The sequence below is a fragment of the Tenacibaculum bernardetii genome (assembly GCF_029125915.1).
Classification (GTDB): Bacteria; Bacteroidota; Bacteroidia; order Flavobacteriales; family Flavobacteriaceae; genus Polaribacter; species Polaribacter bernardetii.
Map to the genome: position 1 here is coordinate 1 of NZ_JAQJCU010000012.1, position 57671 is coordinate 57671.

General features: G+C 31.0%; 54 protein-coding genes (1 of these 54 running past the window's edge). 27 read left to right on the top strand and 27 right to left on the bottom strand.

Features of this window, described 5'->3' with window-relative positions; all coding sequences use genetic code 11:
- The first annotated feature begins 88 nt into the window (after window positions 1–88).
- Complete coding sequence (gene rpsT, locus P2G10_RS10265) at window positions 89–340, top strand: 30S ribosomal protein S20 (protein ID WP_218772214.1); 252 nt, start codon at window positions 89–91, stop codon at window positions 338–340.
- A 187-nt stretch (window positions 341–527) separates the two neighbouring features.
- On the opposite strand, the gene rodA is transcribed toward rpsT, so the two are convergent.
- From rodA to P2G10_RS10305, 8 genes are all read right to left on the bottom strand, one after another.
- Window positions 528–1805 (bottom strand): rod shape-determining protein RodA, encoded by a 1278-nt coding sequence (gene rodA, locus P2G10_RS10270; RefSeq protein WP_275316476.1) that lies wholly within the window; start codon window positions 1803–1805, stop codon window positions 528–530.
- Entirely contained in the window at window positions 1786–3669 is a 1884-nt protein-coding gene (gene mrdA, locus P2G10_RS10275) for a penicillin-binding protein 2 (RefSeq protein WP_275316477.1), read from the bottom strand. The genes rodA and mrdA overlap by 20 nt, the downstream gene beginning before the upstream one ends.
- A gap of 54 nt (window positions 3670–3723) precedes the next feature.
- Window positions 3724–4230 (bottom strand): rod shape-determining protein MreD, encoded by a 507-nt coding sequence (gene mreD, locus P2G10_RS10280; RefSeq protein WP_218772217.1) that lies wholly within the window; start codon window positions 4228–4230, stop codon window positions 3724–3726.
- Window positions 4223–5029, bottom strand: a complete 807-nt coding sequence (gene mreC, locus P2G10_RS10285; protein WP_275316478.1) for a rod shape-determining protein MreC — start codon at window positions 5027–5029, stop codon at window positions 4223–4225. Before mreC ends, mreD begins: the two co-directional genes overlap by 8 nt.
- 20 nt (window positions 5030–5049) lie before the next feature.
- A complete protein-coding gene (locus tag P2G10_RS10290) occupies window positions 5050–6078 on the bottom strand; it encodes a rod shape-determining protein (RefSeq protein ID WP_218772219.1) in 1029 nt (342 codons plus the stop codon).
- 82 nt (window positions 6079–6160) lie between these two features.
- Window positions 6161–7687: a bifunctional phosphoribosylaminoimidazolecarboxamide formyltransferase/IMP cyclohydrolase gene (gene purH / locus P2G10_RS10295; protein ID WP_275316479.1), complete on the bottom strand. Its 1527-nt coding sequence runs from the start codon at window positions 7685–7687 to the stop codon at window positions 6161–6163.
- A gap of 137 nt (window positions 7688–7824) precedes the next feature.
- Entirely contained in the window at window positions 7825–7950 is a 126-nt protein-coding gene (locus P2G10_RS10300) for a hypothetical protein (protein WP_255554302.1), read from the bottom strand.
- 79 nt (window positions 7951–8029) lie between these two features.
- Window positions 8030–8482, bottom strand: a complete 453-nt coding sequence (locus tag P2G10_RS10305) for a GAF domain-containing protein (protein ID WP_275316480.1) — start codon at window positions 8480–8482, stop codon at window positions 8030–8032.
- Between the two features lie 110 nt (window positions 8483–8592).
- Between P2G10_RS10305 and P2G10_RS10310 the strand changes: the two genes are divergently transcribed.
- Genes P2G10_RS10310 through P2G10_RS10320 form a run of 3 tightly spaced genes read left to right on the top strand, consistent with a single transcriptional unit; the run spans window position 8593 to window position 11678 of the window.
- Window positions 8593–9000, top strand: coding sequence for an HYC_CC_PP family protein (locus P2G10_RS10310; RefSeq protein WP_275316481.1), 408 nt, complete (start codon window positions 8593–8595; stop codon window positions 8998–9000).
- A gap of 55 nt (window positions 9001–9055) precedes the next feature.
- Window positions 9056–11305, top strand: coding sequence for a TonB-dependent receptor (locus P2G10_RS10315; RefSeq protein ID WP_275316482.1), 2250 nt, complete (start codon window positions 9056–9058; stop codon window positions 11303–11305).
- 1 nt (window position 11306) lies between these two features.
- Entirely contained in the window at window positions 11307–11678 is a 372-nt protein-coding gene (locus tag P2G10_RS10320) for a heavy-metal-associated domain-containing protein (protein WP_275316483.1), read from the top strand.
- Window positions 11679–11717: 39 nt separating this feature from the next.
- On the opposite strand, the gene P2G10_RS10325 is transcribed toward P2G10_RS10320, so the two are convergent.
- From P2G10_RS10325 to P2G10_RS10355, 7 genes are read right to left on the bottom strand one after another with little or no spacing between them, the layout of a single operon-like run.
- Entirely contained in the window at window positions 11718–12656 is a 939-nt protein-coding gene (locus P2G10_RS10325) for a pseudouridine synthase (RefSeq protein WP_218772224.1), read from the bottom strand.
- A gap of 45 nt (window positions 12657–12701) precedes the next feature.
- Window positions 12702–13619, bottom strand: coding sequence for a geranylgeranylglycerol-phosphate geranylgeranyltransferase (locus P2G10_RS10330; RefSeq protein ID WP_275316484.1), 918 nt, complete (start codon window positions 13617–13619; stop codon window positions 12702–12704).
- A gap of 9 nt (window positions 13620–13628) precedes the next feature.
- Window positions 13629–14555, bottom strand: coding sequence for a mevalonate kinase family protein (locus tag P2G10_RS10335; protein ID WP_275316486.1), 927 nt, complete (start codon window positions 14553–14555; stop codon window positions 13629–13631).
- Window positions 14556–14605: 50 nt separating this feature from the next.
- Window positions 14606–15100, bottom strand: coding sequence for a toxin-antitoxin system YwqK family antitoxin (locus tag P2G10_RS10340; RefSeq protein ID WP_275316487.1), 495 nt, complete (start codon window positions 15098–15100; stop codon window positions 14606–14608).
- Window positions 15101–15119: 19 nt separating this feature from the next.
- Entirely contained in the window at window positions 15120–16199 is a 1080-nt protein-coding gene (locus P2G10_RS10345) for a diphosphomevalonate decarboxylase (RefSeq protein ID WP_218772228.1), read from the bottom strand.
- Between the two features lie 34 nt (window positions 16200–16233).
- The gene (locus P2G10_RS10350) at window positions 16234–16941 is read right to left on the bottom strand and encodes a LytR/AlgR family response regulator transcription factor (RefSeq protein WP_275316489.1); all 708 of its coding nucleotides are present in this window, start codon (window positions 16939–16941) and stop codon (window positions 16234–16236) included.
- On the bottom strand, window positions 16934–17992 hold the full coding sequence (locus P2G10_RS10355; RefSeq protein ID WP_275316490.1) for a sensor histidine kinase: 1059 nt from the start codon (window positions 17990–17992) through the stop codon (window positions 16934–16936). The genes P2G10_RS10350 and P2G10_RS10355 overlap by 8 nt, the downstream gene beginning before the upstream one ends.
- 211 nt (window positions 17993–18203) lie before the next feature.
- Here P2G10_RS10355 and P2G10_RS10360 point away from each other — a divergent pair, with 211 nt between their 5' ends.
- The 6 genes from P2G10_RS10360 to P2G10_RS10385 all read left to right on the top strand — a co-directional run bounded on the left by P2G10_RS10360 (window position 18204) and on the right by P2G10_RS10385 (window position 21453).
- Window positions 18204–18569 (top strand): MotA/TolQ/ExbB proton channel family protein, encoded by a 366-nt coding sequence (locus P2G10_RS10360; protein WP_275316492.1) that lies wholly within the window; start codon window positions 18204–18206, stop codon window positions 18567–18569.
- 12 nt (window positions 18570–18581) lie between these two features.
- Entirely contained in the window at window positions 18582–19628 is a 1047-nt protein-coding gene (locus P2G10_RS10365) for a serine hydrolase domain-containing protein (protein ID WP_275316493.1), read from the top strand.
- A 79-nt stretch (window positions 19629–19707) separates the two neighbouring features.
- A complete protein-coding gene (locus tag P2G10_RS10370) occupies window positions 19708–19941 on the top strand; it encodes a hypothetical protein (RefSeq protein ID WP_218772233.1) in 234 nt (77 codons plus the stop codon).
- A gap of 22 nt (window positions 19942–19963) precedes the next feature.
- The gene (locus P2G10_RS10375) at window positions 19964–20248 is read left to right on the top strand and encodes a hypothetical protein (protein WP_275316494.1); all 285 of its coding nucleotides are present in this window, start codon (window positions 19964–19966) and stop codon (window positions 20246–20248) included.
- Window positions 20249–20339: 91 nt separating this feature from the next.
- A complete protein-coding gene (locus P2G10_RS10380) occupies window positions 20340–20924 on the top strand; it encodes a hypothetical protein (protein ID WP_275316495.1) in 585 nt (194 codons plus the stop codon).
- Window positions 20925–21006: 82 nt separating this feature from the next.
- The gene (locus P2G10_RS10385) at window positions 21007–21453 is read left to right on the top strand and encodes a KTSC domain-containing protein (protein ID WP_218772236.1); all 447 of its coding nucleotides are present in this window, start codon (window positions 21007–21009) and stop codon (window positions 21451–21453) included.
- 77 nt (window positions 21454–21530) lie between these two features.
- Here P2G10_RS10385 and P2G10_RS10390 read toward each other — a convergent pair whose 3' ends face one another.
- From P2G10_RS10390 to P2G10_RS10400, 3 genes are all read right to left on the bottom strand, one after another.
- Window positions 21531–22739 (bottom strand): BaiN/RdsA family NAD(P)/FAD-dependent oxidoreductase, encoded by a 1209-nt coding sequence (locus P2G10_RS10390; protein ID WP_218772237.1) that lies wholly within the window; start codon window positions 22737–22739, stop codon window positions 21531–21533.
- A gap of 84 nt (window positions 22740–22823) precedes the next feature.
- Window positions 22824–23774 carry a GYDIA family GHMP kinase gene (locus P2G10_RS10395; RefSeq protein ID WP_218772238.1) on the bottom strand — a complete coding sequence of 317 codons (951 nt, stop codon included), beginning with the start codon at window positions 23772–23774 and terminating at the stop codon, window positions 22824–22826.
- 85 nt (window positions 23775–23859) lie between these two features.
- Window positions 23860–25131 (bottom strand): hydroxymethylglutaryl-CoA reductase, degradative, encoded by a 1272-nt coding sequence (locus P2G10_RS10400; RefSeq protein ID WP_275316497.1) that lies wholly within the window; start codon window positions 25129–25131, stop codon window positions 23860–23862.
- A 142-nt stretch (window positions 25132–25273) separates the two neighbouring features.
- Here P2G10_RS10400 and P2G10_RS10405 point away from each other — a divergent pair, with 142 nt between their 5' ends.
- From P2G10_RS10405 to P2G10_RS10420, 4 genes are all read left to right on the top strand, one after another.
- Window positions 25274–27418: a S9 family peptidase gene (locus P2G10_RS10405; RefSeq protein ID WP_275316498.1), complete on the top strand. Its 2145-nt coding sequence runs from the start codon at window positions 25274–25276 to the stop codon at window positions 27416–27418.
- Between the two features lie 10 nt (window positions 27419–27428).
- Complete coding sequence (locus tag P2G10_RS10410) at window positions 27429–28832, top strand: peptide MFS transporter (protein ID WP_218772241.1); 1404 nt, start codon at window positions 27429–27431, stop codon at window positions 28830–28832.
- A 70-nt stretch (window positions 28833–28902) separates the two neighbouring features.
- On the top strand, window positions 28903–30486 hold the full coding sequence (locus tag P2G10_RS10415) for a peptide MFS transporter (protein ID WP_218772242.1): 1584 nt from the start codon (window positions 28903–28905) through the stop codon (window positions 30484–30486).
- 105 nt (window positions 30487–30591) lie between these two features.
- On the top strand, window positions 30592–31110 hold the full coding sequence (locus P2G10_RS10420; protein WP_275316499.1) for a thioredoxin family protein: 519 nt from the start codon (window positions 30592–30594) through the stop codon (window positions 31108–31110).
- Window positions 31111–31173: 63 nt separating this feature from the next.
- Here P2G10_RS10420 and P2G10_RS10425 read toward each other — a convergent pair whose 3' ends face one another.
- Entirely contained in the window at window positions 31174–33195 is a 2022-nt protein-coding gene (locus tag P2G10_RS10425) for a ComEC/Rec2 family competence protein (protein WP_338056317.1), read from the bottom strand.
- 131 nt (window positions 33196–33326) lie between these two features.
- Between P2G10_RS10425 and P2G10_RS10430 the strand changes: the two genes are divergently transcribed.
- Window positions 33327–34124 carry an energy transducer TonB gene (locus P2G10_RS10430; protein ID WP_275316501.1) on the top strand — a complete coding sequence of 266 codons (798 nt, stop codon included), beginning with the start codon at window positions 33327–33329 and terminating at the stop codon, window positions 34122–34124.
- Between the two features lie 105 nt (window positions 34125–34229).
- On the opposite strand, the gene lysS is transcribed toward P2G10_RS10430, so the two are convergent.
- Window positions 34230–35927 (bottom strand): lysine--tRNA ligase, encoded by a 1698-nt coding sequence (lysS, locus tag P2G10_RS10435; RefSeq protein WP_275316502.1) that lies wholly within the window; start codon window positions 35925–35927, stop codon window positions 34230–34232.
- A 375-nt stretch (window positions 35928–36302) separates the two neighbouring features.
- Window positions 36303–36803, bottom strand: coding sequence for a DUF456 domain-containing protein (locus tag P2G10_RS10440; protein WP_275316503.1), 501 nt, complete (start codon window positions 36801–36803; stop codon window positions 36303–36305).
- A gap of 436 nt (window positions 36804–37239) precedes the next feature.
- On the opposite strand from P2G10_RS10440, the gene P2G10_RS10445 reads away from it, so the two are divergent.
- The 5 genes from P2G10_RS10445 (at window position 37240) to P2G10_RS10465 (ending at window position 41927) form a co-directional block, all read left to right on the top strand.
- Window positions 37240–38157 (top strand): hypothetical protein, encoded by a 918-nt coding sequence (locus tag P2G10_RS10445; protein ID WP_275316505.1) that lies wholly within the window; start codon window positions 37240–37242, stop codon window positions 38155–38157.
- A gap of 3 nt (window positions 38158–38160) precedes the next feature.
- Window positions 38161–38523 carry a BlaI/MecI/CopY family transcriptional regulator gene (locus P2G10_RS10450; protein ID WP_275316507.1) on the top strand — a complete coding sequence of 121 codons (363 nt, stop codon included), beginning with the start codon at window positions 38161–38163 and terminating at the stop codon, window positions 38521–38523.
- 106 nt (window positions 38524–38629) lie between these two features.
- Window positions 38630–40165, top strand: a complete 1536-nt coding sequence (locus P2G10_RS10455; protein ID WP_275316509.1) for a M56 family metallopeptidase — start codon at window positions 38630–38632, stop codon at window positions 40163–40165.
- A gap of 8 nt (window positions 40166–40173) precedes the next feature.
- Window positions 40174–41427, top strand: a complete 1254-nt coding sequence (locus P2G10_RS10460; RefSeq protein WP_275316510.1) for a tetratricopeptide repeat protein — start codon at window positions 40174–40176, stop codon at window positions 41425–41427.
- Window positions 41428–41507: 80 nt separating this feature from the next.
- Window positions 41508–41927 carry a hypothetical protein gene (locus P2G10_RS10465; protein ID WP_275316511.1) on the top strand — a complete coding sequence of 140 codons (420 nt, stop codon included), beginning with the start codon at window positions 41508–41510 and terminating at the stop codon, window positions 41925–41927.
- A 2-nt stretch (window positions 41928–41929) separates the two neighbouring features.
- Here P2G10_RS10465 and P2G10_RS10470 read toward each other — a convergent pair whose 3' ends face one another.
- On the bottom strand, window positions 41930–43438 hold the full coding sequence (locus P2G10_RS10470) for a GH3 auxin-responsive promoter family protein (RefSeq protein ID WP_275316512.1): 1509 nt from the start codon (window positions 43436–43438) through the stop codon (window positions 41930–41932).
- Between the two features lie 65 nt (window positions 43439–43503).
- On the opposite strand from P2G10_RS10470, the gene P2G10_RS10475 reads away from it, so the two are divergent.
- Window positions 43504–44298 carry a DUF2797 domain-containing protein gene (locus P2G10_RS10475; protein ID WP_275316513.1) on the top strand — a complete coding sequence of 265 codons (795 nt, stop codon included), beginning with the start codon at window positions 43504–43506 and terminating at the stop codon, window positions 44296–44298.
- A 107-nt stretch (window positions 44299–44405) separates the two neighbouring features.
- Here the strand turns inward: P2G10_RS10475 and P2G10_RS10480 are convergent, their stop codons facing one another.
- The gene (locus tag P2G10_RS10480) at window positions 44406–46526 is read right to left on the bottom strand and encodes a carboxy terminal-processing peptidase (RefSeq protein ID WP_275316515.1); all 2121 of its coding nucleotides are present in this window, start codon (window positions 46524–46526) and stop codon (window positions 44406–44408) included.
- Between the two features lie 350 nt (window positions 46527–46876).
- Here P2G10_RS10480 and surE point away from each other — a divergent pair, with 350 nt between their 5' ends.
- The 5 genes from surE to P2G10_RS10505 all read left to right on the top strand — a co-directional run bounded on the left by surE (window position 46877) and on the right by P2G10_RS10505 (window position 50113).
- Window positions 46877–47647 (top strand): 5'/3'-nucleotidase SurE, encoded by a 771-nt coding sequence (gene surE / locus P2G10_RS10485; protein ID WP_275316516.1) that lies wholly within the window; start codon window positions 46877–46879, stop codon window positions 47645–47647.
- Window positions 47635–47922, top strand: coding sequence for a hypothetical protein (locus P2G10_RS10490; RefSeq protein WP_275316517.1), 288 nt, complete (start codon window positions 47635–47637; stop codon window positions 47920–47922). The genes surE and P2G10_RS10490 overlap by 13 nt, the downstream gene beginning before the upstream one ends.
- A 12-nt stretch (window positions 47923–47934) precedes the next feature.
- Complete coding sequence (lpxB, locus tag P2G10_RS10495; protein ID WP_275316518.1) at window positions 47935–49044, top strand: lipid-A-disaccharide synthase; 1110 nt, start codon at window positions 47935–47937, stop codon at window positions 49042–49044.
- A gap of 79 nt (window positions 49045–49123) precedes the next feature.
- Complete coding sequence (locus P2G10_RS10500) at window positions 49124–49639, top strand: C40 family peptidase (RefSeq protein ID WP_275316519.1); 516 nt, start codon at window positions 49124–49126, stop codon at window positions 49637–49639.
- A gap of 3 nt (window positions 49640–49642) precedes the next feature.
- A complete protein-coding gene (locus tag P2G10_RS10505) occupies window positions 49643–50113 on the top strand; it encodes a C40 family peptidase (RefSeq protein ID WP_275316520.1) in 471 nt (156 codons plus the stop codon).
- A 20-nt stretch (window positions 50114–50133) separates the two neighbouring features.
- Here the strand turns inward: P2G10_RS10505 and P2G10_RS10510 are convergent, their stop codons facing one another.
- From P2G10_RS10510 to secDF, 4 genes are all read right to left on the bottom strand, one after another.
- The gene (locus P2G10_RS10510) at window positions 50134–50766 is read right to left on the bottom strand and encodes an AbiU2 domain-containing protein (RefSeq protein WP_275316522.1); all 633 of its coding nucleotides are present in this window, start codon (window positions 50764–50766) and stop codon (window positions 50134–50136) included.
- 125 nt (window positions 50767–50891) lie between these two features.
- Complete coding sequence (gene obgE / locus P2G10_RS10515) at window positions 50892–51881, bottom strand: GTPase ObgE (protein ID WP_275316523.1); 990 nt, start codon at window positions 51879–51881, stop codon at window positions 50892–50894.
- A 125-nt stretch (window positions 51882–52006) separates the two neighbouring features.
- Window positions 52007–53125: an adenylate kinase gene (locus P2G10_RS10520; RefSeq protein ID WP_218772264.1), complete on the bottom strand. Its 1119-nt coding sequence runs from the start codon at window positions 53123–53125 to the stop codon at window positions 52007–52009.
- An 87-nt stretch (window positions 53126–53212) separates the two neighbouring features.
- Window positions 53213–56191 (bottom strand): protein translocase subunit SecDF, encoded by a 2979-nt coding sequence (gene secDF, locus P2G10_RS10525; protein WP_275316525.1) that lies wholly within the window; start codon window positions 56189–56191, stop codon window positions 53213–53215.
- Window positions 56192–56397: 206 nt separating this feature from the next.
- Here secDF and P2G10_RS10530 point away from each other — a divergent pair, with 206 nt between their 5' ends.
- Window positions 56398–57671, top strand: partial view of a formate--tetrahydrofolate ligase gene (locus P2G10_RS10530; protein ID WP_275316526.1) — the 5' portion only. The gene runs 403 nt beyond the window's last position; 1274 of the gene's 1677 nt are visible here — the first part of the coding sequence; the start codon lies at window positions 56398–56400; its stop codon lies beyond the right edge, outside the window.

Sequence of the window (57671 nt, forward strand, 5' to 3'; positions counted from 1 at the left end):
TAGGACGCATGGTTTTCATCCATGTAACACGGGTTCGATTCCCGTACGGACTACAAAGTTTTTTATAAACAATTAAGAATCTAGTATAATGGCAAATCACAAGTCAGCAATAAAAAGAATTAGAAGTAACGACGCTAAGCGTTTAAGAAACAAATATCAGCATAAAACAACTCGTAATGCTGTTAGGAGATTAAAAGCGTCTGAAGACAAGAAGGAAGCAGAAGGTATGTTTTCTACTGTTGTATCTATGTTAGATAAATTAGCTAAAAATAACATTATTCACAAGAATAAAGCAGCTAACTTAAAATCTAAATTAGCTAAGCACGTTGCATCTTTATAAGACAATTTAAAGCTACAAAATAAAAAAACGCTTCGATTTTATCGAAGCGTTTTTTTGTGCTCTTTTGTTTGATGTAAATAAGATGTTTGATTTATGGTATTATGGTATAGATTTTACTAAAAACCCTTTTAGAATGAAGTGTATTAAGTTTTATCCTTGTGTCTGGTAGAGATTAATAGTAGTTGTTTTACCAATCGTATTTCTTGTGAGCGTCTAATCTTATGAAAATAAATAGGAGTAGTGTAAAACCCCATAAAGAAGAGCCTCCGTAACTGAAAAAAGGTAAAGGGATTCCGATAGTTGGTAGTAAGCCTATAACCATACCTATATTTACAATTAAGTGAAAGAATATGATAGAGGCTATGCCATAACCGTATATACGGCTAAATTTATTATTTTGCTTTTCTGATAAGTATATAATACGATATAAAAGTAACATAAATAGTATTATTACGAGAGAACTTCCTAAGAATCCCCATTCTTCCCCAACTGTACTATATATATAATCTGTATGTTGCTCAGGAACAAAATCTCCTTGTGTTCGATCGCCTTGTAAGAAACCTTTACCAAAAAAACCACCAGAACTAATTGTTAATTCTGATTGATAAGAGTTGTATCCAATTCCTTTTGTATCTGTAACCTTTCCTAATAAAATATCAAATCTGTCTTTTTGATGTTGTTCTAGAATGTTATCATACATATAGCCAATGCCAAAAACAAATAAACTTGTAAATATATACAGAGCAACTATTCTAAAGGCGTTAAACCTAATAAATCGTTTATTTTTATATACAGCATAGATGGTTGCAAGAGTGATGAGGGCTAAACAAATAATAAGGATTAGTTTGGCTCCGAAATAAATAGTTAATATAAATAAAAGTATAGATACGGCACCAAATATTAAATATACTAAACTTAATCCCTCTCTGTTTAAGACAAAAAAGAAAGCAAAGTAAATTAAAACAGAACCCATATCTGGCTGTAATGCAATAAGAAATGCAGGTAAAAATATTATAACAAATGTTTTTACTTGGTTTTTTATTAGTTTTAAGTTGTACTTACGGTCACTCATTAGTTTAGCAAGCGCTAATGCAGTAAATGCCTTTGCAAATTCTGAAGGTTGTAAACCAATGCCACCGAAATTATACCAAGATGTAGCTCCGTTAATTTTTTTTCCGAAAACAAAAACCCCGGCTAGTAGTATTAAAGAGAATATATATAAAACACTTGCAAATTGCTCGTAAAATTTCGAATTAAAGAAAAGAATAAGAATAATAACAGGAATCGTTAAGGATATAAAAATTAATTGTTTCCCGTACTTAGTAGAAAAGTCGAAAAAATCTCTAGTTTCATCTGTTGATGAAGATGCGTAAATATTCATCCAGCCGAAACCAACAAGTATAATATAGATAAAAACTAGCAGCCAATCGATGCCTTCAAATATGTTATTTCGTTCCTGACGCAAGGGTATCTTTCTTTTTAATTAATTTATCATATTCTTTTTGAAGACTCATATTAATCATACGGTCTTCAAGGCGCTTATTTGTAATTGAGCCTCTAAGGTATTTTTCAATGAGAAGGCTAGTTACTGGTCCTGCTATTGTTGAGCCATACCCTCCATTTTCTACAAAAATTGCAATAGCGATTTTAGGATTATCTTTAGGGGCAAAAGCAATAAAAATAGAATGATCTTGGGCTTGTACCTTTTCTCCATCTATCATTTTAATTTTATTTTCAGCAGTTCCTGTTTTTCCACAAATTTCAATTCCTTTTATTTGATACCACTTAGCGGTTCCGTATGTAAAAACTTCGTGCATTGCTTCGATAGCGATAGGAAAATGTTTAGGGTCTATAGTAGTATTTCTACGGGTAGAATATGCAGAATCTGTAACTGTTTTATTATCAATTTTTTTTACAATATGTGGTGTGTAAAAGTAACCTTTATTAGCAATTGCAGCAGTCATGTTTGCTAGTTGCATAGGAGTTGCAAGTATTTCACCCTGACCAATTGAGTTTGAAATAGTATAGGTTGATTGCCATTTATTTTTATACCACTTGTTGTAAAAATCAGCATTAGGTACCATTCCTTTTCTTCCTGCAGGTAAGTCATAGCCAAGGTAATTTCCGAGACCAAAACTTTCAACGTGTTTGTTCCAGTTTTCCATTCCTTCTTTAGGATCACCAGTTTTATCAATAATTTTCTTATAAGTTGTGGCAAAATAACTATTACATGATTTGGCAATAGCGGTTTTTAAACGAATTGGTCTACCTGTAATACCACAGTGGCACCCCATGAACTCATTTTTACGTGCTCCGTATCTGTATCCATGGTGACAATACACACCAAAGTCTTTATCAATAACCTCTTCTTGTAAGCCAATTAATCCATTCAGAATTTTAAATGGAGAGCCAGGAGGGTACATAGCTTGCAATCCACGGTCAAAAGTTGGCATGTTTATGGTATCATTAAATAATTTTACTGAATTAGGAGATCTTTTTCTACCAACCAATAAATTAGGGTCGTAAGAAGGTGCTGTTATTAAAGCTAAAATCTCACCAGTTTTTGGTTCGATAGCTACAATACCACCTCTTTTTCCTTTCATTAATAATTCGCCGTATTGTTGTAATTCGCTATCAATAGTAAGTGTTAAATCTTTACCGGTAACAGCAAGTGTATCGAATTTACCATCTTTATACGAACCGGTAATTTTATTTAAGTTATTTCTTTTAAAACGCTTTTTACCTTTAACACCTCTAAGAACTCCTTCGTATTGTTTTTCTACACCAAGTTTACCTATTAACTCTCCTTGTTCATAGTAATCATTTGTTCTTGCTTTTTTTTCGTTTACTTCAGCAATAAAACCTAAAATATTGGCGCCAGTATCAATAGGGTAATTTCTAATAATACGTTTTTGAATGTAAAAACCTTTGTATTTTGGTAGTTTTTCTTGTAGATAAGCAAAATCTTCTTTCGCTAATTGTTTTAGAAACTTAGAAGGTAGCCATCGAGCATATTTTTCAGCTTTGTTATATCTTTTTTTAAAGTCTTCTTTTGTTATTTTTAAAAGGGCGCAAAACTCTAGAGTATCTAATGGTTCCACATCTTTAGGAACTACCATTACATCATATGATAATTGATTTGCTACTAATAATTTGTTATTACGATCGTATATATAACCACGTTCTGGGTAATCATATTCAATCTTAACAGCAGAGCTTTGTGCTGGGTTTTGGTCTGTGCCACGAATAACTTGCAATTGAAACAACCTAACAATATAAATTAGTCCAATAAGGGTGATTAAAAATATAAGTAAGAAACTACGTTTCATTTATTATTAGTGATTTTACTAGTTAAAAAGAAATAGTTTTTAGTTTAAGAAGACTTAAGTTAGCTTTTTTCTAAATATAAAGCGACCTAAAAAATACAATACTAACGTAAACACACTCGAATATATTGTGTTTAGAAGTACTTCTGATAAATTGTAAAAACTAAAGTTAACTAAACTAAATAAAATGAAGTGGTGAATTAGTGTTAAAATTACGGTATAATTAAAAACTTTATCAAATGTTTCGAGCCTTAAACTGAATAATAAATAATCAGGTTCGTGCTTTTTAAAGATTGTTTTGATAAAAAAAAGCCTTATATAAGCGATACATAAAATAGAAAAACCATGTATTCCGCCTGAGTTAGAAAAAGCATCAACAGATAATCCTAATATAAAGGCTAAAGTTAAAAAAGGAAATCTATTAGAGTTTAAAGGGTATAAAAAAACAAAGACAATGTACAAGTACGGATTTACATACCCCAAAAATAAAACATTGTTTAGCACAAGTACTTGTAATAATAAAAGGAAAAAAAATAAAAATATGATATAAATCGTTCTATTCATCTTCAATTCTTTTAATTTCTTCTTTGTTAAGACTGGTAATAATATAAATATGCCCTAAGTTAGCCATGTCGTTAAATAACTTCACATCAATAGTGTTTGAAGCAGAAAGGTTTTCAGGAACTTCACTAATAGTACCAACAGGAATTCCTTTAGGAAAAATAGTAGATTTACCACCTGTAATAATGGTATCACCTATTTTAAAAACTGCCTGGCGTGGTATATCTGTTATCTGAACACTGTTGTAATCTAGTCCGTCCCACTTTAGTGTACCATAATAATTGTTGTTCTTAAACCCAACATTAATTCTACTATTAGAATTTAAAATAGACTGTACTCTTGCGAATTTAGCGCTTGTATTATCTGTAATGCCAATAATTCCCTTACTATTTATAACAGCCATCTCAGCATTAACACCATGTGCAGAACCTCTATTTATAGTGATAAAGTTATTTGGTTTACTGTAGGAGTTATTTGTGATTTTTCCGTTAATGTATAAGAAGTTTTGGTCACTATCAATTGTTTTGCTAATAGTATCAGTAATTATAGAAAGTTGATCCAATTTATTTTTAAGACGCGTATTTTCTTCGGATAATTCTTTGTTTCTGCTTTTTAAGCTAAGGTATTCGGATAATTCTGATGATTTTTGATAAACACCACCAGTTATAAAATTAGTAGAACTAATAAATTTACTTTTATGAAAAGAATGGTTGTTAATGATTAATGCAACAGCAATAATTTCTAGAAATAGAAAAAACAAGAAGTTTTTATACCTCTGAAAGAAATAGATAATCTGTTGCATATATAATAATCATTCAATATTTATTTGATCAATACAGACTTGTATTTTTCAAGGTTTTTTAAAGCAATACCAGTTCCTCTTACTACGGCACGAAGTGGATCTTCGGCAATGTATACGGGTAAATCTGTTTTTCTAGATAAGCGTTTATCTAATCCTCTAAGCATAGAACCACCACCAGCTAAATAAATACCAGTGTTATAAATATCAGCAGCTAATTCGGGCGGAGTTTTAGATAATGTTTCCATAACAGCATCTTCAATACGTAATATCGATTTGTCTAATGCTTTTGCAATTTCTCTATAAGATACTTGCACTTGTTTAGGTTTACCACTTAATAAATCACGTCCTTGTACCATCATATCTTCTGGAGGATTGTCAAGGTCTTCAGTCGCAGAGCCAATTTGTAACTTTATTTTCTCGGCAGTAGTTTCACCAACGTGTAAATTGTGTTGTGTACGCATGTAATACATAATGTCACTCGTAAATAAATCACCAGCAACTTTTACTGATTGATCACATACAATACCAGCTAAGGCAATTACCGCAATCTCAGTAGTACCACCTCCTATATCTATAATCATGTTTCCTTTCGGCTCCATAATATCGATACCAACACCAATTGCAGCAGCCATTGGTTCGAAAATTAAATATATCTCTTTCGCATTCATATGGCGACCAGAGTCTATAACTGCTCGTTTTTCAACCTCTGTAATTCCTGAAGGAATACAAATAACCATTCGTAATGAAGGAGGAAAAAACTTCTTTTTGATAGCCGGGATTTGCTTTACAAATTCTTTAATCATCTCTTCAGATGCTTGAAAATCAGCAATCACTCCGTCTTTTAAAGGGCGTATAGTCTTTATGTTCTCGTGAGTTTTTCCTTGCATTCTGCTTGCTTCATGACCCGTGGCAATAATTTTACCAGTCAATCGGTTACGTGCAACGATGGACGGATTGTCGATAACAACTTTACCATTGTGAATGATAAGCGTGTTTGCAGTACCTAAATCGACTGCAATATCTTCTGTCATAAAATCGAAAAATCCCATATAAACTCCTTTGTTTTACCTGTTTCTAATGTATTCTCACAAATCTAATAAAAATCTGCGGGTATTTTACACTCAATGTTACTTAATGTTTAAAATGTCTTGTACCTGTAAAAACCATAGAAACATTGTTGTTATTACAGTAATCTATACTTAATTGATCTTTAATAGAACCACCTGGTTGAATTACACTTTGTATTCCTGCGTTATTTGCAATCTCTACACAATCAGGAAAAGGAAAAAAGGCATCACTTGCCATAACTGCTCCTTTTAAATCAAAATTAAAACTAGTTGCTTTGTCAATTGCTTGTTTTAAAGCATCAACTCTACTCGTTTGTCCTGTTCCGCCAGCAAGTAGTTGTTTGTTTTTTACTAAAATAATTGTATTCGATTTTGTGTTTTTACACAGCTTTGAAGCAAATAGCAAATCATCTAACTCACTTTCTGATGGTTTCGTATTTGTAGGATATGATAAATCTTCTAATTTATCAGTAATGTTATCTTTATCTTGTATTAAAACTCCGTTTAACGCAGTTCTAACAGTTTGGGTAGGTAATGTTACTGCTTTCTGAATTAATAAAACCCTGTTTTTCTTACCTTTTAAAATTTCTAAAGCATCGGAGTCATAAGAAGGAGCAATTACTACCTCGCAAAATAGTTTATGAATTTCTTCGGCGGTAACTTTATTTATTTTAGTATTTGATATTAAAACACCTCCAAAAGCAGAAGTAGGATCACCTGCCAAGGCATCTACATAAGCTTGGTGAATTGTTTTTCTTTGTGCGAAACCACATGCGTTATTGTGTTTTAAAATAGCGAAAGTTGGTGCTTCACCCGAAAACTCGTTCATTAAGTTAACTGCAGCATCAACATCTAAAAGATTGTTATAGCTTAATTCTTTACCATGTAATTTATCGAACATAGCCTCTAAGTCACCAAAGAAATATCCTTTTTGATGTGGGTTTTCACCATATCTTAAGGTTTTAGAGTTGGTTTCACTTGCTTTGTATACAACTTCATCTTCATTAAAATAATTAAAGATAGCCGTATCGTAGTGAGAAGAAATATTAAAAGCTTTAGCAGCTAATTTTTTTCTATCGCTAATTGATGTATTTCCGTTACTCTCTGTAATAAGGTTTAAAAAATCGCTGTATTGCTCCATTGAAGAAACAAGCACAGTGTCTTTAAAGTTTTTTGCAGCTGCACGGATTAATGAAATACCTCCGATATCAATTTTCTCAATAATATCTTGTTCTGGAGCACCAGAAGCTACTGTTTTTTCAAAAGGATATAAATCTACAATTACTAAATCTAATTGAGGAATATTATACTCTTGCATTTCAGTAACATCACCTTCATGATCCTGGCGATTTAAAATACCTCCAAATACTTTAGGGTGTAATGTTTTTACGCGACCTCCTAAAATTGAAGGATAAGAAGTTACCTCTTCTACAGGTACCACGTTAATTCCTAAATCTTTTATAAATTTCTCAGTTCCTCCGGTAGAGTATATAGTAACACCTAAATCATTAAGTTTTTTTACTATAGGGGCTAATCCGTCTTTATGAAATACCGAAATTAGGGCAGATTTAATAGTTTTTGTATTGTTCATTGTTGTTGTGTTGTTAAGTGAACAAAGCTACTAAAACAGTAAAGGTTATACAATAATTATTTTTGCTTATTGTAAAACGAAAACACCACCAAATCTCTAAGAGATTTGGTGGTGTTTTTTGCAAAAAAACAAAAGTATTATTCAGCGTTTTCTAAGAAATCGTGAAACCATACTGTAATTTTTTCGAAAAAAGATTGTCGTGTTTTTGTACGAGCATTAGGATTGCCTAACGCAGCATAAGAGGGATATTCTTTGGTACTCATAATTTAGGGGATTATGTGGGGTTAATAAGAATACAAACTTAAGAATAAAAAACCTAATAATCAAACGTTTACGTGAAATTTATATAAAAGAAGCTACTTTTTTACAAACATACTCTAATAATTCTTCGTCATTTGCCGTAAAAGGGTTAATAGTGTGAGAGTCAATGTCTATCTGACCAATGTTCTCGTTATTAACAAAAATAGGGATTACAATTTCAGATTTTACTTTCCAACCACAAGAAATATAATTATCTTGTTCTTTGGTGTCTTGTACTACAAAATTTTCATTACTAACCGCAACTTGTCCACAGATACCTTTACCAAAAGGTATAATCGTATGTTCTGTAGGTTCGCCATTAAATTCAGCTAATTTTAATTCCTCTTTATCTCCATTTCTAAAGTAAAAACCTACCCAATCGTAATATGAAACTTCAGCAGCTAAGTAATCGCAAATTTGCTGTAACTTCTCTCCTTTAATAGCATTGCTTTCAGTTATCTGATCTATATTATTTTTTAATTCTTGTAAATTCATTATTGATACGTTTTTTAGTCTTATTCGTAATTCGAGCTAATAACTTACAAAAATAGTTTTAACAATTGTTTTAAAAAACAAATTTTTAATTTTTCGTATCTTTGCATTTAATGAAACAAGTAATTACTAAAATATCAACCATAACATTAGCCTTATTAGTGTTGTTTTCTACCTTTTCTTTTACGGTAGCTAAACATTATTGTGGTGATTTTTTAGTTGATGTTTCTTATGTAGGAGAAACTGGTAGTTGTAATGAAGGTGAAAAAGATGATTGCGCAACAGTAATTAAAAAGAAATGCTGTAAAGATGAAGTGCATCAGATAGATGGACAGGATAAAATACAAAAAGTATCTTCAAAAAAAATAAGTTTTCAGCAAGTTAAATTATTTGTAGCTTTTTATAGCTCTTACGATTTGTTATTTGAAAACGATGAAAATCAACCCAATTTTCATCAATATTATTCTCAACCTGATTTAGTTTATGATATTCAGGTACTTCACGAAGTATATATTATATGATTTTATAATTCTTTTAAATAAGTAAGAGTTGTAAAATTTAATATGATATAAAATAATGAAAATAAATATATTCAGTATTTTAATGCTGATATCTAGTATCACCTTTGCTCAAGAGAAGTTTAAAGGTATGATTATGGATAAAAACGGACCTAAAGATAATTTAGGTGTTTACGGAGCAAGTGTGCATTGGTTGAATACTAACGTAGGCGTAACTACAAACGAAAAAGGATGGTTTACAATTCCTTATCAACAAGAGTATAAGAAATTGGTTGTTAGTTTTGTGGGTTTTAAAACGGATACTATTACGATAAATTCCTTAAAACCGATCCATCATTTTTTAACAGACAACAATACTTTAAAAGAGATAACTGTTAAGTCTAAAAAAAGTGCTACTCAAAAATCATATTTGCAAGCTCAAAATGTAATGATGATTAACAGTGCGGAATTATTAAAAGCGGCTTGTTGTAATTTAGCGGAGAGCTTTGAAACCAATCCATCAATTGATGTTAATTATTCGGATGCATTAACAGGAACAAAGCAAATTCAAATGTTAGGTTTAACGAGTCCGTATTTGTTAATTACGCAAGAAAATATTCCATCTATACGGGGTGCATCACAAGCATTTGGACTTTCTTTTACGCCAGGTACTTGGGTAGAAAGTATCCAGATAACAAAAGGTGCGGGTAGTGTTGTAAATGGTTATGAGAGTATTTCGGGACAAATAAATGCCGAATTGGTAAAGCCATATACGAATCATCGTTTTTTTGTAAATGCTTACGGATCAGCTGGAGGAAGAATGGAATTTAACACCCATTTTAATCAAAAAGTAAGTGATAAGTGGCAAACAGGTTTGTATGTTCACGGGAATTACCGAGGAGAAAAATTTGATAAAAATGATGATAATTTTTTAGATAATCCGCTAGCAAAGCAAATTAATATCATGAACCGCTGGCAGTATGTAGATGCGCAAAAAGGATGGGTGAGTTTTATTAATTTTAGATATTTAGATGATGAGAAGCAAGTAGGTGAAGTTAATTTTAATCCTGATTTAGATAAAAGTTCTACTACTGTTTGGGGAAGTGAAATTAAAACAAAACGCTTTGATACTTCTGCTAAATTGGGGTACGTTTTTCCTGATTTACCTTTTCAAAGTATGGGCGTACAGGCTGCCTATAGTAATCATAAACAAGATTCGTATTTTGGATTAAATGATTATAATATTCAACATCAAAGTTTTTACAGTAGTTTTGTTTTCAATTCAATTATAGGAGATACTAGAAGTAAGTTTAAAACAGGACTTAGTTTTACGTATGATAAGTATGACGAGTTTATAAACGTTACCACGGCAAGTAATTATGATCGTAAAGAAAACTCTGTAGGTGCCTTTTTCGAATATGCTTATGATAATGCTGATGATATAAGTATTACTGCGGGATTAAGAATTGATACACATAATATATTAGGAATCTTTGTAACGCCTCGTTTACATATTCGTTATGTACCTTGGGAACAAGGAGTATTTAGAACATCGATAGGAAAAGGAAGAAGAAGTGCAAATATTTTTGCTGAAAATCAACAATTTTTTGCGTCTTCAAGACAAGTTAATATTGATGATGTAGGAGGGGAGGTTTATGGTTTAAGTCCGGAAATAGCTTGGAATTACGGAATATCATTTTTACAAGGTTACAAATTGTTTGGTAAAAAGGGAGATATTACTTTTGATTTTTATAGAACAGATTTCGAAAATCAAGTTGTGATAGATTGGGAAAATCCGCAGGAAATATCTTTTTATAATTTAGACGGAAAAAGTGTTGCTAATAGTTTTCAGTTAGAAGTAAATCAAAATATAGTACCATATTTTAATACTCGTTTTTCATATAAATACTACGATGTAAATACGGATTATAAATCAGGGAATTTAGATAAGGCATTACAGGCAAAACATCGATTTTTTGCAAATGTTTCTTATGAGACAGAGAAAAAGGAAAATGATGCACATTGGAAATTTGATGTTACTTATAATTGGATAGGGAAGCAACGTTTACCAAACACGCAGTCAAATCCAGCTCAATACAGATTACCAGAATTTTCAAAAAGTTATAATTTGTTAAACACTCAGGTAACAAAAGTGTTTTCTAAAAAGTTTGAATTATATGCGGGAGCAGAAAATTTAACAAACTACAAACAAAAAAATCCGATATTGGGAAGCGATAATCCTTTTGGTTCAAGTTTTGATACCACAATTATATATGCGCCCGTATTTGGAAGTAATTATTACGCAGGTTTAAGATTTAAAATAGATTAAGATGAAAAAAATAGTATTAGTAATAACAGTTTTGTTGATGAGTATATCTTTATCAGCACAAGAAAAGAAGAAAAATGCCAAAGTATCTATTGATGTAGATGGTGTTTGTATGATGTGTAAAGGACGTATTGAAAAGGCAGCTTTAAATACTAAAGGTGTAAAATATGCGCAGTGGAATGTACAAACACATGAGCTAAAATTAATTATTGATGAGCGTAAAATTGATGTTAAAACGATTCAGCAAAATGTAGCAAATGTTGGTCATGATACGAAAGCAGTAAAAGCAACAAAAGAAGCTTACGATGGCTTACACGGTTGTTGTAAGTATCGAAGTGAAGAAATACAAGACGATCATAAAAAAGAAAAGAAGTAAATAAAAAAATCCCGAGTTTTAAACTCGGGATTTTTTTATTTATAACATTTTTAATGAATTAACTTCTAATTCGGTTAACTCACGCCATCTACCACGAGGTAAATTACGTTTAGTCATACCTGCAAAAACAACACGATCTAGTTTTGTTACCGCATATCCGAAGTTTTCAAATATTTTACGTACAATTCTGTTTCTTCCAGAATGTATTTCAATACCAACTTCTGTTTTTCTTTCACCTTCTACATAAGAAACGGCATCAATAAAAACTTTTTTACCTTCAATAATAACATCACCACGTAATTTATCTAAATCAGATATTGATAATTTTTTATCCAAAGAAGCATGATATAGTTTACGTACATCATGTTTTGGGTGTGTTAATTTCTTAGCTAGCTCACCATCGTTTGTGAATAATAACAAACCAGTAGTATTTCTGTCTAATCTTCCAACAGGATAAATACGTTCTTTGGTTGCATTGGCTACAATTTCCATTACTGTTTTACGACCACGATCATCCTCCATGGTAGTAATATAGTTTTTTGGCTTGTTTAATAATATATAACGTTTTTGTTCTATAGAAATTAATGTTCCGTCGAAACGAACTTCATCAGTAGGTTGTACTTTGTAGCCCATTTGAGTCATTAATTTACCATTAACAGCAACACTACCATGTTCTATATAAGTATCAGCTTCTCTTCGTGAACACACTCCAGAATTAGAAATGTATTTATTTAAACGAATCCCTGTGCTTTCATCAGAGCTAGTTTGCTTTGGTTTATTAGCAGCTGATTTTTTAAGGTCTCTATTAAATTGTTTTTTGTTGTCAGAAGAGCTAGTTGCAAATCTTGGTTTTTCAGATGATTTTCTAACAGGTCTGTCGGTTCTGTCAGATCTATTATCAGATCTAAATGATTTTTTTTCACGAGGATTGCTGTTTCTATCAGCCTGTCGTCCTCTCGACGAGTTTTTTGAATTCATAATTAAATTTTAAAAGGGTGCAAATGTACGGTAATTATTTGATTTCTAATCTAAAGCGATAACTACTTTGTCTAGAATTAAAGACTTATCAATAAACAGTAAACTAAATACTCCTATTAACAATAATATCTTTAAAATGTTGTGTAAAAGGCGGTATTGATTCGTTTTTGTTGCTTTCCATGTGTAAAAACCTATAAAGAACAAAACAAGAGCTGCTAAGTAAAAATAATATTTCATGTACTCTATTGCGGGGTAGTAAAATAAAACACCTATCGGAATTAAGGTTAAGATCATTAATAAGATGATTAACTTTTTTGTGTTTTTTTCTCCGTATTTAATAGGGAAAGTAGTGTAGTTATTTATTATGGCTCCTTTAATGTTCTCTAAATTTTTGATTAATTCGCGAATCATTATAATTAGAAACAGAAAGATTGCATGCACAAAAATTACTTTCGAAAAATTTTTAAAATGCACAAAAACCACAAAAAAAGGAAGTATCGTTAAAATAGTAACACTTAGTAAACCTATAAAAGGGTGTTTTTTTAATTTGTGTGAATAAAACCAAATTCCGAATATATATATAGCAAAAAAGAAAGCAGCTCTCCAGGATACTAACCAACCAAAACCAAAACCGATAAAGTTTAAGGTAAAGTATAAAGATAATTTAGTTTCTTGTTTTATGTATGAGTCTAAGTTCGATTTTATGGGTCTGTTTATTTGATCAGATTTTTTGTCGTAAAAATTATTGATGATGTATCCTGCCGCTACAGTAGCTACCGTAGCAATAACTAAGTAAAGTAAATGCCAATCGAAAAGTACTGGTTTTACAGATTTGTGATCAGAGAAAATAAAAATAGCAGCCAAGTATTGGGCTGCTATTAGTACTAAAATATTATAACCTCTAACGACTGATAGAAGGCTAAATATTTTTTTTAGAAATGTATTAACTTTTAATATACTCATTGTAGTATTTTAAAATCTATATACCAATTCTAATTTATAATCTTTTAAGCTTGTTTGTGCTTTTTCGTAATCTTCAGTAAAACCTAAGATATAACCACCACCACCAGAACCACAAAGTTTTAGGTAGTATTCGTTAGTTTGAATTCCTTTTTCCCAAACCTTATGAAAAGCAGAAGGAATCATCGGTTTGAAGTTTGTTAAAACTACTTTCGATAATTTTTTTACGTTACCAAATAATGATTTTATATCACCTTGTAAGAAATCATCAATACAAGCATCGGTATGTAAAGAAAATTCTTCGCTTAACATTTTACGGAATCCTTCGTTTTTCATCTTATTCATAAAGATGTTTACCATTGGTTCAGTTTCACCAACTTGCTCAGAATCTAATAAGAAAACAGCTCCTTTTCCTTCTTTTTGAGATGGAATCCCTGCAGGCTCTATATGTTCTTTTGAGTTGATTAAAATAGGTAAACTTAAATATGAATTTAAAGGGTCTAGTCCTGAACTTTTTCCGTGAAAAAATGATTCCATTAAAGAAAATACTTGCTTTAAAATTAACAGTTTATCACGTGTTAAGTTTTCTAAAACAGTAATTTTATTATTTGCATATTGATCGTAGATAGCAGCAACTAAAGCACCAGAGCTTCCTACACCATATCCTTGTGGTATAGATGAATCGAAGTACATACCATTATCAATATCATTTTTAAATGAAAGCAAATCAAAAGAAACTAAATCAGAATTCAAGCTATTTAAATAAGTGTAAAACTTAATTAAATTAGTATTCGATTTTTTAGCTTCACCACTTAAGTTACTAGCAGACTTTAACACACCTTTGTATGAGTTAAAAGGAATCGCTAGTCCTTTAGAATCTTTTATGATTCCATATTCTCCGAAGAGTAATATTTTTGCGTAAAATAAAGGTCCTTTCATAAATTTTTAATTGCTTAGCAAAAGTACAAGTAAAAGTACTAGTTTACAAACTAGTATACGTTTTTGTAAAAAGTTTTCCAAACGCCAACTTTTTCATTGTCGCGGTACTTTCCTTTTGTTTCTATTTTTCCGTTTTTATAAAAGGTTTTCCAAACACCATCTCTTTGTCCGTTTGTATATTTTCCTTGCTCTTTAAGTTCGCCAGTTTCGTAAAACACTTTACGGTCACCGTCTAATTTACCACTTACGTAATTAGCTTTATGAAAAAGCTTGCCATTAGCATGGTAATACATTATTAAACCGTCAAAGACTTCCTTGTTAAGTTGTTTATTTGTGCTGTATCCTTCCATTTGAACTTGACCATTTTTGTAATAATCAACAATCCAAAATCCATCATTTATTGCTTTAGGAGCAGGTCTATAATATTCGTGATTTTCTTTTGATGTTTCTTGCCAGTTACCATCAAGGTAAATTGTGTTTTGTGCTGTTACTGTGGTTGATAAAAACCCAATAAACATAACTATTAGTAGTGTGAATGTTCTCATGATAATAGGGATTTTAAGGTTAATTGGGTTTTGCGCCAAAACCCGTGTTATCACAAATATACTGATTTTTTTGGCAGTAAACAGCTAAGGTGTTTTTAATAAAAGACTCTACCTCAGTCTTTTCGGTGTTTGGGTATAGTACATGAACATTTGCTCCTGCATCGAGAGTAAAGCAAATATTACTGTTGTTTTGCGCTCTGTATTCCCAAATTTTATTAATCACCTCTAACGTATTAGGCTTCATTAATATAAAATACGGGTTACTTGTAAGCATCATTGCATGCAAGGTTAATGCTTCACTTTCAACTAAATTAATAAACTCTTTTATGTCTCCGTTTTGAAGAATAGTAGATATTTTAGATAAATTTTCGTTTGCCTGTGTAAAGCGTTGTTCGGCATACGGATGGTTGTGCATTAAGTTATGACCAACTGTAGATGAAACTTGTTTCTCTCCTTTATCAACCAATAAAATAGTATCGCAATAGTTTTCGAAAATAGGGTGTATTTTATATGGAAATTTTACTCCGAATAAATCTGAACTTCCTTCAATTTCTGGGTGTTCTCCCCAAACGACCAAAGGACCTTCAATACTTCTACTGGCACTACCAGAGCCTAAACGGGCTAAAAAAGAAGCTTTTTTGTTAATAAATTCGTCTGTTAAATCAGAATTTAATTCTTTTTCAAGGTTTAATAAACACATTGCAATAGCACTCATTCCGCTTGCAGAAGAGGCAATTCCGCTACTGTGAGGAAAAGAATTCTCTGAAGAAATCACCATTTTATATTCTAAAATATAAGGGCAGTATTTTTCTATTCGCTTAAAAAATTCAGCAATTTTTGGTTTAAAATCATCCTTCTTTTTTCCTTCAAAAAACAATTCGAATTTTGCTTCGCTTGATTTTTCAATTTTTAAAAACTCAATCGTAGTAATTGTATGGCAGTTGTTAAGTGTAAAACTTATCGATGCATTTTTGGGAATTTGCGGATTGCTTTTTCCCCAATATTTTACTAAAGCGATATTACTTGGTGTTTGCCATGTATATGTAGCTTTTTCAATTGTTTTATTTGATTCTTTTGAAATAAAAAGTGCTGTATTCAAAGGTTTAAATTTTGCAGTAAAGATAAAATTTAGACTACACTTTTGCTAATTTTTGTAAAACGGATTCTTTGTAGCTTCTGCTTATAGGAATTGCCTTTTTACTAATCTCAATAAATTCGTTTGTATAAGAGGTTATTTGCTTTGTAGATACGATGTACGATCTATGAATTCGAATAAAATTATTTAAAGGCATTTTTAATTCTAAATTACTAATACTTTCTCTCGTAACAACTGTGTTTGTTTCGGTAAATATTTTTACATAATCGCCTAGACTTTCTATATACAAAACATCGCTAAAGTTTATTTTAACCATCTTTCTGTCTGCTCTTACAAACATATAATCAGACTTAATTTCTTTAGTTTTTTCGATGATTTTAGGGGTGTTTATATCTAGCACTTTTTGAGTAGCTTGTAAGAAACGATCAAAAGCAATTGGTTTTAATAAATAATCTACCACGTTTAAATTAAATCCGTCTACGGCATAATCTCTATAAGCAGTTGTGAAAATTATTTTAGATTTTTTATTGATAATTTTTGCTAAACTTATGCCTGTAATTTCGGGCATATTAATATCTAAGAAATATAAATCTACAGATTCATTTTGCATAAAAATAATTGCCTCAGCAGCATTTTTACACATTTTAATAAGCTCTAAGTTTGGTGTTTTTTCAATGAATGAAGCTATTATTTCTCTAGCCATAGGTTCATCATCAACAATAACACAGCGTAATTTATCAATCATTTTTTAAAGGCGTTTTTAATTCAACTCTAAAACTGTTTTTTGTTTGTGAAATATCTAAATGATACGATTTCCCGTATAGCATCTCTAATCGTTTTTTTATATTTTCTAGTCCGATTCCTTTTTTTGATGACGTATTGTTTTTTGTTGAATTTTTTATTTCAAAAAAGAGTGAATTATGAGTTGTTTTTAAATTGATGTCAACTTTTAGAACACCATCTATTTGTGCTCCATGTTTAAAAGAATTCTCTACAAATGGCAATAATAACATCGGGGCAATTTGAATGTTTTCTTGATGTATTTCTTTATCAAAACTCACGAATAAACTATCTTGAAAGCGCATTTTTTCTAACGAAATATAATCATCAATATGATTAACTTCATCATTCAAAAACACTAAAGGTTTTTCTACCTGATATAAAATATAATCTAATAAGTTAGATAGTTTTAAAATCATATCAGGAGCTTCATCAGATTTTTTTAAAGCAAAACCATATAAAGTATTAAGCGTGTTGAATAAGAAATGCGGGTGAATTTGCATTTTTAAAAACTTTAGTTCTTGTTCTTTTAATTGCAATTGTGTTGCTAAGAATTTGTTTTTTAAGTCTTCATTTTTTAATGCAGATTTGTAATTATTGATAATTAAGCCAATACTAATTGCTACAAAAAAAATAAAATATACTGCTAAAGTTATAAATATAAGCCCTTTTGTAATTGGTGTATAGTCACCTGTTTTTAAATTGTCAGAAAAAACTAAACCATAAAATATCGATACAATAATAAAGAAGAAAGAAATTATAAAAGTGTACGCAGTGTATAAAATAAATAATTGCTGTTTTTTAAGAAGCAAATACTTAGGAATTAAATAAAAATAAAAAAAATAACTACTACCAATAGTAATTGGCATTAAGAACAACGAAAAACGATTTATGTATGCTGTATTTTCACTTCCGTAACCTAAAAAATAAGTATAAAATAAATATACAGCTGTCCAAAATAAAAGATGGATTGCTGTTTCTATAATAAATTTAAGTATAGAAAGTCGTTTTTTCATACGGCTGCAATATCTACTTTTTTACGTGGTTTTGTGTTTTTTTGAGATAAAATCCGCTTATTTGTAGGTAGAATACCAATTTACCTGTTTTTACTAAAACTTGTTGTAAACTTGTTGTTTGTGGTTTTTTTCTTTGCAGTTATCGAAATAAATAGAAAGGTATAAGCTTTAAAGATATTTTTGAATCATAATAACTTTAAAACTTACTAATATGAATTTTTTAATTATCAATTTATTACAAGATGGCGGAGCTATTTTTATGTATCCGTTATTATTTATGCTAATTATCTGTATTGCTTTAATTGTAAAAGCCTTTTTAAAAAGTGCTGAAAATGAAAAAGTTGTATTACTAATTAAGCACATAAGTTTATTTGCATTAGTTTATGGTTTTTTAGGATTCATGTTGGGAATGATTCAAGCATTTGATTCGATATCTAGTTTAAATGGAGATATTACTTCTCCTATTTTAGCAGGAGGTTTAAAAATAGGTTTACTTTCTCCTGTTTTTGGAATGTTTGTGTTCTTAATAACAAGGTTGGGGCTTATCGGTTTAACATTAAAGAATAATAAACACTAAAATTATAATAGTATGAAAAATAAGTTTATAATTACTATCGTGGTTGTGTGTTCTTTTTTAAGTTGCGCAAAAAATCAAAATTTAGACGATTATTTAGCATCACTAGAAAAAGAAAAAAAGGCAATGGGAACTGTTTCTGTTTTTAAAGAAGGAAAAGAGTTTTATACAAAGTCTATTGGTTATTCAAATATCAATTTAAATAAAAAAAACAATTCTGAAACAAAATTCCGAATAGGCTCTATTAGTAAAACGTACACGGCAACAATTATATTACAGTTGGTAGATGAAGGTAAACTTTCTTTAAATACGAAACTAAAAGATTTCTTCCCTGTGATTCCTAATTCAGAGAATATTACAATTTCTGATATGCTGTATCACCGTAGCGGAATCTTTAATATAACAACTGATAAAAATTTTGAAGTTTGGATTAGCGAACCTCGAGATAGAGCAAAAGTGATTGCGAAAATCAAAGAGTATCAAAGCTTATTTACGCCAAATTCTATAACTGAGTATTCTAATTCTAATTATATTTTATTAGCATATATAGCAGAAGATGTAGATAAGGAAACATTTGCAGATATTATTCAAAATAGAATCGCCGAAAAAATAGGAGTATCAAAAACAGCTTTCGGAAAAGATATTGACTTTTCTAACAACGAAGCAATGTGTTACTACCCAGAAAACAATAAATGGCATCCAATAACTTTTCATACAAATTTATTAGGAACCATGGGAGCGGGCGGAATTACAGCAACCGCAAACGAAGTAAGTGTTTTTTATAATGCGCTTTTTACAGGTAAACTGTTGTCAGAAAAAAGCTTAGAGTTAATGACAACTCCAAAAGAAAAAATGGGTATGGGTATTTCTGTAGATGAGTTTAATGGTATGGTTGTTTATGGGCACGATGGCGCTATTGATGGTTTTAGATCGATGGCAGCATATATTCCTGAATTAAAAATTACTATTTCATTCACTTTTAATGCATCTTCAGGTTCATCAACACAAAAATTAATGCAAATTTTCAAATCGTATAAATATACCATCAATCAAAAGAAGTAATCGTTTTCTGGTTAGTTTTTTTTAATACCCATTTTTAGCATAAAAATGGGTATTTTTGTGTTTGTAAATACATATTGATATGAGTAGAAAAATAAAACTGATATGGGACTTTAAAGGTCCAGATGGCTTAGCAACCGCAAAGCACCATTGTATTCATTTAAAAGAATTTGCACAAATAGATAGTTTAACGTATTATGAGGTAAATCATACAGAGTTAAACCCAATGCATACCATTGCTTTTATTGTAGTAGATGAAAGTGATATGAAAATTTTTAGAGACGCTTTAAAGCCTCATAGAGGGGAATTAGCTTAATTAATTTAAATAAAATAAAATTATGTTTTTAATAAACGCTTTAGCAAAACCAAAAAAATCGTCAGAACATTATAATGAAGTTGTAGGAGCTTATGTAAGCTTATATATCGATTATAAAGATATCGAAGGAGCTCTTAAATTAGCAAAGCATTACATAAAAGATGAAGGTTGGAAAGTATCAGAAATAGAAGAAGAATATTTTACTTTAGATTCTGCAGATGATGTTGACGAAGATCAAAAAGAATTTTATGAAGAAGCAATTGAGTACGGTTACACAATTGTTTTTAATTGTTACGAAGAGGAATAATCTTTGTTTTTAAAAAACTGTTATAAAATTGACTATCTTTCAAACAAAAAATGTTATGAAAGGTAGTCTTCTTTTTTTTACGACACTTTTAATGTCTTTTGCTGGGTTTTCACAGCATAAATTCTCCACATATACAGCACATAAATCAATAACAGAAGCAATTCGAATAAACAACGAATTAATATCTGGTAGAACTTCTTTTTTTGAAAAACAGGCATTGGCAAAACCTTTAATGTTTCAGAATACAAAAATAAAAATTGCAGAGTTTAATAGATTATCAAACAATGTTTCAAAATATATAGAAGTAATTCAGAAAGAGGTAAATACCGAGCAAGTTTTGTACGATATGCTAACGCGTGATTTTTATAAAAACATCTTGTTTAAAAACGACAAAGATTTAAGTTTTAAAGGAATGAAGTTAAAAACTAAAATAGATAGTTTATATAATCATGCCGTTAAAATTAATGTGCATAAATTATCTCAGCTTGATAATTTTTATAATGGCCACTTTAAAACAAATGATGTTTTTTATGATTTTGATGAAAATGAATTAGATTATTTTGAATATCGTTTTTATGATAAATCTAATTATGGCATTATGATGGCAATGAACTGTTTGCTTTTAGATGTTAAGACATTTCAGTTATTGTATTTTGGTACCGTTATGAGCTATTAAATATTTTTTTGAAATTTAAGTAGCTTTCTGTCTCATATTCAGATATTTTAAGTAATTTCGCGGGCTAAATTATTTCATACAAATGAAACGTATTAAAGAATATAAAAAGCTTTTTAGTGTTGAAGGAGCTATCGATTTAAAGGACTTGAAAAAAACGTACCGAGGATTGGTAAAAGAATGGCACCCAGATAAATTTCAGGAAGAAGAAAAGAGGTTAGAGGCAGAAGATGTAAGTACTAAAATTATTGATGGTTATCATTTTTTAGTAAGTATTGCTCCTGAAACTAAAGAAGCAAATGCAGCAGCATATCACACCACTATTACTGAGTTTAAAGTAGCTGATTATCAACATAAAAGCATGTTGTTAGAAGTTACTTTTACTGATGGAAATACCTACGAGTATTTTGGAGTTACTAAAAAAATGTTCTTAAAATTTTTAAACGCTAAATCGATAAATAACTTCGGAAAAAGAAATATTTTTAATTCTTTTACCTACAGAAAATCAATGAAAGCGTCAGCTACAGTTTAATATAAAATTAAACGATATTATTAAAAAAGATCATTTACTATGTTTAGTAAATGGTCTTTTTTATGTGTGAAATAATGTTATTCAGCAATGCTTTTCGCACAAATATATCCGCCTGTCCACGCGTTTTGAAAATTAAATCCGCCAGTAACGGCATCAATATTTAAAACTTCACCTACAAAAAAGAGGTTTTTATGTAGCTTACTTTCAAATCGCTTAAAGTTTATTCCTTTTAAATCTACACCACCAGCTGTTACAAATTCATCTTTAAAAGTTGTACGACCGTTTGCATTAAATAAACCTTTTGTTAATTGAGTAGCTAAATTATTTAATTGTTTATTACTTAAATCGCCCCAATTCTGAGCCGTTTTAATTTCTGCAGCTGCAACAAAACGTTCCCATAAACGACGAGGAATATCTGCAAAAGGTGATTTTAAATTCACTTGTTTTCTGGCTTGTGCGTTTTTAAGATCAGATAATTCATCTAAAACACTATCAAAATCTTGTCCTAACCAATTTACTTCAACATTGTATTGATAGTTTTTATCAGCTAAAATTCGTGCACCAAAAGCAGAGAGTTTTAAAATTGCGGGTCCGCTTAATCCCCAATGCGTAATTAATAAAGGTCCTGAGTTTTCTAGATTTGTTCCCACTAATTTTACCCCGGCATTTGGCACTGATATTCCGCCTAAATCGATAATTCGTTTATCTTTTATATTAAAAGTAAACAAAGAAGGCACAGGTTCTATAATCGCATGGTCTAAGGTTTTACATAAATCCCAAACTTTCTTAGAACTACCCGCGGCGATAACTAAAGAATTAGCCTCAAATTGTTGTTCTTTTGTGTTGATAACCCACTTGTTTTCTTGTTGATAAACTGAATTTACACCGTGATTTTTTAACACCGTAATACCAAGGTTATCAACAGCATTCTGAAAACAATCTATAATGGCTTGTGAGGTGTTTGCTTCAGGAAAAACACGATTATCACTTTCAATTTTTAAAGGAATTCCTCTGTCGTCAAACCACTCAAAAGTATCACCAGTCATAAACTGATGAAAAGGTCCTAGTAATTCTTTTTCTCCTCTTGGATAAAACTTTACAAGTTCCTTAGGTTCAAAACAAGCATGAGTAACGTTACAACGACCACCACCAGAAATTTTTACTTTTTGCAAAACTTCTTTTCCTTTTTCGAGAATGGTAATGTCTAATTCAGGATTATTTTCTTTAGCGTTTATAGCCGTGAAAAAACCTGCTGCACCACCGCCAATTATAATTACTTTTTTCATTTGTAGAAAAACCTCTCGACTGCACTCGAGGAGACATTTTAAGATTAACTTGTCAGGTCGAGCGCAGTCGAGACTTGTTTTGATTTATAAAATCATTTCTTTGTAAGGAACAATTGTATTGTAGCCTTTTTCTTTAAAATATGTTGAGGTATTTTCATTACCCGCAGCTAAAACAAAATCGCCACCCCAAGCACCTAAACTTTTTATTTCACCGAAATAATCAGGAAAAAGACGTTTTTTAACTGGAGTTTGTTTAATAATTGAGCTAATTATTTGCTCATGCTCAATTATTATTTTAGCTAAACTCTTAGAAGAATTAGCCTTTAAAAACTCTTGAGTTAGCTCATTTATTTCCGGAATTAGCTTTTTAGCTTCTTCTCGATGTTCTTTATATTGTGCGATTCCTTCTCTGCTATTTTGCTTCTGATTTAAATACACAAAAAACAACTCATCTTTAAAATCGGGGTTGAATTTTACCTCACTAACAATAGGTGTCATCTCGAGCGCAGTCGAGAGGTTCTTTTTTAATTGATATAAGATAGGGTTGTTATTACTAGCGCAAGCAATATCATACCCACTACCAGAAAAGGCATTCCATAATAAGGTAAACGGATTCACATTTGCCCAATTAGCAATGTTGTTTATCAATGTAGATGAGCTTCCTAATCCCCAGTTTTGAGGGAAAGTTAAGTTCGTTTTTACCATAAATCCGCCATCAGAATTTAAAAAATTAGGGTTTAACTTTTTAGCCTCATGTAAAATATCAGATAAGGTTTCTGCAATAACTTCCGCATTTCCTTGTTTATCAGCATTAAAAGTAGCTGAGGTTAAACGCAACTTTGGTAAATCGAAAGTAGCTTCAAACCAGCATTCGCCTGTATTAGTAAAGCTAGCCCAAATAAGTTGTGATTCTTTTATCGGTTCGATAATTAAATCTTGACCAAACTTAGTAGGCACCGCTAAAGATGTTGCTCCGTCAAGAACTACATATTCACCTGTTAATAATAATTTTCCGTTAGAATAATATTTTCCCAATACAATTGTCAGGTCGAGCGCAGTCGAGACCTCTTTTAATGTTTGTAATCTGACCTCTCGACTGCGCTCGAGGAGACAATTAATACTATTTTCTTAACTCTTTAAATTTATCAACTACAGCGCTATGAGAAACGGTTCTTTTATCAAAATAAGCAGTTATAGTATCTCTTTCTTCAGCAGTTGCTTCTAATTGATTTAAAATATTTTGCAAGTGCATTTTCATGTGCCCATGCTGAATTCCTTTAGTTGTTAAAGCGCGTAATGCAGCGAAATTCTGAGCTAAACCAGCAGCAGCAATAATTTGCATTAATTCTCTTGCAGATGGTTTTTGCATCATATCTAACGATAATTTTGCCATCGGATGTAAAGCTGTTAAACCACCAACGGTTCCGAGTGCTAAAGGAATTTCAATCCAAAATTTAAAAATGCCTTCTTTAATTTCACAATGTGTTAAACTTTTATACTGTCCGTCTTTAGAAGCGTAGGCATGTGCACCAGCTTCAATCGCTCTAAAGTCATTACCGGTAGCTAAAACAACGGCGTCTATACCGTTCATAATTCCTTTGTTGTGCGTAACGGCTCGGTAAGGTTCTATTTCGGCTATTTTTACCGCTTGCTCGAATTTCTGTGCAAATTTATGAGGGTCTTTACCTCCTAAATCTTCTATTTTACAGCTCACTTCTGCTTTAACCACACAATCTGTAACGTAGTTAGAAAGGATGCTCATTACGATTTCAATATCATCACGTCTAAACTGATTAGCCATTGATTCTAAACACGAATTAATAAAATTCGCGCCCATGCTATCTTTTGTTTCAAAAGTAACATGTAACTGGTAGTAATTTGCAAGTTTATTAGTTTTATCAACTAATTGAATGTCTAAAATACCTCCACCGCGTTTTTCCATGTTTTTTGTAATGGAAGCTGTTGCGTCGTATAATTTAGATTTTTGTTGATCAAAATAGTTTTCTAATTCCGTCTTATCACCTTCATACATAAAATGTACTTGTCCGATTTTGGTGGTAGCAATAACTTCAGTTTTAAAACCACCGCGCGTACTCCAATATTTTGCAACTAACGAAGCTGCTGCAACAACCGAACTTTCTTCAATAACCATCGGTACTACATAATCGCGATTGTTTATTACAAAGTTAGGCGCAATACCATACGGCATGTAAAAATTAGAAAGCGTATTTTCTATAAAATCGTCATGTAGTTGTTGTAATTTTTCATCTACATTCCAATACTGTTTTAGTGTTTGTGTAATTTCTGGTTGGTTGTTAAAATAAGTTTTAGCCAACCAATTTATTTTTTCCTCTTTAGTAAGTTTAGAAAATCCAGTAATAATTTTAGACATTGTCTATAAAATTTAGGTGGCTCAAAGATAAATGAATCTTGTTAAAATAGCTTTCATATTTAGTATTTCTAACTTTTTTGATGTGTTTTATGGCGATTTTTCCGTAAACTTGGCAAACTTTTTAGATAAACAACAACTTAAGATGAAAAAAATATTACTGCTTTTCATAGGATTATCTTCGCTGTTACAAGCACAGAAAAAAGATATTTCTTTAGAAGATATTTGGAAAAAAGGCACATTTAGAGCCGATTACATGAATTCATTAAACTCAATGAATGGTGATTTTTATTCTTTATTAAATTACGAAAACGGAAATTCGTCGGTAGATAAATACAATTATAAAACTTTAGAAAAAGTTGAAACAATTGTTAATAGTAAAGATTTAAATGGCTTAAATACATTTAGATCATATAGTTTTAATAGTGATGAAACGAAGTTGATTTTAGGAACAAACTTCAAACCAATATTCCGTCGTTCTTTCTTAGGTACATTTTATGTATATGATATCGCTTCAAAAACATTAAAGTTAATTGGGGAAGATATTCAGCGACCAACTTTTTCGCCAGATAGCAAAAGAGTTGCCTATGCAAAAGACAATAACTTATTTATTAGAGATTTTTCTAGCAATACAATTGTTCAAATAACAAAAGACGGTGAGAAAAATAAAATTATAAATGGTATTACCGACTGGGTTTACGAAGAAGAGTTTGGATTTGTACGTGCTTTTGAATGGAGTGCTGACGGAAGCAATCTAGCTTTTTTACGTTTTGATGAAAGTGCTGTAAAAACATTTTCTATGGATGTTTATGGTAAAGGAAAATACCCAACTCAAGATGTTTTTAAATATCCAAAGGCAGGAGAAGATAACGCTAAAGTTACCTTACATGTGTATTCTTTAGATACTAACGGAACAGCTAAAATTATTTTCGGAGAGTATGAATACATCCCTAGAATTAATTGGACAAAAGATGGTAACATTTTAGCGGTACGTACTTTAAATCGTCATCAAAATGATTTGAAAATGTATTTTATTGATGCTAAAACATATGATACTACATTAATATTAACAGAAACGGATGAAGCTTATGTGGATGTAACGGACGATTTAACATTTTTAAATGATAATAGTTTTATCTGGACGAGTGAAAAAGACGGGTTTAATCATATCTATCACTACAATAATAAAGGTGAATTAATAAATCAGGTAACAAAAGGAAACTGGGAGGTAACTTCTTATTATGGTTTTGATGCTGATAAAAAAACAATTTACTATCAATCAGTAGAAAACGGATCTATAAATAGAGGTGTTTATAGTGTTTCTTTAACGGGTGAGAATAAAAATATAATAAGTAATCCTTCAGGAACAAATAGCGCATCGTTTAGTAAGAACATGCATTATTTTATAAATACATTTTCTGATGCGAATACGCCAAATGTATATTCTTTAAGAAACGATACGGGTAAAGTATTAAAAATAGTAAAAGACAATGCAGCTTTAAAAGAAGTTATTGCAGGATATAATTTAAGTAAAAAAGAGTTTTCTACCATTAATATAAACGGAAACGACTTAAATATGTATACAATAAAGCCTGTTAATTTCGATTCAAATAAAAAATATCCAGTATTAATGTATCAATATTCTGGGCCAGGATCTCAAAATGTGTCAAATACTTGGAACGGATCTAACGATTATTGGCACCAAATGTTAGCTCAAAACGGTTACATGATTGTTTGTGTTGATGGTAGAGGAACAGGTTTAAAGGGTAGAGATTTTAAAAAAATCACTCAAAAGCAATTAGGTAAATATGAAGTTGAAGATCAAATAGCAGTCGCTAAAGAATTAGCAAACTTATCATATGTAGATGCAAATAGAATAGGAATTTGGGGTTGGTCTTACGGTGGTTTTATGAGTACTAACTGTATTTTAAAAGGAAACGATGTATTTGCGGCAGCAATAGCGGTTGCTCCTGTAACTACTTGGCGTTTTTACGATAGTATTTATACTGAGCGTTACATGCAAACACCTGAAGAGAATCCTACAGGTTTTGATGAGAACTCTCCATTAAATTACCCAGAGTTATTAAAAGGAAAGTACTTGTTAATTCATGGTACAGCTGATGATAATGTACATGTACAAAATGCATTTAGAATGGCAGAAGCTTTAATACAAGCCAATAAGCAATTCGAATGGGGAATGTATCCTGATAAAAATCACGGAATTTACGGTGGTAATACACGTATACACTTGTATACGAAAATGACGAATTTTATTAAAAATAACTTATAAAATATAAAATATGAACACAGTTAAACAAGAAGATTTCTTGGGACATCCTAAAGGACTATATGTATTATTTTTTGTAGAAATGTGGGAGCGTTTTTCATATTACGGTATGAGAGCCATCTTAACATTGTATTTAGCGGCTCCTATATTATTAGGGAGTCCGCAGTCAGGTTTTGGATGGACAAACGCAGAAACAATATCTTTCTACGGTACATATACGATGCTTGTTTATTTAACATCAATACCTGGTGGTTGGATTGCAGATAAATACATTGGTCAGAAAAAAGCCGTAATGTTAGGAGGTATTCTATTATGTATAGGTCATGGTATTCTTGCAGTTGATGCTCAATGGGCATTCTTTACGGGGTTATTGTTTATTGTGATAGGTGTTGGGTTCTTAAAGCCAAATATTTCTACAATGGTTGGTGGATTATACTCAAAAGGAGATGATAGAAGAGATAAAGGTTTTTATGTGTTTTATATAGGAATTAACTTAGGAGCTTTTTTAGGAGCTTTAGCAGTTGGTATCGTTGCAGCAGAATATGGATGGCATTATGGTTTTGGTCTTGCTGGTATCGGTATGGCTTTAGGACAAGTTGTATACATGTACGGTTTAAAATATTTAGAAGGAGTTGGTGATTTTATTGGTCAACAAGACTCTCCTAATAAAGAATTAATGAACAAACCATTAAATGCAGTTGAAAAAGACAGAATGTTGGTAATGTTTTTATCATTCTTAATTATTATTGTTTTCTGGGGAGCTTTTGAGCAAGCTGGTGGATTAATGAGTTTATATACTGAGCAAAAAACAGATAGATTACTTGCTTTTATTGGTTATGAAGTTCCAGCAGCTACATTCCAATCAATTAATGCTTTTTTTATCATTGTATTTGGTACAGCAGTTGGAGCATTTTGGCATAAATGGGGGAGAAAAGGAAAAGAATCTTCATCATTATTTAAAATGGCTATCGGTGTAATTATTATGGCTTTTGGTTTTTTCTTTATGAGTAAAGCTAGTACAGAAGTTGTTATGGATGGAGATAAAGTAATTGAAAAATCAGCAATGATATGGTTAGTGTTGGCATATTTATTTCACACAATTGGTGAGTTATGTGCTTCGCCAGTAGCTTTATCATTTATTACAAAGTTAGCACCAGTAAAATATGCATCTTTTATGATGGGGGCTTACTTTGCAGCTACAGGATTAGGAAATAAAGTAGCAGGAATGGTTGGAGCCATGTCTGAAGGCGCAGGTGAATTTCAGGTGTTTACAGGAATTGCAGTTTTCTGTACTATTTTTGGAGCATTGATTATTTTAATATTAAAACCTCTAAAACGATTAACACATGGAGCTGAAGACATTAAAGATCACTCTAAGAATGAAGCTGAAGGATTTGAATTAGCGGAGAATAACTAAAAATAAAAACAAAACCTTGTAATATTTACTATTGCAAGGTTTTTTTATTCATAAATTATATAACAAAAATATGAGTACAAACACTGTTAGATTTGAAGGTTCAGAAATGAACCGTAAGTTACTGATGGGACACCCATCAGGTTTATTTGTTCTTTTCTTTACTGAAATGTGGGAACGTTTTTCTTATTACGGAATGAGAGCAATCTTAGTATTGTTTTTAACTTCTGCAGTTACAGGAGATAATCCTGGTTGGGGATGGTCAAGAGAAGATGCATTAGGTTTATACGGAACATATACAATGCTAGTTTACTTTTCTCCAATTATTGGAGGGTATTTAGCGGATAAGTTTTTAGGATATCGATTTTCGGTAGCAATCGGTGCATTTATAATGACATTTGGACACGCAGCTATGGCTTTAAATACACCTTGGAGTTTGTATTTAGGTATTGGTTTGTTAGTAGCAGGAAATGGTTTGTTTAAACCGAATATTACATCTATTATTAATGGTGTTTATAAAAATGCCCAAGATAAAAAAGATGGCGCTTTTACGATATTCTATATGGGAGTAAACGCGGGTGCTTTTGTTGGTATTTTACTTTGTGGTTATGTTGGTGAAACAGCAGGATGGCATTATGGATTCGGATTAGCAGGTATATTTATGTTTTTAGGAATGTTGCAGTTTTGGTTTGCTCAAGGAATTTTTGGTAGCATAGGATTGTCTCCATCTAAAACAATTGAATATAATGACGCCATTGAAAATGTTGATGAAAAGACAACAATTGTAGAAGAGAAAGTACCAGCAAATGTTCAGAGAGATCGTTATATTGTTGTAGGTATTCTTGCCTTTTTTACAATTTTCTTTTGGGCTGCTTTTGAACAAGCAGGTGGTTCTATGACTATTTTTGCAGGTGATTACACAAATAGGGTTTTACAAGGAAGTTCTGCTGATATCTTTAGAGTTGCAAATACATTATTAACAGTAATACCTTTATTAATAATAACATATGTTTTAATTCAATTATTTAAAATAACTTTTAAAAAATATGCATTATCTAATATTTTCTTAGGTACAAGTTTTGCTATTATTTGGTGTGTTGTTATTTGGATGTTGAAAAATCAATTTAGTGATGTTAAAACAGAAGTGCCAGCATCGTGGTTCTCTATTTTAAATTCATTTTATATCATTGCTTTTGCGCCATTAATTTCAAAAATATGGGAAAGTAAATTTAACCCACATGCAACTGTGAAATTCGGAATGGGATTAGTGCTTTTAGGGTTAGGTTTTGGAGTGTTAGCTTATGGTTCTGCAGAAATTCCACAAGGAGCGCAAACAGCTTCGGTAAGTATGATTTGGTTAATATTAGCTTATTTATTACATACTTTAGGTGAATTATGTTTGTCACCTGTCGGTTTATCATATGTTTCTAAACTGGTTCCAGCATCTACAATTGGTGTAATGTTCGGACTTTGGTATATTGCAATAGGTATGGGTAATAAAGCTGCAGGATTAATGGGGGGTATGATTGATAAAATTACTACAGCTTATGATATGAGTACATTCTTTTTAATATTTACGATTGTACCAGTTCTTGCCGGGTTTATTTTAATGAGCCTAACACCATTGGTTAAAAAATTAATGCACGGAGTTAAGTAGTATTAAACTCTTATAGAAAAGTTAAAAAAACTTTACAGCCTGTCAATTATTAATAATTGACAGGTTTTTTTGTAAATTTGGAATACTTATTGAGACCTAACAAACATGAAGAAATTAATTTTAGTAGCCGTATTCGCATTTATTTCAGTTGGTGTAAAAGCACAACAAGAAGTTAATTGGTTAACTTTTGAAGAAGCGATAGAAAAAAACAAAGAAACACCAAAACCTATTTTAGTCGATTTGTATACAGATTGGTGTGGTTGGTGTAAAAAAATGGATAAAACCACTTACAAAAATGATGTAATTGTAAAGTTTATAAATGACAACTTTTATGCTGTAAAAATGGATGGTGAAGGTAAAGAAGATATCAGTTTTAAAGGAAAAACATATAAGTTTGTTCAGCAAGGAAGAAGTAAATATCATGAATTAGCTGCAACAATTATGAAAGGGAAAATGAGTTACCCTTCTACCGCTTTTTTTAGCGCAGAAGAACAATTAATTCAAACAGTTCCTGGGTATTTAGATGAAAAGAAATTCGAAATGGTTTTAGCCTATTTTGCAAAAGATAATTACAAGAATACTAAATGGGCAAAGTTCTCAAAGAACTTTAAAGGTTCAATCTAAACAATAATAGTTTGTCATTGTGAGGAACGATGCAATCTGCTTATAGTTGTTCTAATAAATTATTTATTTTAATATATAAGCTCCGTTTTGCCCTGTGTGGTGAAACGGAGTTTTTTGTTTTTTACAAGTCAATTTCCATCTATTTATATAACTTCTGTAATTACTTCCATCAGCAATTATTTTCTTTGGTTTTAAGGTTTTTATCAATCGAGTTAAGTTAATTTTAGGGGAATGTTGTAGTAGTACAATAGGATTTTTAATCGCAATATTATAAACACCTAAACTATCAATTATTAAAATGTTATCAGAATTAAACTTAAAGTAATTAGGTGTTTTATTGATAAAATAACTATTTATATTCTCATTTATCCGATAATCTATAATTGCTTTATCAGTAGTTGTTTTAAGATTATCCAAGTTGTGAAAAACATGTAATTGTTTTCCGTTTCTTATTCCTAACATGTTTTTCCTACTTTTATTAAAAACTATAATTTCTTGCTTTTGATGTCGATTCTTTTTTTCGAAAATGAAAACAGTTTGTAGCACCACTATGGATGCAAGTAAAAATAATAATTGTGTTGTTTTTTTGATAATAACGAATTGATACGCAAATACGATTATAAAATACCAACCAAACATTTCGTAAAAAGACATCGATATTTCTTGCCATAGAAACCCTTCTTGATTTGAAACCCAATCAACTATTTTATTCATTAAAGAAATAACGAATCCGTAAATATCAACAAAAATCTGCGGAAGTAAATTTAACAACGCAAGCAGTATTACTAAGATTCCGCCAATTAAAATCCCACCTAAAAACGGAATAATTAAGATGTTTGATATTATAAAAAGCCCTGGAAATTGATGAAAATAATACAAGCTAATAGGTAATATTCCTACTTGAGCAGCAACAGAAACTGTAAGTAAACTCCATATTTTATCTAGCAACCAAATTTTAGGTTTCCATAATTTGTAGAGTAGGGGTTGTACCCAAATAATTCCGAAAACAGCGAGGTAGCTCAACTGAAATCCAACATCAAACAAAAATAAAGGTTTAATTAATAATAAGAAAAACATCGAACTGATTAGCGAATATTCTACGATTCTTTTCTTTTTAAAAGAGGCACCAACAGCAATAAAAGTAAACATAGTTACTGCTCTAACGACAGAAGCCGATAAACCTGCTATAAAAGCAAACATCCATAGTAAGATAACGATTAGAACAGCTTTTATGATTACGCCATGTTTTAATCGTTCTAAAGGTTTAAATAACGATGATAATACGAGTAAGATAATTCCTATATGCAAACCTGAAATTGCTAAAATATGAACGGCACCGGCATTGATATAGCTTTCCAAAAGGTTTTTAGAAATATCTTGTCGTTGCCCTAATAACAAGGCGTTAATCACCGAAAGTTCATCTTTACTAAAAGAATGTTTTTTTAAGGAAGTTTGAACCTTATTTCTGAACTGAGCTGATAATCCGTAAATAGAAACAGTTCCTTTTTCTAATTTTTTGTATTGTTTTACATCGATAAAAACTTGTTGATAGATGTATTGTTTTGCTAAATAATCTTTGTAATTAAATTGATGTGGGTTTAAAGGGTCCGTTAAGTTTTTAAATTCTGTTTTTATAAAAATACGATCATCAATATTTAAAGCTATTGATGCGGTATCTTTTCTTAGATTTAATAAAATGGTTCCGCTTGTTATTTTAGTATCAACCTGAATTACATCAGCAACAAATTTATGGTTGTAATTTCCTGATTTTAGAACTTTATGAATTTTTACGATTACTCCTGAGTTGCCATTAATATGACGTTGATAGTAGTTAGCATTATTTTTAGAGTTGTGTATAAATGAAGTTGAAATTCCAACAACAATAAAAAATAAAAGAGTAGCAATAGAAAATAATTTACGTTTGTTGTTTCTATTTAATAGATATAATAGAAGTAAAAAAATGAACATAAAAACGATTAAAAAGTTGAAATCATAGCGCCATATATTCGTGTAAAACTGTAAAATAATTCCGATTATTAAACAGCTTAAAAAATGGAAAGGAGAATATTGTAACAACTTTTTCATAACCCATTAAAGTTAATAAAAAATAATTAGCTATGTTTTTGACTTCTTTTCACACTTTTTTTACAATTCATTTTCAGTAACTTATAGATACAAGCGGATATTTGTGGTATAGCATCTTAAAATAGTAGATTATGAAAACAAGAATAACCGTTGCCGCAATTTTAGTAATGATAATAAGTTTTGTTGTTCTCGGATTTGTAAACAAAAAGGAAACAAAAAAAGAAATAACTTCAGTAGCATCTGCAGAAGCAATTTCTACTGGTTTTGAAAACACTATTTTAAAATCAGCACCTGTAAGAAAACTGACATACTATGTAAGAGGGGCGAATAACAAAACAATTACAGAAGGTGAATTAAGTAACGTAAAAACGTTAAAAGCAGTATTTGAACATTATCCTACTAGTTGGATTGAAGAATATGTATTCATAGAAATTACCCGAGTAACGAACAGCAAAGAGATTAAGGAAGTATGCAAGAGTATTGTTTTAAATACAAAACAACAAGCACTTTTAAGAAATGCAAAAGTTGGAGATGATATACGTATTAAAATTGTTTATAAAACCAAGAACGCGGCTAAGAATTCTTTAAATACAAGCGAAATAAAAAAGACCCTAACTATTGTTCCAGATATCTCGGCTTGTTTTAAAGGAGCAGAAAATGCTTTAGAATCTTATTTAACAAACAACAGTTCTACAGAAATTAAGAATTGGAAGTTTAATCAAACACAAAGTGCTACTGCTACTTTTATGATTGATGAAAATGGAGACGCAATTAATGTAAATATTGTAGAATCTTCAGGTATCATATCAATTGATAAAGCAATTAAGCAATTGCTAGAGCAAATGCCAAAATGGAAACCAGCGAAAAACAGTAAAGGAAAATCAGTACAACAAAAATTTGAATTAACAATTGGCGATACAGGTTGTTAATTAAGATATATTGTCATAATATATAATTTTAACTTATTTATGAATATCATAAACCAAAAAAGCAACCTAAATAAGGTTGCTTTTTTTAATATATTTAAAAAGGTATTATGCTATTTCAACAAATAAACCTTCGTCAGTTTTTTCAACTTTAGCTAATTTATTTTTGGTTAAACCTTTAATCGTTTTGTCCCATTTTTTATTAGATAAACCCGATTGTGTTTTTAAATCAGTCAAAGCCATCTTTTCAGCTTTTTCAATTAAAGCCAATACTGCTTTTTCATCTTCGTTTAATTCAACAGAAGGCGCTTTTTTCTCAGGTCTCATTTGAGGAAAAAACAACACTTCTTGTATCGATGCATTGTTAGTTAAATACATAATCAAACGGTCCATTCCAATTCCTAAACCAGACGTTGGAGGCATTCCGTATTCTAAAGCACGTAAAAAATCATGATCTATAAATTCACTTGCTTCATCATCACCACGTTCAGCTAATTTAAGCTGCGCTTCAAAACGCTCACGCTGATCAATAGGATCGTTTAATTCAGAATATGCATTTGCAATTTCTTTACCACAAACCATTAATTCAAAACGTTCTGTTAATTCAGGGTTGTCTCTGTGTTCTTTACATAAAGGAGACATTTCCTTCGGATAATCAGTAATAAAAGTTGGCTGAATGTAGTTTCCTTCACATTTTTCACCAAACATTTCATCAATTAATTTTCCTTTACCCATGGTTGCATCAACCTCAATTCCCATTCCTTTAGCAGCTTCAAAAAGCTCACTTTCAGATTTACCGATAATATCAAAACCAGTAAAGTGTTTTATAGAATCTGCCATGGTAACTCTTGCATACGGCGCTTTAAAATCAACTTTATGTTCTCCAAAAGTTGTTTCGGTTGTTCCGTTTACAGCAATAGCACAATGTTCTAATAACTTTTCAGTAAAATCCATCATCCAGTTGTAGTCTTTGTAGGCTACATAAATTTCCATTGCTGTAAATTCAGGATTATGAGTTCTGTCCATTCCTTCATTTCTAAAGTTTTTAGAAAACTCATACACACCATCAAAACCACCAACAATTAACCTTTTAAGATATAATTCGTTAGCAATTCGCATATATAACGGAATGTCTAATGCGTTGTGATGCGAAACAAATGGTCTTGCAGAAGCACCACCAGCAATTGGTTGTAAAATCGGAGTTTCAACTTCAAAATAACCTGAGTCGTTAAAGAAGTTACGCATCGCAGTAAATAACTTCGTACGCTTTACGAAAACTTCTTTTACGTGTGGGTTCACCACTAAATCGGCATAACGCTGACGGTAACGCATCTCAGGATCTGTAAATCCGTCAAATGTATTTCCTTCGGCATCAACCTTTGGTAAAGGCAATGGTTTTAAAGATTTACTTAATAATTTAAACCCTTTTACCATTACTGTTTTTTCACCAACTTGAGTTGTGAATAATTCACCCTCAATACCAATGAAATCACCAATATCTAATAATTTTTTATATACTTCGTTGTATAAAGTTTTGTCTTCTCCGGCACAAATTTCGTCGCGATTAAAATAAACTTGTATACGACCTTCGCTATCTTGTAATTCAGCAAACGATGCTTTACCTTGAATACGGCGACTCATTAATCTACCAGCAATTACCACCTTTTTTCCTTCTTCAAACTCGTTTTTAATAACTTTCGAATTCGAATCTAATGGAAATAAATCAGCAGGGTACGGATTAATACCTAATTCACGTAGTTTTCCTAACTTCTCTCTACGTACAACTTCTTGTTCTGATAACTGCATGGGTTGTATTTTATAATTTTTAATGAAGCCGCAAAGATACAATCAATTGCAGAATTAAACAACGCTAAACAAATTCGTGTTTTTTGTAAAAAAATCAAAAAAGTTTGGTGGAGTTAAAAAAGGTTGTATATTTGCAGGCTGCTTTTTTTTAAAGGTAGCATTTAGTTGTGTTGTTAGGCACTTTAAATAGTGTCATGGTTTTGTTAACCAATGGAAAGCTTCCCTGAGATGGGTTGCTTTTTTTTTGCCCTAAATTTAAGTTTTTACTTTTTTTTTGAAGCTATTTCCCGCTTTCCGCACTCGCTCTCTGCGAGGAGCTCAAACAAATACTACAATCGGGGCTAGGTATATTTATTAAGTATAAAGCATAAAGCATTATATAAATGAACTTTTATATTCCCAAAGTGTCGTAAAAAACAAGATAAAATAAACAAAAGCGATTGAGAATTTAATAGTAGCAGAGGTAAGAAAACCCAATAAGGCACCGACCGAAGCTTTAATAGCTCTGTTGATATCTTTGCTATCAAAAAGTAACTCACCAATAAGCGCACCGAAAAAAGCACCAATTATAATTCCGAAAGGAATAGGAGACAGCAAACCTATAATAAGTCCGATCGTAGTTCCGTACACTCCGTATTTAGTTCCTCCAAAGCGTTTTGTCCCCATGGCAGGAATAAAATAATCAAGAATAAAAATAATAATAGCAATCGCTAAGGTAATTCCAAGGAAAGGCCAGTTTTGCGGAACAGCATTTGTTAAATGTAATAACAACAAGCCAAGCCAACTTGTAATTGGCCCTGGCAATACCGGTAAAAAAGAACCTATAATTCCTAAACACACAAAACAGAAGCCGAGAATGGCTAGAAATATATCCATAGTTTAATTTTTTTCATTGTCTCTAATTAGTGCTAATTCAGCTTGTGTTAATTTAAACTTTTTTAGCTTCCTATTATAATACGCTATTTAGCGCATTATGTATTTTGATTTATAGCCGTTTTTAAAATGTCAGTTCGAGTGGTTTTATAAAGTGATAACGGTATAAAATTGTATCGAGAACAAGTTAGCGAAGTAAAATTGATATTCTCGATACAAATTTGACTCATTCCAATTGTAAAATTCACTCGAATTGACAGCATTTTATCATAATGCACAATGTGTGTCATTTATTATGAAAGTTCATTATAGAATAAACATCAACCCTTACTTACACACTATAAGACGAATACAATAATTGTTTGTTACATATATTTATAACTAAAAAATTAGTTTAAACTAATTTTTTAGTTATATTTGAAAAGTTAAACGTTGTAAAATGAAAATAATAGGGCAGCATAATGTAATTTTCTTAATGATTTTTTTAACAAGTTTTTGTTTTTCACAACAAAGAGCAGCTAATATTGATGTGCCGAAAATTAATAATCCAAGGTTTGTAAAATCAGCTGGCCCTACAATATATATAGATCAAACGCATCAGAATTTTCATCAAAAAGAAGGTAGATTCAAACCTTTTGCTGATTTATTAACTGCTGATGGTTATAAAGTAGATAGCATCATCAATTTAAAAATATTAAAGAGCAATGATATTTTGGTGATTTCCAATCCGATACATCAAAAAAATGTTAGGAATTGGAGACAGCCAATTCATACAGCGTTTGCGAAAAACGAAATTAAATATATACAAAGTTGGGTTCAAAAAGGAGGTAGCTTATTATTAATTGCAGATCACATGCCTTTTGCCGGAGCAGCAAACAATTTAGCAAATGCTTTTGGTTTTAATTTTTGCGATGGTTTTGCTTATTTACAAAAAGAAGAAAGAAACTTACCGGATGTTTTTTCGGAAGATAACGAGCGATTGGTCAGCTCAGAAATTACAAACGGAACTTTAGGTGAAAAAATAAATGCGATAACAACTTTTACAGGCTCGGCTTTTACAATTCCGAATTCAGCAAAAGGAATTCTAAAATTCAAAAAAGATGATTATTGTTTAGCGCCAGCAATTGCTTGGCAGTTTAATGATGAAACTCCAAGATACGGTTTAAAAGACAAATACCAAGGCGCAATTTTAACATACGGAAAAGGAAAAATAGCAGTTTTTGGCGAAGCAGCAATGTTTACGGCTCAGACAATAACAAATAATACGGGGACTTATAAGTTTGGATTCCATGCGGAAAGTGCACCCAATAATTTAGAATTTATCAGAAATTTAGTATTCTGGTTAAGTAAAAACTAACAGATGAAACAATTAACAAAAGCAGAAGAACAGATAATGCAAGTTTTATGGCAATTGCAAGAAGCATCCGTAAAAAGTGTGATAGAAGAATTACCGATGCCGAAACCGGCATACAATACGGTTTCTACAATTATAAGAATTTTAGAAACCAAAGAGTTTGTAGGGCATAAAACAAAAGGTAGAGGGTATGTGTATTATCCGTTAATAGAAAAATCGTCTTATAGCAACCAAAGTTTACATAAGTTAATGGACGGTTATTTTGGAGGGTCATTTAAAAGTATGGTGTCGTTTTTTATGAAAGAAAACGAAATGAACATTAACGAGCTTGAAAGTATTTTAAAAGAAGCTAATAAAAACAAAAAATAACTGTCAGTTCGAGTAAATTTTGAAACATAAAAAATTTGTATCGAGAACATTTTACAAGTTTATTTCTATCAATAAAACTCGAAGTTATAACATAAAACAAAAAGCCATGATAAATTATATAATTCAAGTCATCTTATTTCAGACATTGTTTGTTGCCGTTTATGATTTCTTTTTAAGTAAAGAAACTTTTTTTACCAAAAACAGGTGGTATTTATTAAGTACATCGGTTATTTCATTTTTATTACCGCTTTTTAAAATACCAACCATACAAAAAGTAGTTCAGTTAGAATACACCATTTTATTACCCGAAGTAGTTTTGTCTCCACAAAGTGTATTAGAAAAAGCAGCTTGGTATCAAGCTATAAATTATTTAGATGTTTTATTTATAGCGGGGAGTTTACTTTTTTTAACAATTTTTATTATAAAACTACAGCGAATAGTCCGTTTAATTTTTAAATACGGAAGTGAAAACAGACAGGCATACAAATTAGTGTTGTTGCCTAAAAACGCCAAAGCATTTTCGTTTTTTAATTATATCTTTTTGGGAAAAGGAATTCCGGCAGCGAAACAAGAAAAGATCATTGAACACGAATTAGTGCATAGTTCGCAAAAACACACCTTAGATTTATTGTTTTTCGAGTTTTTAAGAATATTCATGTGGTTTAATCCGATGGTGTATGTGTATCAAAACCGTATATCGTTGGTACACGAATATATTTCAGACGATGTAGTAACGAAATCAACCGAAAAAGAAAACTACATCAACAATTTATTATCTGATATTTTTCAGGTAGAAAACATCTCATTCGTAAATCAATTTTACAAACATTCATTAATTAAAAAAAGAGTTATTATGATGACAAAAGGAAAATCAAAACAAGTAAAGCAATTAAAGTATTTATTATTAATTCCGTTATTGGCAAGTATGTTGTTGTATACGGCGTGCAGTGAGAATGAGACTACTGAAGAGGAAGTTATAGTCAAAGGAAAATCAACTTTATATTTACAGTCTAAGGATGGGGTAAAAGAGTTTAAAACCTTAGAAAAAGAATCTTATTTTGATATGATGATGGCTTTTGAAACTCCTAATTGGGAAGAAGTGAAATATAAAAATTTAAAATCGTACGAAAAAGAAGAATACGATGCATATTTATCTAAGATTGAAAATATGGATAGTAAGTTTTCTGATGTAACAACAACGAAAATATTCATCAACGAAAAAGGAAGAAAAACAATTGTTAATATAACAGATATATATAAAGTTAAGAAAATAACAGAAACTAAAGAATACGGCGAAGACGTTCCGTTTTCAATCATCGAAAAAGCACCAACTTTTCCTGGTTGTGAAGAAGGAGATAAAAGTTGTTTGAATAAAAGCATGATGAAATTTGTAAGAGAAAATTTTGATGTCAAATTAGCAAATACCTTAGGGTTGAAATCAGGAAAAAAAAGAATTTATGTACAGTTTAAAATAGATAAAGACGGGAGTATTACAGATGTAAATGCACGTGCACCACATCCGAAGTTAAAAGAAGCTGCAATGGAAATGATTAAAAAGCTACCACAAATGAAGCCAGGAGAACAAAGAGGTGAAAAAGTAAGAGTTGGTTATACATTGCCAATAACATTTGTGATAGAATAATTTTAACTATGAAAAAGAAAATTTTAACTATTATTCTTGTTATTTCATTTTTAAAAGTCGGGGCGCAAACCTCGACTTTTATTGCTGTAGATAGTTTGGTGAATATTGGGCGTTATCAAAAAGCATTAGTGCAGCTTAAAAGATTGCCAGAGAGTTATCAATCAAACAAAAAAATTGCAAATATTTATAGTTCTATTGATAACTATAAACAAGCGTCGAAATATTACGAAAAAGCATTATCACTAAATAATGGGTATTCGGTTAAAGTAGCTTTAGGAAAAAGCTATCAGAAAGAGAAAAAGTTGCAAAAAGCAATTACATTTTTTGAAGAAATTACAACTACCGATTCAGATAATTTATTAATAAATTATCAATTAGGAAAACTGTATTTACAAACAAAACAGCCTACGAAAGCAAAGCTTATTTTTGAGGAACTCCTAAAAAAGGATGAGAGCAATGCAAATTATCATTACCAATTGGCAATTGTATATGCGTTATTAAAAAAGAGAGATTTAAAAATTAATAGTTTTTTAGCAACTTATAAAAACGACAACGAACATATAAAAGCAATTCATCAATTAGCGGTTGCTTACACGCTTTTAAGAGATAAAGATTCGGCCAGTATTTTTATAGATAGAGGCTTAAAAGTAAATACGGAACATATTGCTTTAAATAAATTAAAAATTAATAAATTATATACAAGCAAAAAATATGAAGATGCAATTGCTTTGTTAGTGAAAATTGATTCTTTAGAACCAAACGAACATTATACGAAAAAGATGTTAGGACGCAGTTTTTTTAAGTTGAAAGACTATGAAAAAGCAAGAAATAATTTTAAGAAAGCACTAAAAATTGATAGAGCTGATTTTAAATCGTACACGTATTTAGGTGATATTGATTTTGCTGAAAAAGACTATAAAAGTGCTCGTTTTAATTATTGGTTTGCAACATACGTAGGTAAAGAAGCCCGAGATACAGAATATTATCAGTTAGCAAGAGCTTATAAAGAATTAGGCAAGCCAAAAGAAGAAATGAATGCTTACCGAGATGCTTACGGAGAAAACTTTAAGAATTACAGAGCATTATTTCAGTTAGCAAACACTTCAGAATACTTTTATAGGGATAAGAAAATAGGATACAAGCATTATAAAAATTACCTGAAGAGGTTTGAAACTAAGGATTCTTTATTAACGAGTCAGGTAAAAACACGTTTAAAAGAAATTAAAAAGTTTTATTTCTTAAAAGGAGAACTGCTAGAGTAAATCATTTTTTGTATTTTCATCTCAAAATCAGTGAGATGCGATTTTTTTATGTGATTTTTTTTATAGTAATTTTTACAAGTTTGAGTTGTGGTTTTTTATCAGAAGATGATAAAGACCACAACTTAAATGCTGTTATTGATTACACGAAAGTAGATGTTTCTCCGACTTTTAAAAACTGTAAAAATTTATCGATTAAAAAAAATAGCGTTTGTTTTAGTGAAGAGATACATAAAAGAATGCAAGCTTCTTTAACAACGTATAACTTCGTAACCGAACAAACTATTAATGAAACTGTTTTAATCGATTTATTAATTGATAACAAAGGGAAGTTTAGGCTTAAAAAAATTACAGCATCGATAGCTATTAAAAATCAACTACCTAAATTAGATAGTGTTTTAAGAAGTGCTATTAAGAAATTACCAAGAATTACTCCTGCTTTTAAAAGAGGTATTCCGGTAACAACACAATATCAATTACCTTTAAAAGTTGAGGTTTATTAAACTTATAAGTTTAACAGTTCCTCTACAAAATCACGTTTGTTAGATAAACGAGGTACTTTATGTTGGCCACCAAGTTTTCCTTTTTCTCGTAGCCAATCGTAAAATAAATTTTCACGGGCTTCACGTATAATCGGCATTGCCAATGTTAAATTGTTGTAGCGTTTGGCTTCATAATCTGAATTGATAGTTTTTAAAGAGTTATCTAATAATTCGGTAAAGTATTTAATGTTTTTAGGCGGTTTACTAAATTCGATAATCCACTCATGACCGCCACTTTTTTTACCATCCATAAAAATAGGACCAACAGTGTAATCTTTAATGTTTGCATCGGTTTTTTCACTAGCCGCTTTTAATGCTTTTTCAGCATTTTCGATAATTAGTTCTTCACCAAAAACATTAATATGATGTTTGGTTCGGCCGGTAATTTTAATGCGATAAGGGTCTGTTGAAGTAAACTTAACAGTGTCACCAATTAAGTAACGCCATAAGCCACCATTTGTAGTAATTACAATGGCATAATTCACGCCTTTTTTAACTTCGGAAAGTGAAATTGCAGTTGAGTTTTCTCCGTCATAAGTATTCATCGGAATAAACTCATAAAAAATACCATAATCTAACATTAGTAGCATTTCATCAGAATTATTTCTGTCCTGAATTCCAAAAAAACCTTCTGAAGCGTTATAGGTTTCATAGTATTTGAAATCCTTTTTCGGAATCAGTTTTTTATATTGTTCACGGTATGGACTAAAGTTTACGCCACCATGAAAATACACTTCTAGGTTTGGCCAAACTTCTAAAATATTGTCTTTTCCTGTTTTTTCTAAAACACGATTTAATAAAACCAACATCCAGCTAGGAACCCCAACTAAACTCGTAATGTTTTCATCGATAGTTTCATCAATAATAGCTTCCATTTTAGTTTCCCATTCAGCCATTAAAGAAACTTCCTGGCTAGGAGCAGAGCTGAAATCTGCCCAAAAAGGTAAGTTTTCGGTTATAATTGCAGATAAATCGCCGAAATAAGAATTATTGTCTTCGTAAATAGCTGTACTCCCTCCTAATTTTAATCCTTTACCTTTAAACATTTGTGTGTCTTCATTATTATTAATGTATAAACACAGCATGTCTTTTCCTGCTTTTAGATGACAGCCTTCTAGCGCTTCATCACTAACAGGTATAAATTTACTTTTGGCATTGGTAGTTCCGCTACTTTTTGCAAACCAATGAATAGGCGTAGGCCAAAATAAATTTTGTTCTCCTTTTCTACAACGCTCAATAAGAGGTTCTATACTTTCGTATTTCTGAATAGGAACATTGTTAGAAAAATCAGTGTAATTATGTATGGATGCAAAAGAATGTTGTTTTCCAAATTCGGTATTCTTGGCAGTATTTAGTAATTTTTGTAGTAGTTCATCTTGTACATCAACAGGATATTTTAAAAATAATTCTACTTGATGTTTACGCTTTTTTAAAAACCAAGAAATGATAGAATTTATAAATGGAAACGACATATATTACCTCTTAATTTAATTATTTACTGTAAGTTTGTGAAGCTAAAAGTAATAAAATTTAAGACATGCAATACCAAGGAGTTTTAAAAAAAATGACAACTGAAAATTTAGATACAGTTCAGTATTATTTAGATATGAAATCTGATTTTATAAATGTGAATCAGTTACTAAATAAAAGCATCACATTAAGTTTTGTAACCTATGAGTGTTTAAACTGTCATTTAGAAAAAGAGGTATACCGTCAAGGGTTTTGTAAAAGTTGCTTTTTTGAAACACCAAATGCTGGAGATTGGATTATGCGACCTGAATTAAGTAAAGCGCATTTAGGAATTGAAGATCGCGATTTAGAGTATGAGAAAAAAGTGCAATTAAAACCGCATATTGTTTATTTAGCAAATTCTAGTAATGTAAAAGTTGGTGTTACCAGAAAACAACAGGTGCCAACACGTTGGATAGATCAAGGTGCGCATGAAGCAATTGAAATTGTTGAGGTTCCTAATCGTTATTTAGCAGGAATTACAGAAGTAGCTTTAAAAGAGCATGTAGCTGATAAAACCAATTGGCGAAAAATGCTTAAGAATGATGTTGTAGATGAAAGCCTAGTGTCTTGGCAAGAGAAATTAAGAGAGTTTATACCTGCAGAGGCGCAAGAGTACATTATAGAAAATAATAAAGAGACTATTATTAATTTTCCTGTTGCTAAATATCCATTAAAACCTAAAAGTTTAAATATTGTAAAAGAACAAACTTATACGGGTGTTTTGGTTGGTGTTAAAGGGCAATATTTAATTTTTGAAGATGAAACTGTTTTTAACGTTAGAGCTAACGAAGGTTTGGTGGTTAAATTAGAGTTGGTTTAGTAAGTAATTATTATTATTATTATGAGTTTCGGAATCAGTTTCAGAATGACGTTAGATTATAATTTGAAACAGCTATAATAAAAAAAGCAGCCCGTAGGCTGCTTTTTTTATTGTTTTACAATGGTATAATTTTTATTCATTTTTAATTCACTCAGCACATTAAGCGCTTCGTTTAAATAAATATCTTTTTTTAAGTTCTTATGCCATACAACACGTTTTTCTTTTAAAACAGTATCTTTTGTAAATAAGTTTAGCTCGTATTTTGGAGAGTTAAAAGTTAAGTTAGAATCAAATTTATAAAGGTCTTTAAACTGTTCAGCTTCTTTTGTTTTGTTCTCACTTTCTTTTTTGTAAGTGCTATATTTTAAAGAATAGAGTCTTTCTTCTTGATTTTTCTTCAACCATTTAGCATACTCATTAATTTTCTTGAATTTTTCATCGTTAAGAACACGTTGTTGACTCTTATAAATAGCATCTGCAAAATTACTATAGGTATTTGTTGTGCTATATTTGGCTTGTTCTACCTTATCCCAAGGTAAAGCGCCGTCTAAATCACGCTCACCAAATTTCATGTAGCTATATCTTGTAGGTAATGATATATCAGAATACACACCTTCAATTTGAGTAGATCCACCGTTTATTCTATAAAATTTTTGAATAGTCATTTTCAATGCACCTAAATCACTCGGGTATTTTTCATAAAATCGGTTAATAGGCAACACATTTTGTACGGTTCCTTTACCATAAGTTTGTTTACCACCTATAATTACACCACGCTTATAATCTTGCATTGCAGCAGCAAAAATTTCAGAAGCCGAAGCAGAAAATTCATTCACCATTACAACTAAAGGACCATTCCATTGAATTTTAGCATCAGTATCATTCTTTACTAAAGGAGCTTCATCTCTATACTTTACTTGTACAATTGGTCCTTTTTCAATAAATAATCCACCTATTTCAATAGCTGTTTTTAAAGAACCACCACCATTATCACGTAAATCAACAATTAATCCTTTTACGTTTTCGCTTTTTAATCGCTCAATTTCTTGCTCCATGTCTTTTGCGGCATCTCTACGGCTTAAGTCATTAAAATCAATATAAAATCTTGGTAGATCTATAATTCCGTATTTCTCACCATTTTTTTCAACAATACTCGATTTTACAAAAGTCTCATCCAATTCAACAACATCTCTAATAATAGGAATTACTTTAGTTGAACCATCAATTTTTTTCTTAACAGTTAAGCGAACCTCTGTACCTTTTTTTCCTTTGATAAATTTAATAGCATCATCTAAACGCATACCAACAATATCTAAAGGTTCTGCATCTCCTTGTGCTACCTTTAAAATAATATCTTCAGGTTCTAAATCGCCTTGTTTCCATGCTGGTCCTCCAGAAATTAGTTCAACAATATGTGTGTACATTCCTTTTTTCTGTAAACGTGCACCAATACCTTCTAATTTACCTGACATTTCTTGATCGAAACGAGATTTCGTACGAGGAGACATATAAGTTGTATGTGGATCAAAACCACTAACGACACTGTTTAAGAAAGTAGAATACCAATCCGAATTTTCAAGTTCATCAATGCGTTGGTATAATTCATTCATGCTTTTTAAGACTTCTTTTCTTGCTTCTTTTTCAAGTTCAGAAAATGTTTTCTTTTTAAAAGTAGTGTCTTTTTTAGCTTTATCATTTTGTAAGTCTTCCGCATCTTCAATTCTACTTAAAATAGAAAGTTTTAACTGTTTTCTCCAATAATCAATTAATTCACTTTCATTTTTAGCAAATGGTATTTCGTCGTAATCAACATCAATAGCTTCATTTTTTTTGTAATTAAAAGGTTGTGCTAATAATGCACGGTAATTACCCTTTGCAGCACCTAGTTTTGCTAAAAATCGATTGTATACTAATTTGTAAAAATCAATTTTAGTGTCTTTTAATTGGTTATCTATTTGATATTTAAATTGAGAAAACTCTTTTAAATCTTCTTGTGTAAAATACCTTTTATTAGGATCTAAACCATCAATAAATGTATTGTAAACATGTTCAGAAAAATCATCATTTAGTTCTTTTTGAACATAATGATATCTGCTTAAAATATTTTTTAAAACATATACAATTACTCTGTCTTTATCAGGATCTGGTTCAGAAGCCGTATTCGAATAAGTTGCGTTTGAAAATAATAACGTAATAGCTAAAAAAGGAATTATAAATTTCGTCTTCATATATCTTCTGTCTTTTAATTATGTGCTTGGCGATACTAAACTACTAAAATAATGCCACTTTTTAAGTGAGGCATTTTTTTTAAAATGATTTAATAGGTATCGTTAATGTTTTTGTTAATTTAAAATTATGAATAAAAAAGGGCACTATTATAACTAATATCTGTTTTTTAAGTGATTATTATCGAAAAAAATATAGAAATAATAAAAACAGTTAAATAAACAATAAAACGTACCATGTTGTTTGTGTTTGATTACTACAATTTTACGCATAAAATAAAGGATTCTGTCTTTAAAAAATGTTAAATAATAGTGCTTTTTTTATGTTACATTTGTTGTAAAACTAACACACTATGCAAGAAAGACCCTTAATCTTGGTAACAAACGACGACGGAATTACCGCACCTGGTATTCGTATGTTGATAGAAATAATGAATAAAATTGGTGACGTAGTTGTTGTGGCACCCGATAGTCCGCAAAGCGGAATGGGACATGCAATTACGGTAGACAATGTTTTGCGCTGTAATCCTATTACAATTGATGACGGACCACAAATAGAATACAGTTGCTCTGGTACACCGGCTGATTGTGTGAAAATGGCAAAAAACGAAATTTTAAATCGTACGCCAGATTTATGTGTTTCAGGAATTAATCATGGTGCAAATTCATCAATTAATGTTCTTTACTCTGGTACGATGAGTGCTGCCGTAGAAGCAGGTATTGAAGGAATTCCTGCGATAGGTTTTTCGTTATTAGATTTTGATTGGCATGCCGATTTTAGAGCCGCTAAAAAATATATAGAAAAAATAGTACTGAATGTTCTATTAAACGGCTTGCCAGATGGCGTGGTGTTAAATGTAAATATTCCGAAGTTAAAAGAAGATGATATTAAAGGAATACGTGTTTGCCGCCAAGCAAATGGTTTTTGGAAAGAAAATTTCGATAAGCGCAAGAGTCCGTATGGTAAAGAATATTACTGGTTGTCGGGAGAGTTTGTAAACAGAGATAAAGGACAGGATACAGATATTTGGGCGTTAGAAAACGGATTTATTTCAATGGTTCCTGTGCATTTTGATATGACGGCACATCATGCAATTCAAAAATTAAACTCATGGGACATATAAGTAAAGAAGTTATAATAGGCGTTTTAACATCTGTAGGAGCAACTTTGTGTGGTCTTTTTATTTATTTAGAATTTATATCGGACGATACAATGGCTGAAACATTTAAAAAAGTAATAGAAGGTGGTGTTTTAGGACCTGTTTTGGCATTGGCTGCAATTCCTAATTTATTTGTTTTTTGGGTGTTTTTAAAAAAGAATCAAGATTATAGAGCAAGAGGGGTTTTAATGACAACAATCGTTGTTGCCTTAATAACTCTTGTTTTAAAATTTATATAACAATTACTATTCATGAAATATTACATTCTTGTAGGTGAAGCTTCGGGTGATTTACACGGCGCTAACTTGATGAAAGCTTTATTAAAAGAAGATCCATCCGCAGAAATTCGTTTTTGGGGTGGTGATTTAATGCAAGAAGTAGGAGGTACGCTTGTAAAGCACTATAAAGAACGAGCTTTTATGGGGTTTTTAGAAGTGTTAATGAATTTACGAAAGATATTAGGCATGATGTCTTTCTGTAAAAAAGATATTGCTAATTTTAAGCCAGATGTGTTAATTTTAATAGATAATTCAGGTTTTAATCTTCGGATAGCAAAATGGGCAAAAGAACAGGGTTTTAAAACCAATTATTACATTTCTCCACAAGTTTGGGCAAGTAGAGCAGGCAGGGTAAAAGATATAAAACGTGATGTTGATGCTATGTTTGTTATCCTTCCGTTTGAAAAAGAATTTTATCAAAAATATAACTACGATGTGTATTTTGTAGGGCATCCGTTAATAGACGGAATTGCAGGAAGAAAGCAAGTAAACGTAAAAGATTTTAGATCGGAACATAATTTAGGTAATAAAGATATTGTTGTTTTGTTACCTGGAAGTAGAAAGCAAGAAATAACAAAGATGTTATCCGTAATGCTTTCTTTAGTGGACGATTTTTCTAATTACCAATTTGTGGTTGCCGGAGCGCCGAGTCAGCCTTATGAGTTTTACAAAGAATTTATTAGAGATTCTAACGTTAAATTTATCAACAATAAAACATACGATTTATTAAGTATTTCGCATGCAGCTTTAGTCGCATCAGGAACGGCAACTTTAGAAACAGCATTGTTTAAAGTGCCGCAAGTAGTTTGTTATAAAGGAAGTAATATTTCATATCAAATAGCAAAACGAATTATTACTTTAAAGTATATTTCGTTGGTGAATTTAATTATGGATAAAGAGGTGGTAACTGAATTAATTCAGAATGATTTTACAAAAAAGAATCTTAAAAAGGAGCTAAAACATATTTTAGAACCTAAACACCGGGAGGAATTGTTTTTGTCGTATTTCGATTTAGAACAAAAGTTAGGTGGTAAAGGAGCCTCTGAAAAAACAGCAAAATTAATTGTAAGCGGATTGCAATAATGTATGTCTTCTCGAGCGTAGTCGAGAGATATAAAAATAGGTAGAATTAACTCTCGACTGCGCTCGATTTGATAATAATATGATAAAAAAATCAATCTATATAATACTACTTTCTTTTTTAATGGTTTCCTGTGGATCATCAAAAAACATAAGTACTTACAAAAAACCTAAAAAAGTAAAGAATAAATCAGCTAGTTCACTAAAAAATCCAACAATTGCAGATAAAGTTGTTTGGACAGCGGTAACTTATAAAGGTGTTCCATACAGGTATGGAGGAATGACCAGAAAAGGCATGGATTGTTCTGGTTTAATTTATACATCTTTTAAACAACGTAATGTTACTGTTCCAAGAACATCTGGAGAGTTGTACAGTAAAAGTCGTGATATTTCTTTGCGTAAAGTGAAACGAGGAGATTTATTATTCTTTAAAACTTCTAGAAAAAGAGGTAAAGTTAATCACGTTGGTTTGGTAACATCTATAGATAACGGTAATATTAAGTTTATACACTCAACAACTTCTCGCGGAGTTCTTGTTACTTCGTTGTATAATGATTACTGGAAAAAAGCATTTATAAAGGCAAAAAGAATTTTATAAGAAATGAACAAAAACCTGCTTTTATTTATTGTGATTATGGTGTTTATTTTTTTTAGGTTTTCGATTCAAGAAAACGATAAAATAGCAAATACTAAAATTAATAAATTACTAGAAATAGCCAATTCGTATACGGGTGTTTCTTACAAAGCAGGTGGAACAACTAAAAACGGAATGGATTGTTCTGGTCTTGTAAATACATCGTTTAAACAAGTAGGTATTCAATTACCACGTTCATCAAAAGCGATGAGTGTTAAAGGGAAAGAGATTGCTTTAATTGATGTGAGAGTAGGGGATTTGCTTTTTTTTGATATTGCACGTTTAAAAGGCGAAATAAACCATGTTGGCTTGATAACTTTAATAGAGAATGATGAAATATTTTTTATGCATTCTACCACATCAAAAGGCGTAATCACTTCTTCAATGAAGGAAACTTATTGGGAAAATGAGTTTGTAAAAGCGACACGAGTATTGTAGTTTATATTATTTAGAAATTGTTAGTTATTTTTATTATAAAAGTCTTTGTAATAAGCTAAGCCTACAATGATTCTTTTCACTTCCCAAGGTAATGTTTTTTCAAATTTAACTTCAATGTGATGCAAATTTTTATATACCTCATCATAACATTTTGCAGCTAATATTACTAACAATTCTAATTCATTCCAATATACGTCTTTAAGTACCTTGTTTGGTTGATTATGAGCATATACCTTGTCCCTTAAGTCTACCACTTTAGCTATAGTTGCTTCTGATTTTTGTATTTCTTTTTCTAAAAAATTAATAGATTTTATAATATCTTGTTTATGCTTATATCCATTGTTAGAATTCAAATTTTTTAAAAGTAGATTGTTTAAATCTGTATCATATCCTTCGTTTTTCAGTTTATTTAAAAGTTTGTTTATGTTGGTTTTATGATTTTTACTCTTCCCCAAAAATTTAGAAAGTTGAATAATAGCTATAAATTTTAATTGATAAGTATAGTGCTTAAAAAAGCTGAGCTCTTTAATCGATTCTACAGTTTTAGTGTCTTCTTCCTTAATTAAATATTTAGAGCTATTAATTGAGATGTTTAAATCAATTATTATAAATTTTAGTTCTTTCAACCAATTATTTAATTCTTGTAGTTTCATTTATTAGCTTGTGAAAAATCATTTAGGACATGGATAGTATAATTATCGAAAACCAGCCTAAAGCCAAAACAAAAAAGCAACCTCATTTGAGGTTGCTTTTTTTAAAATTTATTATTGAAAGAATATTAATTTAATATATCCCACAATTTATCCTTCAGTTCTTGTAGTCCTAATTGTGCTACAGACGAAATAAACAAAGCATCAATACCTTCTGGTAAATCTTGTTTAATTTCTTCTTTTAATTCGTCATCTAACATATCTGATTTAGAAATAGCTAACAAACGATCTTTGTCTAACAATTCAGGATTGTGTTTACGTAATTCGTTTAAAAGAATTTCATATTCCTTTTTGATGTCATTGCTATCCGCAGGAATTAAGAAAAGCAAGGTTGAGTTACGCTCAATATGACGTAAAAAATAATGCCCTAAACCTTTTCCTTCAGCCGCTCCTTCTATAATTCCAGGAATATCTGCTACCACAAAACTTTTATGATTACGGTGTTCTACAATACCTAAATTTGGTTTAAGGGTTGTAAAAGCATAATCTGCAATTTTTGGCTTTGCTGCTGTAATTACTGATAATAAAGTAGATTTACCTGCATTAGGAAAACCAACTAAACCAACATCAGCTAATAATTTAAGTTCTATTCGAAACCATCCATCTACACCATCAATACCAGGTTGTGCATAACGCGGAGCTTGGTTTGTAGATGATTTAAAGTGCCAGTTTCCACGACCACCTTTACCACCTTCTAATAAGGTAATATCTTGATCATGGTGCGTAACTTCGTATAAAATTTCGTCAGTATCGGCATCGCGAATAATAGTTCCTAATGGTACAGGAACAATAATGTCTTTTGCATCATGCCCAGTACTTCGACTCGCACTACCATCACCACCCGGTTCTGCTCTAAAATGACGTTTAAATTTTAAGTGAAAAAGTGTCCACATACTTTTATCGCCACGTAAAATAATGTGACCTCCACGACCACCGTCACCTCCATCAGGTCCACCTTTAGTAATAAATTTCTCACGATGTAAGTGTACTGATCCTCGACCTCCTTTACCAGAAGATGCGTAGATTTTTATATAGTCAACAAAATTTCCTTCAGTCATTGTTTCTAAGTTGTTTTCTGTTTTTATTTAAACAGAACTAAGTTAATTGACGTCTATCCTATAAATGTTAATTTTGAAGCAATCTATTTAAAGATTCCTTCATTTCATTCGGAATGACGTGAGTCTTATAATGTATCAAACACGGTTGATAAACGTTGTGTAATCTCCTCAATAGAACCTACACCGTTTACCCCGTAATAATTACCTTGTTCTTGGTAATAGTCTTTTAAAATAGCTGTTTTTGTATTGTATTCGTTAAAACGATTTCTAATTTTACTTTCATCAGTATCATCAGTTCTACCACTTGTTTTACCTCTTTCTAATAAGCGATCAACTAATAAATCTTCAGAAACTTCTAAAGCAACCATACCGTTAATTCTTTCGTTCTTTTCACCTAAAAAAGTGTCTAAAGCCTCTGCTTGTGATTCTGTTCTAGGAAAACCATCAAAGATAAATCCGTTAGCATCTGCATTTCTTTCTACTTCCGCTTTTAACATATTAATGGTTACTTCATCCGGAACTAAATTTCCGTCATCCATATACGTTTTAGCAAGTAAGCCTAGTTCCGTTTTATTTTTGATATTGAAACGGAAAACATCACCAGTAGAAATATGAACTAAATTATATTTTTCTTTTAATAAATCGGCTTGTGTTCCTTTTCCGGCACCTGGAGGGCCAAATAATACGATGTTTTTCATTTTAGGTTGTGTTGTTAATTGGTAAATAGCAGGCAAGTTTCTACCATAGCCTTTGTAATCTAATCCGTAACCTACAATAAATTTATCTTCAATACTCTTTCCGATATAATTTATAGGCAACTCTTTTCGATATACATCTGGCTTGTAAAAAAGTGTTACTATTTTTAATTCTTTTATGTTTTTTGTTTTGAAGATTTCGTAAATCTCCTGTAATGTTGCGCCAGTATCAATAATATCTTCTAATATAATAACCGTACGGTTCGTTATATCTTCATTAATACCGATTAGTTTTTTTACATCATCTGTTGATGTTGTTCCTGCATAAGAAGCTAATTTTACAAAACTAATTTCACAATCGCCTTTGTATGCACGTAAAAAATCGGCAGTAAAAACAAAGCATCCGTTTAAAATACCAATAAATAGTGGCACTTCATCTTCAGGTAAATCTGCCCTTACTTGTTGTGCTAATTTTTTAGCAATCGTTGAGATTTCATTTGAAGAAATGAATTCTTTAAAGTATAAATCGTGGAGTTTTGTAATTTTCATCAGACTGCAAAGATAGTTGCTTGATTGTAAATGAAAAAACCGTTTTGAATAATATTCAAAACGGTTTTTGTAATCTATATAAGAATGTTACTCTTTGTCTTCTTTTTTAGAAGCATCAAACATAATTGGTGTTGCTACGAATAATGATGAATACGTACCTACAACTACACCTACTATTAATGCGAACATAAATCCTTTAATAGAATCTCCTCCGAAGAAAAAGATAGCTAACATTACTAATAATGTAGTTAAAGAGGTATTTATTGTTCTTCCTAAAGTGCTACTTAATGCTTTGTCTACTAAACCAGCAGTAAATGTTTTGCTTTCGCCTGCATATTCTCTAATTCTATCGAAAATTACCACGGTATCATTTAATGAGTATCCAACAACTGTTAAGATAGCTGCGATAAAAGATTGTCCGATTTCCATATCAAAAGGCATGAATTTGTAACAGATAGAAAATACTCCTAATACCACTAATACATCGTGAAATACTGCTGCTACTGCACCAATAGAGTAAGACATTTTTCTAAAACGTAATAAGATATATAAGAATACTACAAGTAATGAACCGATTACCGCCCATAATGCAGATTTTTTAATATCATCAGCAATGGTTGGCTCTACTTTCATGTAGCTCATAATTCCGCTACCAGCTTTTTCGAATCCAGGTTTAAAGTCTTCGTAAGAAGTTGTACCTAAATAAGATTTTAATCCGCTGTATAAAGCATTCTGAACTTGTTCATCAACCTCAGTACCTTCTTCATCAATTTTAAAAGCTGTAGTTATTTTTAATTGATTATCTGAACCGTAAGTTTTAACCTCAGGAGCAGCTTCAAAAGCACCTTGTAAAGAAGCAGCAACTTCAGTAGCGTTCATTGGCTGATCGAAACGAACAACATAAGAACGACCTCCTTTAAAATCTACTCCTTGTTTTAATCCTAAAGTAAAAATAGAAACTAAACCAGCAAGAATAAAGAATCCAGAAATGATGTAAGCTAACTTACGTTTCTTTAAGAATTCGATATTGATATTGTTAAACCAGTTTTTAGAAATATTTGTATTAAAAGTTAAGTTAGCTTTTTTATTTACTGATCCGTCTATTAATAAACGAGTAATAAAAATTGCAGTAAATAATGAAGTTGCAATACCTAACATTAAAGTATAAGCAAAACCTTTAATTGGTCCTGTACCAAATATAAATAAGATAAGACCTGTTAAGAAAGTGGTAATGTTTGCATCGATAATTGCAGATAAAGCTCCTTTAAAACTAAATCCTTCACTAACTGCTGTATCTAAACTTTTACCACCTCTTAAGGCTTCTTTAATTCTTTCGAAAATAATTACGTTTGCATCTACCGACATACCTATGGTTAATATAATACCAGCAATACCAGGTAATGTTAATACCGCGTTAAACGATACCAACCATCCGAAGATAAATAAGATGTTTACTAATAAAGCAATGTTTGCATATAAACCAGCTTTACCATAATATAAAATCATCCATATTAAGATTAATAAGATTGCTAATCCGAATGACCAGATACTTGCATCAATAGATTCTTGACCTAATGATGGACCAACAACTTCCATTTGAATAATTCTTGCAGGAGCAGGTAATTTACCAGCTTTTAATACTGTAGAAATATCTTGTGCTTCTGTAACACTCATTGTCCCTCCAGAAATCTGAGTACTTCCTCCAGTAATTGCGCCGTTTACAACAGGTGCAGTATAAACGTAATCATCTAAAACAACAGCAACAAATTTACCAACGTTTTCGCTAGTCATTTTTGCCCATTTTTTAGTTCCTGTACCATTCATTAACATAGAAACAACTGGCTTACTTAGCTCATCATAATCTTGTTTTGCGTCAGCTATTACATCTCCATCAATTGCAGGTTTGTCGTTTCTGTTAGATTTTATGGCATATAAACCTATAATTTCTGCAGAACCATCAGTACTAGGTTGTGCTTTGTAGTCCCATAAGAATTTAACGTACTTTAAATTAGTAGGTAATAAAGCTCTTACGCTTTTATCTGCTAATAAGCTGTTAACTTTAGCAGTGTCTTGTACTCTAGCTTGTGCAACTAAAGAGCTCATTTGTTGTTGGTTTTGAGCTACATTAGGAAACAAGTAAGTAAATAAGTTTTTTTGATTGTCAACTTTAGTTGAATCAGCAGATGCACCTAATAAATCATCGATGTCATCAGTTTTTGTAGAATCTTTAACTTTTTCAGTAGTTGAATCATCTTTTAAGATTTCAGCAACCTTTGCATTTGCAGCAAAGAAAAAGTTTTGAACTTCAGCATTGGTATATACTTCCCAAAACTGTAATTCAGCAGTACTTGTAATTAATTTAGTAACACGTTCTATATCTTTAGCTCCTGCTAATTCAATTTGAATTCTACCAGAGTTACCAATACGTTGTATGTTTGGTTGTGTTACCCCAAATTTATCAATACGACTACGTAGTACTTCAAAAGAAGTATTGATAGATGTATTAATTTCTTCTTGAAGAACAACTTTTACTTCAGCATTCGTTTTATTAAAGTCGATTTTTTCACGTAAAGACTTTGTTCCGAATATTGCAGGGTCACTTAATTTAACGGTTCCGTTACTTAATGTTTCGAATTCGCTAAAAAATAAATCTAAGTAATTATCTTGACTTGCTTTTTGAGCTTCGTTAGCTTTCTCTAAAGCTTCTCTAAAAACGCTGTTATTAGAGTTGTTTGCTAAAGCAACTAAAATATCTTTTACAGATACTTGTAAAATAGCATTTATACCTCCTTTTAAGTCTAAACCAAGGTTCATTTCACGCTCCTTAATGTCGTTATAAGAGTACTCAGCAACGCCTAAATTTACTATTTTATCGTTAGCAACACTGTCAAGATATTTTCTCTCAAATCTAGCTAACTCTCTACCGTTGTTATCTTTAACGTTTTCCTTTGCATATACTTTAGCGCTATCTTCTACTTTATTAGCAAAAAATGTAAACGACAGTTGGTACAAGCTTACTAATCCGAAAAGGACAGCAAATAATTTAATAAGACCTTTGTTCTGCATCTATAATAGTTTAATTCGAGTTCTTTTTTAAAACGTGCAAATATAGTATTTCAAAAAAGATTTGCCAATTCTTTTATCATATTTATCTGAATCCACTAAGTTTAGTTATATAAAGCTAATAAATGTCAGTTTTTGTAGGGATTATATTATGTACATTTACTTTCTCGTTTTATAATAATCAATAACTAAAAATAAAAAAATAAGCTATGGCACATTTAAGCGATATAGAGATAGCGCAAGCAAAAGATTTACAACATATTAAGTATATAGCCAATAAGCTAAAAGTAGAAGAAGATGATTTAGAAATGTATGGTAAATATAAAGCTAAATTGCCTTTGCATTTAATTGATGAAGATAGAATAAAAGAGAATAATTTAGTTTTAGTAACTGCCTTAACGCCTACACCTGCAGGAGAAGGTAAAACCACAGTTTCTATCGGGTTAACCGAAGGATTGAATAAGATAGGTAAACAAGCTACTGTAGTTTTAAGAGAGCCTTCGTTAGGGCCGGTATTCGGAATTAAAGGTGGTGCTGCCGGAGGTGGTTATTCACAAGTAGTGCCAATGGAAGATATCAATTTGCATTTTACGGGTGATTTTAACGCCATTGAAAAAGCAAATAATTTATTATCGGCTTTGATAGATAATAATTTACAAAGCCAAACGAATAATTTAAATATAGATCCGCGTACTATTTTATGGAAACGTGTTATTGATATGAATGATCGTGCATTGCGTCAAATTACGATTGGTTTAGGCGGAACAGCAAACGGTATTCCTCGTGAAGATGGTTTTAATATTACGCCAGCATCCGAAGTAATGGCAATACTTTGTATGGCGATGAATTTTGATGATTTAAAAAAGCGATTAGGTAATATATTTATCGGATTTACTTTTGATAAAAAGCCTGTTTTTGCTGCTGATTTAAATGCACAAGACGCCATGGCTATTTTACTAAAAGATGCTATTAAACCAAACCTAGTACAAACGCTAGAAGAGAACCCTGCAATTATTCATGGAGGGCCTTTTGCAAACATAGCACAAGGAACAAATACAATTATTGCTACTAAAATGGGATTGTCATTGTCTAATTATGTGGTTACCGAAGCGGGTTTTGGAGCCGATTTAGGAGCAGAGAAGTTTTTAAATATTAAATCTGCATACGCAGGATTAAATCCGAAGTGTGTTGTGTTGGTTGCAACTATTAGAGCATTGCGCCATCATGGTGGAGCTAAGAAAGAAGAATATAATACTTTTAACTTGGAGAAAGTTAAAGACGGGTTTAAAAATCTTGAAAAACATATAGAAAATATTCGCAAGTTCAATATCGAGCCAGTAGTTGCAATCAATTCATTTATTTCTGACTCTGATGAAGAGGTTAGTTTTGTAATTGCTGCTTGTAAAATACTAGGTGTTGAAGCTGTAGTTTCAGAAGGTTGGGAAAAAGGAGGAGAAGGAACTAAAAACTTAGCAAAAGCAGT

Coding starts and splice junctions, on each gene's coding strand:
- P2G10_RS10490 (WP_275316517.1), top strand. CDS start 47,635: ATGGGACATATAAGTAAAGAAGTTATAATAGGCGTTTTAACATCTGTA.
- P2G10_RS10305 (WP_275316480.1), bottom strand. CDS start 8,482: ATGAATTTACAAGAATTAAAAAATAATATAGATCAGATAACTGAAAGC.
- P2G10_RS10450 (WP_275316507.1), top strand. CDS start 38,161: ATGAAACAATTAACAAAAGCAGAAGAACAGATAATGCAAGTTTTATGG.
- P2G10_RS10415 (WP_218772242.1), top strand. CDS start 28,903: ATGAGTACAAACACTGTTAGATTTGAAGGTTCAGAAATGAACCGTAAG.
- P2G10_RS10300 (WP_255554302.1), bottom strand. CDS start 7,950: ATGAGTACCAAAGAATATCCCTCTTATGCTGCGTTAGGCAATCCTAAT.
- lysS (WP_275316502.1), bottom strand. CDS start 35,927: ATGCAGTTATCAGAACAAGAAGTTGTACGTAGAGAGAAGTTAGGAAAA.
- P2G10_RS10390 (WP_218772237.1), bottom strand. CDS start 22,739: ATGAAAAAAGTAATTATAATTGGCGGTGGTGCAGCAGGTTTTTTCACG.
- P2G10_RS10500 (WP_275316519.1), top strand. CDS start 49,124: ATGATAAAAAAATCAATCTATATAATACTACTTTCTTTTTTAATGGTT.
- P2G10_RS10480 (WP_275316515.1), bottom strand. CDS start 46,526: ATGAAGACGAAATTTATAATTCCTTTTTTAGCTATTACGTTATTATTT.
- P2G10_RS10325 (WP_218772224.1), bottom strand. CDS start 12,656: ATGAATTCAAAAAACTCGTCGAGAGGACGACAGGCTGATAGAAACAGC.
- P2G10_RS10400 (WP_275316497.1), bottom strand. CDS start 25,131: ATGTCTAAAATTATTACTGGATTTTCTAAACTTACTAAAGAGGAAAAA.
- P2G10_RS10330 (WP_275316484.1), bottom strand. CDS start 13,619: ATGAGTATATTAAAAGTTAATACATTTCTAAAAAAAATATTTAGCCTT.
- lpxB (WP_275316518.1), top strand. CDS start 47,935: ATGAAATATTACATTCTTGTAGGTGAAGCTTCGGGTGATTTACACGGC.
- P2G10_RS10430 (WP_275316501.1), top strand. CDS start 33,327: ATGAAAACAAGAATAACCGTTGCCGCAATTTTAGTAATGATAATAAGT.
- P2G10_RS10315 (WP_275316482.1), top strand. CDS start 9,056: ATGAAAATAAATATATTCAGTATTTTAATGCTGATATCTAGTATCACC.
- P2G10_RS10360 (WP_275316492.1), top strand. CDS start 18,204: ATGAATTTTTTAATTATCAATTTATTACAAGATGGCGGAGCTATTTTT.
- P2G10_RS10365 (WP_275316493.1), top strand. CDS start 18,582: ATGAAAAATAAGTTTATAATTACTATCGTGGTTGTGTGTTCTTTTTTA.
- rpsT (WP_218772214.1), top strand. CDS start 89: ATGGCAAATCACAAGTCAGCAATAAAAAGAATTAGAAGTAACGACGCT.
- P2G10_RS10290 (WP_218772219.1), bottom strand. CDS start 6,078: ATGGGATTTTTCGATTTTATGACAGAAGATATTGCAGTCGATTTAGGT.
- P2G10_RS10370 (WP_218772233.1), top strand. CDS start 19,708: ATGAGTAGAAAAATAAAACTGATATGGGACTTTAAAGGTCCAGATGGC.
- P2G10_RS10425 (WP_338056317.1), bottom strand. CDS start 33,195: ATGAAAAAGTTGTTACAATATTCTCCTTTCCATTTTTTAAGCTGTTTA.
- P2G10_RS10445 (WP_275316505.1), top strand. CDS start 37,240: ATGAAAATAATAGGGCAGCATAATGTAATTTTCTTAATGATTTTTTTA.
- P2G10_RS10440 (WP_275316503.1), bottom strand. CDS start 36,803: ATGGATATATTTCTAGCCATTCTCGGCTTCTGTTTTGTGTGTTTAGGA.
- P2G10_RS10350 (WP_275316489.1), bottom strand. CDS start 16,941: ATGATTGATAAATTACGCTGTGTTATTGTTGATGATGAACCTATGGCT.
- P2G10_RS10310 (WP_275316481.1), top strand. CDS start 8,593: ATGAAACAAGTAATTACTAAAATATCAACCATAACATTAGCCTTATTA.
- P2G10_RS10510 (WP_275316522.1), bottom strand. CDS start 50,766: ATGAAACTACAAGAATTAAATAATTGGTTGAAAGAACTAAAATTTATA.
- P2G10_RS10385 (WP_218772236.1), top strand. CDS start 21,007: ATGAAACGTATTAAAGAATATAAAAAGCTTTTTAGTGTTGAAGGAGCT.
- secDF (WP_275316525.1), bottom strand. CDS start 56,191: ATGCAGAACAAAGGTCTTATTAAATTATTTGCTGTCCTTTTCGGATTA.
- P2G10_RS10320 (WP_275316483.1), top strand. CDS start 11,307: ATGAAAAAAATAGTATTAGTAATAACAGTTTTGTTGATGAGTATATCT.
- purH (WP_275316479.1), bottom strand. CDS start 7,687: ATGAACAATACAAAAACTATTAAATCTGCCCTAATTTCGGTATTTCAT.
- P2G10_RS10420 (WP_275316499.1), top strand. CDS start 30,592: ATGAAGAAATTAATTTTAGTAGCCGTATTCGCATTTATTTCAGTTGGT.
- surE (WP_275316516.1), top strand. CDS start 46,877: ATGCAAGAAAGACCCTTAATCTTGGTAACAAACGACGACGGAATTACC.
- P2G10_RS10455 (WP_275316509.1), top strand. CDS start 38,630: ATGATAAATTATATAATTCAAGTCATCTTATTTCAGACATTGTTTGTT.
- P2G10_RS10520 (WP_218772264.1), bottom strand. CDS start 53,125: ATGAAAATTACAAAACTCCACGATTTATACTTTAAAGAATTCATTTCT.
- mreC (WP_275316478.1), bottom strand. CDS start 5,029: ATGCAACAGATTATCTATTTCTTTCAGAGGTATAAAAACTTCTTGTTT.
- P2G10_RS10340 (WP_275316487.1), bottom strand. CDS start 15,100: ATGAGAACATTCACACTACTAATAGTTATGTTTATTGGGTTTTTATCA.
- P2G10_RS10335 (WP_275316486.1), bottom strand. CDS start 14,555: ATGAAAGGACCTTTATTTTACGCAAAAATATTACTCTTCGGAGAATAT.
- obgE (WP_275316523.1), bottom strand. CDS start 51,881: ATGACTGAAGGAAATTTTGTTGACTATATAAAAATCTACGCATCTTCT.
- P2G10_RS10475 (WP_275316513.1), top strand. CDS start 43,504: ATGCAATACCAAGGAGTTTTAAAAAAAATGACAACTGAAAATTTAGAT.
- P2G10_RS10460 (WP_275316510.1), top strand. CDS start 40,174: ATGAAAAAGAAAATTTTAACTATTATTCTTGTTATTTCATTTTTAAAA.
- P2G10_RS10410 (WP_218772241.1), top strand. CDS start 27,429: ATGAACACAGTTAAACAAGAAGATTTCTTGGGACATCCTAAAGGACTA.
- mreD (WP_218772217.1), bottom strand. CDS start 4,230: ATGAATAGAACGATTTATATCATATTTTTATTTTTTTTCCTTTTATTA.
- P2G10_RS10405 (WP_275316498.1), top strand. CDS start 25,274: ATGAAAAAAATATTACTGCTTTTCATAGGATTATCTTCGCTGTTACAA.
- P2G10_RS10355 (WP_275316490.1), bottom strand. CDS start 17,992: ATGAAAAAACGACTTTCTATACTTAAATTTATTATAGAAACAGCAATC.
- mrdA (WP_275316477.1), bottom strand. CDS start 3,669: ATGAAACGTAGTTTCTTACTTATATTTTTAATCACCCTTATTGGACTA.
- P2G10_RS10505 (WP_275316520.1), top strand. CDS start 49,643: ATGAACAAAAACCTGCTTTTATTTATTGTGATTATGGTGTTTATTTTT.
- P2G10_RS10470 (WP_275316512.1), bottom strand. CDS start 43,438: ATGTCGTTTCCATTTATAAATTCTATCATTTCTTGGTTTTTAAAAAAG.
- P2G10_RS10380 (WP_275316495.1), top strand. CDS start 20,340: ATGTCTTTTGCTGGGTTTTCACAGCATAAATTCTCCACATATACAGCA.
- P2G10_RS10375 (WP_275316494.1), top strand. CDS start 19,964: ATGTTTTTAATAAACGCTTTAGCAAAACCAAAAAAATCGTCAGAACAT.